Origin of the sequence: Janthinobacterium sp. 35 (genome assembly GCF_002754575.1) — a bacterium.
Classification (GTDB): Bacteria; Pseudomonadota; Gammaproteobacteria; order Burkholderiales; family Burkholderiaceae_D; genus Janthinobacterium; species Janthinobacterium tructae.
Genome location: NZ_PEFN01000002.1, coordinates 1 through 55,793, shown reverse-complemented (window position 1 = coordinate 55,793; position 55,793 = coordinate 1). Strand labels below are relative to the sequence as shown.

The following is a 55,793-nucleotide window of genomic DNA, read 5'->3' as shown; positions in this document are numbered from 1 at the left end:
CACTGCGTGCTTTTGTTCAAAAAGTGCCTATTCAGCGTATCGCCGACCTTTACTACCAGGACGACAGCCCTCAGGTGGAACAGGGACTGGAAAGATTTCTGCACCAGATGCGGGACGAGCTGGTCGAACGCGCGATTGGTCACAACCCGGCGTTCGCGGACATTCTTCAAAACGCACGACGCGGCGGCACGATCTCGGTCAAGGCGCTCGCCATCCTGGTACAGGCGGCGGACCTGCCGGAACCGGTCCCCATGCCGGATGACGTGGTCGGCCGATGGTTTCGGCCGCGGCTGACGGCCGCGCTGCGCGGTGAGGACGTGCGCACCCTCGGCGAACTGACGGCGATGATCCGGGTGCGCGGGCCGGCTTGGTGGCGGGCGGTCCCGCGCGTAGGCTTCGGCCGCGCCGAAGTGCTGGCGCGCTGGCTGCAACGCCATGCCGAAACGCTTGGCGCCATTGATACGGATACGCGCGCGCTTGTAACGCGCAACGATCTACCTGTGCTTGATGCTGCCAATGACACGCTGCCACCCCTTGGGACATTCACGCTTCCCACGCTTTACGACGGCAGCCGTGGCATCAATCGCGCCGAGCGGTTTTGCTTCATCAGCGCCACCAACGACCTGGAGGCGATCGAGTGCTACCTTGCGCGGTATGAGGGGCAGCCGCATACGCTGCGCGCGTACCGGCGTGAGTTGGAACGCCTCGTGCTGTGGAGCGCGCTGATCGCCTGCAAGCCGATCTCGTCGTTGCTGGTCGATGAATGCCAGGCCTATGTGCGGTTCCTGGCCATGCCGGCGGCGAGCTTCTGCGGTCCGCGCGCGCCGCGCACCAGCCGCCGCTGGCGTCCGTTCTCCGACCAGGCGATGTCGCCGGCATCGCAAAGGCAGACGGTGCAAATCCTGCGCGCCGCGTTCGAGTATCTGGCGCGCGTGCGCTATCTGGGAGGAAATCCCTGGCTGGCGGTCAAAGATCCTGTCGTCGATATCGAGACCGACCCGATCCAGGTCGACAAGGCCTTGACGGCCGAGGCTTGGGAAGTCTTGATCGCGGTGCTTGAGCGACGTGCTCAGCAGGCCGACGGCGGGCGGGACCGGATCGCCCTTGCGATGTTGCTGCTGATGGGCGATTCGGGCTTGCGCCGCGCGGAAGCTGTATCGGCCCGCCGCAACGCGCTCACACCCAGTCGTCATGTGCCAGGCATCTGGATGCTGAAGGTGCTGGGTAAAGGGAGGAAGAAGCGGGTGCTGCCCGTCAGTCCCCGCACTATTGACGCGTTGCGCGCACACTGGGCTGATCTCGGGGCGGACTTTGATCAGGCCGGCAATGATCGACCATTGTTGTCACCCTTGGTCATACCGGGCACGTCGGCGGCGCTGGCACGCCATGGTGAAGGAGCGGCGGGCCACCGTGGGTACACGGCAGGAGCGCTGTACGACGTGGTCACGGGAGCCTTGCGGCGCGTGCACGACGACCTGCAGGCCCTGGGGGCCGAAGCCGAACTGTCACCAGAAGACATGTTTGCGCTGATCGAGGCCACGCCGCATGCCTTCCGGCACACGTTCGGTATGTTGGCGATCGAAGGAGGGGTGGAACTGTATGTGGTGCAAGAAATTCTCGGCCACGCCAGTGCGGATACCACGGCAGTGTATGTCCGGGCCCGTGAGAAGCGTTTGGCTGAGGCGGCCGGCACGTTCTATCGAAAGGAATCGCCAAAAATCGAATGAAAGCTCTCCAACATTATCAAGACTCAAAGCGGATCAACTGATCGCGCACCCCTAAAAGCGAATTGATCAGTATTGCCTGAGAGACAGAGTATGATGCATGACAGTCGACAATAACAACTAGGACCGCATTGCGTCTCCTTTTGATAGGCGCAGCATGTCTCGGGATCACAGACCTGCGAATTTTCAATGAATTCATACCCAGAGCGCACGTACGTACCCAGCCCTTTATCCACTGCAGGCGTAGGCTATGCGTTCGAACACAAGGTTCAAGCCTACTATCTCCTGAAACTGATCGAGGGCACAGAGTCGAGGCTTGGGAAATTGACGCGACTGCAGTTCCAGGCTCGCTACGAAGGAGTCAAGACGGACGACTTGATTTGTTCGTATGAACGTGGCAACACCACCATCCGTGTATTTGTACAATGCAAAATCAACATCGGGGTGAGCGAAAGTAATCGGGATTTCAAAAGTACATTGCTGAATGCTTGGGAAGACTACACGGCCGCTTTGGCCGATGCCAACTTTGCGTACCGGCATGGCACAGATTTTCTTGCCCTGATCTACGATGCCGATACGACCACTTTGAATATGAAGATAGCGCGCAGGCTAATCCAGGTTGCGAAGGATGCCAGCGACGCATTCGATTTCGCGAAGAAATGCACGACGAAACAAGATCAGGAAATCCTCGACATTTTTGCCCGCGTTGTCCAGCCACGTGACACCGGCAAGCCAGCCGAAGTCCTATGGGACTTTCTGAGGGCCCTGAAATGGAGTTCTTTCCAATTCGAGGGCAATACGCCGATCCACGATGACGAGGTACTCAATGCCATCACGCGCCTCACAGGCCATACTGAATCGGCTCGCCAGCTGTGGTCGGCACTAGTCCAAGAAGCCACTAGGCTGAACGGGAACGCGGCAACAGTCAACGCCGGCAATCTTGCAAACGTACTGGATAGTTCCGTGTTGATGCCGCTGACAGCCGGCATCCCATCGTCGGTTAACGCAATTCGCCTGGTTTCGTTCCCATGGGGGGCGCCAATTTGGGCGTCGCAGCATTTGCAGAGGCGCGGACCTATGAGCGGCGGGTGGAGCAGAATCGGGGCGGAAGATCTACTGCTCTATCTCCGGGCGGTGCGGACGGCTGGATACCTGGCGCCAGCCATGGTGCCTCAAGATGCCCACGCGTGGGCCGGCGCAATCGCCTGCAACCTAGACCGGCTCCATGGTAGTTTCGACGACAAGGCAGCCTTGGCCTTGTTCGTCATGCTCAACGTGTCAAACCAGAGGGTGCAGCAAGAGCTCGTTTTCTGGTCAGTACGCCATGCCGCAGGGCCGTTCGTTTTGGCCACCAGCGGCGTGGAGTACACGCTGCGCGGCATATATTTTCATTATTACGGAGAGGATGCTTCCGATTCACCGAGGCTTTCTGAGCATATTAGGAGTGAACACGCACGCAGCAGCAGGCTCAGCACGTGGCGCTCTATGTCTTCCCGGCTGCTTATGCGGTGTTGGTTTTTCGCCGACAGGAGCGAGATCCCGCCCGCGCCAGAGATCTCTGTTGACTGGTTTAGCACGATGCGCTGGTCCCTCGGCGACAATTATCCCGACTACCGCCATCCGGAAGAGGATACGTGCGCCACGCCTGGCGTCGTGGGAGTTGTCAGCTTTCAAGCATTGATCAGGGCTGTCCGCAGCGGATGTGTCGGTGAGGTCCTGTCCCGGTATCGTTTGTGTACGTCGGAACCGACCTTTGAACGGCTGCTGAATGTACACGCAGAACTGGCGGCGCATGTCCGCCTCAATATTGTCTATATATCCGCGAATGACGTCTATATTCTGCGAGAAATGGAGAAACTGCTGGGGAATTCGGTCGCTGGTGAAGCGGAGGACTATATCGACAACAAGCTTGTGGTCCTGCCAGTCCAGGCGCATTTCCCGTTGCTCGACAAGGAGGTGATCAACCAGCCGTTTACCAATTTCAGCCTTGCCCCCGCATTCGAGAACCGGGCAAGCGATGAACACGCAGCAGCGCTGGAGGAAAGCGCTTGGGTGACCCAGCATACCGATTCGCGACGGCTATGGGGATCTAGTACCATCTTTGCCGATGTGATGCTGGCAATGACCCTGCGCACGCAGATGTTTGCCAACAGTCGGTCGGAGGCCACCGTCGCGAACATGCACGGCATCGGTGTTTCCCAGCTGAGCATGCGAGCTGTGTTCCACGAATGAGCGGTGTAACAGCGCCGTCAGGTGTCGCGAAATAGCCTTGGCATTTAGGCCATCAGCGATCGTTAGTGGACGGAATCGGGTCGTAATTGCGGTCGGTTCATGTGTTTGGTATAAACAGCCAGCGGCGTTTTCCATCCCAAAGCTTGCCTTGGACTGGTGTTTTGCGACAACGCGATGGCATCGAGTTCTTGTTGTGAATGAATAGACAGATGCGAGCCTTTAGCTTACCTTCAGTTCTGTTTGCTTCGTTTGTGCAGTTCAGCAATCCATGGTGAGTGATTTCCCTCTTCGTACACCAGGCAAAGCTCTTTTCTCGGTCGCGTAACACCGACATAAAACAGGCGACGCGCTTCGCGAGTTGCCACGGCATTTTTATTGTCGTGCCAATTCGGGAAGTCTCCGTTATTCACGCCAAACATGATGACGGCGTCGAATTCGCGCCCCTTGACGCTGTGTAGGGTACTTAAGGTTACCCTGCCAGTGCCCTCGATGCGGCCGGCAAAGACGTTGAGAGGGATGTCGCGTCCAAGTGCAGGATCGGTTTTCGCCAATATCTCGGTGCAGATGTTCCACTCTTGGTGCGCATTCCTGGTAACGTTTTGCCACGGTACAATCAGTTGCTGGTGTAGTCGAAGCAGCCAGGTATGCGTGGTTTCGTTGGCACCGATACTATGGCGAAGAAACTGTATTAATTGATGTGACACGACCTGTGTTTCGTTCTCAGTGGCCCGGACATCGTAAACCAAGCCGACGGCTTGTCTGAGCAACCGGTTAAAGGGAGGGTCTGCTCCACGCCAGCCCCCAGTTACCCATTCAGCACAACTTTCAATGAATCGCGCAAGGCGCGAACTCCGCTTTACGAGCGCGTTGTTATCGGTACGGACAAATGCGACATCAGTTGCCTTGAGCGCATCAGCCACATAGTCTCCCAGCTTGGCTGCGCGGTACAGGACCGCGATCTGCTCAAAATGGAAACCGCTACTCAGCAAGTTGGGAATAACGACATCTGCGATGTGCTTTGCTTGTTCAGCGTGGCCGCCTACGACTGGGCAATATGTCAACTCGCCTTCTGATGCACCATCAACCCCGCAATAGGCGCGCTCCTCTCCCAGCGCCCCCAATGATGCGCGAATAATTTTGGATCCGGAGCGGTAGTTAAATTTCAGCTGGATAGTTTCAACGTCAGCCCGCCTGGTCAAGCTTTGCAGGAGTTCAGGGTTGGCACCGGTAAAACCATAGATCGACTGATCAGCATCGCCAACGGCGAACAGGCGAATGCCTCCCGCAAAACATAGCAACAGCACCAGTTCGTGCAGCGCGTGTCCGAGATCTTGGTATTCATCCACGAATAATACAGGGAAGCGCGCGCGCAGCGCGTCACCAATCCACTTATGCTCGCTGACCATACGGTACGCCAGGAGCGGCATGTCGTCGAAATCGATTAGGCTGTTGCGGCGCAGCTCCGTCTCGTAAGCCTCAATGAAGTCGGCAAGCTCAGGGTTATTGTCCTTCCAGGCAGGCAGCGTGCGGTTTACATCGCGACGACGTTTTACTTCTGCAAATCGCCAACGATCCGCGGGATTTCCGCCATCCCCGAACACATTGTTGTACGCCATTTCGACCGCTGCGCGCGTCTGCTGGGCGGTTGCAACGCGAAAGTCACCTGAAAAACTGCCTTTTATGCATCGCGCATAGGGCGCAATTACCTGTGTCAGTGCAAAGCTGTGTACCGTACCGATAAATGTACGTTCGCCAGTCCGAATCCCGAACTTTGCCAGTCGCGTCTCCAGCTCAATGGCACACTCGTTGTTGTAGGTGATACATGCCACGCCACGTGGGTCGGCAACATCCTCGATCAAGGTGCGGGCCATGGCTGTCGTAAGCGTCTTGGTTTTTCCGCTGCCCGGCCCCGCCAGCACGACACAGTGCGTGCGCACATGCGCAGCATCGTCCTGTTCCCGGTTGCCGGCAAGCTGCGCCAGTGCTTCTCTCAGGACGAGACTTTTAGACACGGGATGCTACATAGTCGATTGCTGCGGCAATATAGGCAGGCGGTTTCAAACCCGGCAGCTTCTTGGCCAGTTTTGAACTCATCCGCCCCTTGCCGATGTCGGACACCATTGCCAGTAACTGGTCCGGATCGACTGCGGTTCCAAATTGCCAAGCTGTGATACGGGCAGATCGCTTGGCGCCGAAGCCTTGTTCGCTCAGGATGGTCAGCAGCCCTTCGAGCAACTGGGGCGTCTGCGCGATTGCCACCTCAAAAGTCTGGTCGTTAAGAAACACTCCCACCTGCGCCCATCCGGTGCTAAAAGTGGCGAAGTCCGCTCCCTCCCATACTGAACGATCATGCGGGCTCATGGGGAGCGTCCCAGAAACGCTGCAGTGAGCGTCCCATATCCCAAGTGTCCGCGCTTTACCTAAAGGAGGTTTCGTCCCATCAAGCGGATCCCAATCGGTAACGACCGCATACGGCAGACCGAGACTTGCAGCAAGCTTGACGTATGGAATAAAGTTGACTCCGGCGACATTGCAGACCGTAATGCCGAGCCGGTCCAGATCCATTCCAATTGCTTGGGCAAATCCAGGCAGCAGCGCATCCTCAGCATCGCCTTCAACAAAGATGACGCCGCGCGCAAACAGCAATTCCGATCTGGTCGCGGTCAGATAACGTTCGATATCGTCGATTTCATCGGGTGAGACAGGAAGCGCAGCAAGAGAAAATGCCTTGGACGCGCCATTTACGATCCGCAAGCTGACGATCGAGCGTAAAGGCGCCGCGGCTGCAAGCGTCGGAGAATGACTGGTGACGATCAGCGCCTGCGCGGTGTCGGTCGTCTGGAACAGCTTGTCGAAAACCGCACGCTGCAGTTGCGGATGCAGATGGGCCTCAGGTTCTTCGATACACAGCAAAGAATAATTGCGCTCGTTCTTTGCGCGGCGCCATGCAAACTCGGCCAGCTTCAACGCAATCAAAACGACATTGGCAGAACCTAGACTGGCTTCAGTGATCCCCCGCTTGCCACCGTCAATGAACATGCCGAGGGAACGATATAGGCGCAGGGGATCGGCTGGAGCGAAGCGCAGGCGTGCGTCCACATCGTAAGCCTTGCCAGCCAGGTCGAGGATGCCAGCACGCAAGGACGCCTCCAGGCCCTGCACAGACGGGAAGCCTTCCATCTTTTTGGTCGCCGCTTCCAGATCTGCTGCCACCAGGTCCAGATCTGGCCGGCTCACTGCCGCCACTGCGTCCTCGAGTAATGGGCGTAGCGGCGAATTGCGCCAGGACCCAAGTTGACTTTCTGCGTCACGCAACGCATCAAGCATGTCAAGCGCGATGCGCCGGCGTACCCGGGCTAGGCACGGCGCGCGCTTCGTCGCCACCACCGAACACAAGAAACTCGCAGTCCTCGCTCGACATCGGTACGCCTACTACTTCCGCCTTGCGCCTGAAGATATAACTGAGTCGGGCAACCGTGGGATCGGTCGCAGTCCGGAAATCAGTCAGCAATGCTACCAGTGCGTCGTCGTTGTCGAAATCTGCCAGATCGACATGGACCTCGATTTGCTGGTCCTTCGTCAGGTCACATCCGTCCCAAAAATCGGCCATTTTCAGCTGGCGCGCTGAATCGGGAAGTGTGGCGTCGAGCACCAACCGAAACGCAAAGAGGAGATTGCTTTTTCCGACACGGTTGGCGCCCAATAAAACAACGCTGCCGACCAAGGGGATATCGATGGACTCGAAATTGCGGAAGTTGCGAATGCTTAGTTTTGCCAGATGCACTTTGTTTCCATTTCAGCTCTTGCTACGGCTATGGCGATCAAAAATCGACCGGGTGTAAGTTATTATTGCGACAATATCCCACTCTACCGCAACTTACCAGTCACCTGCAAAATAAATCGGCGGCGCGGCCATTTGAGTTTGATCCAATGCCCTCCCTATATCGCAGGAGTACCGCATCTACTTCGTCGTCGGTCGCGAATTCGCCGCGGTCTGCGGCGGCAATGGCTGGACGGAGATCGTTGATCGGCGGAACCCACCACCCGGTGTAGCGGCAACAACGGTTCTCAAGAAGTATCGACATGCCTCAAATTTGATGTATAATCGGGTTCAAGTCGCATACATTTCGTCCCGTATCCCGTCAGCAGAGTGGGCTCTTACCGTGGAATGTAGGCGACTATTTTCATTTTTGGCCCACTATTTTTAAGGCTGGCGGCGGCGCGAAGGTTGCAGCAACAACCACCGAATTCGCTTTCCAAAGCAATAAACCTTCACGAGTCCATCTATCTTCGATGCTTTCCCCCGCTCTAGTTTCCTTCGCGTACATACTCGCCACATTATTGTAAACAGTACCAACGCGGCCCATTTGCTTGTTGGGGTGGATGGCGATGATGATCGGAGCTAAGTTCTTCACCTCGTAAGTCACCACTGCCGAGCCTGGATTGCTTTGATGTCCCTTATAGATCGCCTTTGGCGCTGCCAGTAGGGAGTACAGCCGCTCGATGGTGCCTTTGGGGATACCGTGCTCGAAAAGCACCTTGTCTACGACCTTTCCTGAAATCACCAGTTGCACATCGGGCATGCCCAAGTCGAGTAGCACTTGAGGTGTAGGCCCTATTGGCAGAATGAGCTGATGGTTGACATGCTGCTTAGCAGCGCCGTCTTGCATCATTGATTTGATAAGCAGGCCGAGCGCCGTTTTGAACGCGGGATTTTCCATCGTCGCGCCTTATTGTCCAACAACTTTAAGTACTGGTGTTTTGCGACTGACGCGGTTTGCCTTGGCAATGCGGTTAGCTTCTTTAACCTCAATTTCCTCTTGTGCGAACGGCTGCAGGGCGGTTATAAGACCAGAGAAATCATAGATATTGGTCAGGTTCCGGTCATTTTCGACGCGTCGCTGCACGCGATTGATGAACTTTGCCTTTTCCATTTCAGCGATGCGACGGCGAATAGTGGACTCGTCCACACCGATTGTCTCGGCCATCCGTTTCTTCGACGGGTAGGGCAGGGAGTCGGCTGTCCACCAGTATGTGAGCAATACAAGCAGGATATTAATGTGGATGGGTTCGAGTCCCAGCGCTTTCTGGCGAGTAATCAGGGTGCTTGGCAAAATCGTGTAACCGGCATCAATCAGCGCATTGCCCCATTTCTTGCGGCTCTCTTTTTCTTTCTCTTTGGTCACGAGCTTTGGTGGCTCATCAATTTTAACGCTGTCATTCATTTCTGTGCTCCTGTTGCAATTTTGGATAACGCAGTATGACTCATCGCTACATAGAACAGCAACCATTGAACTGTCTACCTGGGAGGCAGGTTTGCACGCCACGCTATTAGTATGTGTTCTGTCTACTTGAGCTATAAATGTAACTTGGTAGTTAATGTTAATTTCCAGGGCAATCTAGCCTCCCAACTGCAAGGCTTATTAGCCTCCCACCTGGGCGGGGTGAATGAACCCCACAAAGACGAAAATTTTTTTGGATGTTGTCTGACTATCTAGTACTTTTCGCACCTTGCGGACTATTAGTCCCTGCCGTCGACTTACGCCGTACGATGCTGGACACTGAAGCGTGTAGAAGGCCGCACTTTCTGGCAGAGGGCACTCGATCATTATTGGACCTGGACTATGAGCGGCGCTTGTTCGGCGTTTTGGCTGAAGTCTAACGTTCTAGGTTGGCGCGCAGGCGGCCACGGGATGAAGGAAGTAAACGTGCTGCGACAAACCCGGGCATACTCGACATCTAAGATTTCTAAAGCGATGCCCATGCCTTCCACCTGCTTGGGCACCGCGCCGGCGTTGGGATGCTATTGCATTTGCCAACGAACAACGGGGGGATGGCTACATTATCGGTCACATGGGCAAAGGGAGTGTCCACTAACCTAGCGGAACATCGAGATTGCACTATTCAGATAGCTGTTGATAATCTCGAAGTCGAACTGGCCAAGCAAAAGCGCGCCCCATGCCATCAATTGCTGGCCAAGGTCGGTAGACAAGAAATCTTTAGTCAGGCTTTTTAACATGTTGTACCAGCCCCAAAGCTTGTAGGCGTTATCCATCAGCTGCGAAGCAGTGTTTTGATGCTGTTTCTCGTGCATTGTCGTTCTCCTTGAATTTGTAAAAGGGTTCGCGGTATGCCTCCCTTTCAACCTGAAGTGCGCGATGTCCATGGCGCATTTCTGCAAGTACTGGCGCCTGTGTCAACCATGAAACTGGCGGTACGAATAGTCGACTGCAGCGGACGTGCGCAGGCCTTGATGCCAAACGGCGAAAGCAGCACGCAGCTGGGAAAAGGGATGGTCAATTGGAGGGAAGTAAAGCGAAGTGGAAGCAAGCCAATGAAAGCGATCTACCCGGCAGGTATGATCACTGGCAGTTCTTTCCTCTAGTAGGGGTTAAAGGCACTGCGGTAAGACGATGGGAATGCCTTGCGGCTGCTTGTGCTGTAATGGGTTGCTCTAATGGCGCCTTCCTCTGTCTATAGTGTGGGTTAGACGTTGAGTTCTCTCTAATATGCGACTTCTACCTACGGCAGGTGCTACCGCGTGCTCCGTGCTAGAGCGTACCAATACTGCCAAGCGCCCTTTTCCGCAATCTAGTCGTGATTACTCAACTAATCACGACGAACTGCGGGTAGATATTGACGGGATCGCGAAGGCTGGGGCAGGGACCAAGCGCGGCGGCAAGCCGGCCTCCACGGACGCGAGCTGGTGCCGGCCCCCGAGGCGCCGGACGAGAAAATTCCGTTTCCAGGCGTCGACTGTCCCTTCTTGAGGCATTCGTGAGAGGGGCTGGCGTTAATGGACTATAATGGTCCTCATAAGGAAGTTGAAGGGATACCATCATGACACTCAAAATTCGCGCTAGCGCGCGCAGGTTCAGCTCCCCGACAATATTGAGGGGCGATGCCCCGTTCCTCGGCGCCACTGTCCAGGAATGGGACAAGGCGATCACCGGCAACATGGACAAGACGCTTGCCCAAGTCAAGCTACGCGCAATGGGTAACGGCCCTAAACGCGATGCTTCCAAGGCCACGACGTTCGATCTGGCGAGCTTCGCCGGCAAACGCTTGGCCAACGCCAAATAATTTTCCTTCTTATTACTTGAAAACGCGGCTTCGACCGCGTTTTTTATATGTCCAACGAAAAAATAGATAGTGTGCTCGATCTGCATGTGGTGGTGTTCGCCGGTCCGAACGGGTCCGGGAAGACTTCGCTGATCGACGAAATCAAGCAGACAGGTCTGGCGACTGTCAGGGGCGTCTATCCTCTTCCTGCTTACTTCATCAACCCTGACCAGGTGGCCAAGGACCTGCAGGGTGACTTCCCGAACCAGAACGCCAGGGATGAAGCGGCCCAGAGCGCTGCGATGCGCATCCGCGCAGAAGCGACCGAGAGTAAGCTGCCGTTCGCCTTTGAGACCGTCATGTCCCATCCGTCGCGTATCAACGAAATGCTGATGCTTAAGGAACAAGATTACCGTCTGTTCCTGACCTTCATCACCACCGACGACCCGGAAAAGAACGTCGCGCGGGTGACGCTGCGCTACGAAACTGGCTCGACCACGGGGCACTACGTCGCGCCCGACAAGGTGCGGGAACGCTACCACCGCACGCTCGCGCTGCTTCCGCGCGCGGCCGAGATTGCCGATGCCGTCTACATCTACGACAATTCCGTCGATTTCGAGAAGCCCAAGCTGCAGGCCGTCATCGAGCGCGACGGGCAGTTCTCGGTCTTGCCCGACGCGAAGGATTGGGTAATCCAGCGCCTGGTCCATCCCCTGCAGCAGCGCGAACGCGAACTGGACCAGTTGATCGCCGATCTCGAAAACGTTGGGTACCAGGTTGGCGACGTGGACGAGCTGCATGGTACCTACAAGGGCGTGGTGCTTTCGACGACCACCTACTTTCTGGCCCAGCTGGACGACGCGACCAAGCAGGCCGTGATCCACGACCGGCTCATGCTCGACACCGGTTCGAAAGTGGCTGGCAACGAGCCTCCGACATACGCGCAGCGGGAAAACCTGGCGGTCCACTATTCGCCAGCGAATGCGCCCATGGTGGAGCACCCCGGATTGGCACCCAAGTAGGCGCCCGCTTGCGCGCTTGGGCGCCTACGTCAGAATCGGGATGACCAACCGCTTTGCAGTGCCAATCCCAGACGTCATTGGTGATGCATTTGGTCATGCAGCCACCGAGATTTCCGCAAAAAGTGTCGACTCCGCTTGGATGCGCTTGCGCGCGATCTCGGCGTAGGCCGGGTTCAGTTCGATGCCAATACAGTCACGCTGCAGGCGATCAGCGACAAGGCCGGTGGTGCCGGCGCCGAAGAAGGGATCAAGCACCGTGCCGCCCGGCGGGCAGCCGGCCTTGATGCAGGTTTCTGGCAGCTCCGTAGGAAACGTGGCGAAATGCGCTTCCTTGAACGACTGAGTCACCATCGTCCAAACGCTTCGCTTGTTGCGTGTGGCAGGCATGATCGCCATGGCTTGGTCGAAGCTCGCGTTATTCTTAATGCCGCTGTCATCCGTCTCCAGCTTCCGCCAGCCGGAGCCGTGACCCATTCGTGCGTTTGCCGAGGTATCGATCACGTCAGCCGCCATCGATTTGACTCGGCCACGTTGGCGAGCTGTGGAATCCGTACCATGACCGAACCTGACCCCTACCCCGCGCGCTACCGGATTCATCATTCCGTTGGTCTTGGCGCCACCGTTTGCCCTGGCGCTTCCAACTTGGCGCAGCACGTCTTGCGAAAGGCGTGCATGCGTTCCAGCTGATACTGGTTCGCAAATTGCGTCTTGATCGAAGTAATATTTTTCGCTTTTAGTCAGCAGGAAGATGTACTCATGGCTCTTGGTGCAGCGGTCGCGCATTGACTCAGGCATCGGGTTGGGCTTGCTCCAAACGATGTCTTGGCGCACCCACCAGCCTGCGGCCTGCAGCGCGATGGCCAGCCGGTGCGGCATCATGCACAGGTCTTTCGGCTTCAGGCCGGGCTGGGGCATGCGGTTCGGCTGCGTCATTGGGCCGCGCGCCGGCGCCTTGTCGTCTCCTCGGACGCCTGTCCAGCGCTCGCCCTGCGTGCCGCCGCCCGGCGCAGTGTTCACTTTGCCGGCGCCGGTGGCGTAGCTGTCGCCCATATTGATCCAACAGGTGCCGTCAGGGCGAAGCACACGGCGCACCTCTTCGAACACGTCGACCATGACCCCGATGAACTCGGCGGGCGATGCTTCCAGACCGATCTGGCCGTCGATGCCATAGTCGCGCAGCCCCCAGTACGGTGGACTGGTGACACAGCAATGGACGGAATCGGCGGCCAGGGTGCGCAGCTGCTCTCGCACGTCACCGATAAGAATTTTGATCGTCATGGCGTGCGCTCGTCATAAATTGAAGTCGGTTAATTCCTGCGAGAAATATATGGGACATAGACTGGCCAAAACCAAGCATAGAAAATTCTGAGCCAGAAGCGATCCAGAAACTTCAGGCCGGCCAATTTGGAGGCCGTCGGCACTTTGACCAAGTGCTGGACCATGAATCCGACAGTGAGGTAGCCTATGCCAAGCCAGAGCACGAGAAACGAGCCATGGCTGATCCACAGCCACGCGCACAACAGACTAGCATTGAGAACTATGATCACCAACGTCCTGATCTGAGAGCCGAACTTCACGCCTTGCCGCTGCGCGCCCTTGGCCGGCGCCTGGAGGGCACGCTCAATCATTTGTTCCGGCGTCAACTGCTTGTGCTCCTTAATGATTGGCCAGAACCATTTCATGAAAAAATGGGCGCCTATGCCGTAAATCAGCAGAATCAAGATCATGCTGAAGACTTTATCCATAGGTAATCTCTCCAAAAGAAGGATCAGGGGGTAGGTGTTCATAGGTAGTCCCTTCTATTTTTCAAAGTGCTGGAACATTTTTAGCCAGAAAAAATTTCCTGGATTCTGGCGCTTATCTTCTGGCGGGTGTTATTACTGGATCCCATTGGATCAGCAGGATTGACACAAAACTCGGCGCTGACGTCGCTGCCAGTGCCATTTTTTGAGAATTTCAATTCGAGCCAGATGGCTCGCTTCTCACCAGCTGCGGTATATGAGACAGTTTGAGCCAAATGGTAGAAAGCGCCACTCTGCTTCTCATGTTTGTACCTTTGATCGACCAAGTAATTATCAGAGATTAGTTTGTGATAAATCGTAATTTGCTCTGGAGACTTAAATCCAAAGCGGCTCATCGCTCGCCCATAAAGCGTATCGACATCAAATTTACTTTTGTGGTTAGGCAGAATAGTGCATTTATTAATATTGGAAGAGGTGGCGGCTGCAATACTATTAGGTGCCGCAGCGCGATTAACTGCTGGTGAAGACTGAGTCGCACTGGAACTGATTGTTATCAGACCATTAAGCGTCGGGTCAAAATTTGCGCAGCCCGAGTGAGATGTCGCGATTACGCCAACGAACAGTACATTGATGATTCTCATGATGACTCCTCAAAAAAGGGCCGGGACACTGGCCCTGGTTTCACAGAATCAGGCTTACGCTGGCCGCTCATCGAGCTCGCCATAGTCAAATGGTGGCGGTTCGTCCGAGGTATTTGGCGAGCTTTTATTGCGAGATTCAGCAAATTGGATCGAATTAACTCGGGTCGGAGACAAAAACACAGCGCTTGCTACTACGGAGAACGCGATGACAAGATTGCCTCCTTCATCATGCGCTTCAAACTGCGTAAGTCGCCCCTCCACCTTAACGCGCGTACCTTTTCGGAGCAACCGTGCGCAATTTTCAGCTGTATGATCATAGGTAGTTACCGGGAGCCATATTCCACCACTTTGCGTATAGGAACCGTCGCCGGTTTTTTCGTATTCATCAAAAAACACGCGCATTTCTGCTGCCTTCATCGTCTTACCTTTTCTTGCGGTTATATTCTTAATGGAAGGGGCATCAGCTAAATTACCGACTCCTTGAAATGTGTTTGGCATTACAGCCTCCAGATTAGTTAGGCGCCATGTGTTTCCACAAGAGGCTCGGCGCATCTGCCTATTATGGGTTTGAATGTAAGAAGTACATCAACCTTCGCTTACGCTTTACCGTCGGATTTGGTCCTCGAAATGCCGTAAAACTGAGCGATTGTGTTTTTCCTGGCTGTTTAGAGAGGCCGCCATTTCATTGACCGTCTGGTACCACTGAACAAGATCTGGTGGAAGCGGTGACAGAAAATCCTCTAGTTCGTCCCATGCGATGTGGCTGGTGTCGGTGGTCCCGGCACGTCTCCATCGAAGCGATAGCTGACCAGTGGACCCTCGGGTATGGATGGCCAAATAGAAACGTTTCGCCTTAATTGATTTGGTAGCTACAGCGAGCCGCCGCATATCCTGATGGACCTGGTCAACAGCAGCTTGTGCTTTGAGCAGGCGGCGGCGGTCGCCCCTACCCTTAAAGGCTTTTCGGTCGACATGATGTTGACCGGCAAGACCAGAAGCAATATTGGCTGATGTTGACGATGGATCGGGGGCAACGAAATCCATGCCGCTAAGCGACATCGCTGGCAACGACGGTAGCCGTACGGGCCGGAAGGGAAAAACGGCAACTGGCGCATCCGTGGATTCACGACCCGGTTGCTCTAGTGAAGAAGGAAAACTGTCGCAGTCCATATTACCTCCTGAAATCTCTCTGCAGTCTTATCCTATTTTGGTTCGTCAAAGCAGCTTGTCGATTGCCGCTGCTTCAACGTCATTCCCAGCCTGTTTTTCCATCTCCGAACTGACATGCGCCAGTATTGCTTTTTCGTGCGGCGCCAAATTCAGCCGCCTGCGACTGTGACGTGGCTGGAGCTTGCCGCTGTACACATCAGGGGGAATAAGGCCCAGTAATTGAGTTACGTCCGATTGGCGTCTTGCCGCATCACCGGATGCATTTGGCACAAAATCGGCTCGGCATAAATCACGAAGTTCTGGACGCATTAGGAATCGCTCGAAGCGGGCCGTTTCAATGAACGCCGCCCGTATTACACGTGTTAATTCGCGGATGCTTTGCCGGCCTTGATCGTCGGTGAGTTGATCTTTTCGCACCAGTGTTTTTACAGTTCGAATGTAATAGTCAAAATGGACGACGAGATCGCTGATTGCGTAGCCGTACGGGCTTTTGAAGCCCAACAGAAGCACCTTTGGTTCGGCTGATCGCAAGATCGAGTACTGAAGGCCCCGGACACGCTGCGCTTCCAGTTTTTGCTGCAGTCGATTGACTTCCCGTTCCAATCGACGGGTGATGTCTTGCATCAGTTCTTCGTGGCGTAATAGTGCCCAATCTGCATAGGGATTATCAGCGCCCGATAAGAGCCAAAGGCATTTGAGAGCGGCAGCGACACGTTTTCCGCCGACAATCTGCGCGTATAGCCCGTTTGGATCTTTAGCACGACCCATAAAGAGGCGAAAAGCTTCCTTGGTGTGCAGTTGCATCGTGTCTTGGTCCTCATTAATTAGAGATCCAAGACTTCGCAAATGCACAGCTTCTTGTGTCGAGACAATTTTTTCTGCGCCAGCCCGATTTTCGTACTCTTCCTGCATGACATTGAATTCCAGGAGACGTTCCTCATACATCATTAGTCGTTTAAATCGTGGGTCATTTTGGTCCGGTGTGTCGGATTCTAAGAGATCACGCAATGCTTCGCGCTCTTTGGGAATGGAATAACCGTCCGGAAATGGTGAGCCCTCTTCAGTTTCGAATACCACTTCGGTTGTGGTAACAAACGGAGACGGAATAGTGGAATAGATATCTGCTATTGAAACAGTTCTTTTCGAAGCGTCATCGGGGGTTGCTGTAGAGTCGCCCTGAATGTTATCCGTCATGTTAGTCCCCTGTAAGTGGAATATGTCTTATGTAATATTTGAAGTCGTTCTCTTGGACAGGTTAACCAATTTATGTACGCAACTACCGCCATCCCATTTGGTTTCTTGTTGTGCGGGTTGCTGGTTATTTTTGGCGATGCCTTGATTGGTATATGGTTCGAACTCATTAATTACTAGCCACAAAGTCGCCAGGGTATGAGATGGGAAAATATTATGAAGTGAAAAAAGCTGTTCCCGAACTGGCGAAGTTGGACTTGCCTTAACAATTTTGTCCCAACTTTCATGTATGTCCTCGCGTTCATAAGGATTTGGCATTGGAGGCCGTCCCAAGCGTTGCTCAGAAAGTAGAAGATGTTTTGCTGCCTTTGCTTCTTTGCTGCTCATCTTGAACATTTTGCAGATCATCGAGACTGAAGCACCATGTCGTACAAAATATTCTTTTAAATGGCGAACCCGCCGTTCATCTGCCGCCTGGGCGAAGGCATGGGATAGTTGCTTCTCGTTTAAGGTAACCTCCATGGTTACGTTTTGAAAATGTGATACACGGAGGGCGTCCCGTGACGACAGGCTGCGTAGATTCTCAACCCATTCGGAGTCGATACCTTGGCTCAACAAGGAGGCGGTATTGTTGTCCGCCTGATCCAGTAGAGATTCGATAATCAATACCCGGATTGCGGCATCTTTAATATTGAGTCTGATCATTTTTTCCCCCATGCGGACGGTAAAGGGGAGCTATTGGCATAGCGGTTCGAACCGATGGATGAGATCGGAATGACGCTAAGGAATTGAATTTTCTCTTCTTTGCTGGAGCGCAGAAGAGTTGATAGACGGGGCGCGCCTATAGCATGAAGAAGCAGTCCCGTAGAGGGGACGTCGCTTCCGAAGGAAATTGCAATATTAAGTTGCAATCTGTGAGCATTAAGCGGCCCCAGCTTTAAAACTGGGGGGGCAAAATAAATGATGGGTTTGCTTTGGTTTGTCATGATAACTCCTCAAGTTCATCGAACATGAGGAGTTGGCCATGTAGAAACTACACTTTCATTCGCAAAATGGATGAGTCCGCATTTTGTGCTAACGCAATTTTGTATTCAACCTTCCACCGACCAACCCCGCAAAGTTAATTTAGCACAAAACTCGGGATGTCAACATATTTTTTATCGATTTGTCTTATGAGCTGACGCAAGGAAGTTATTGAACAGCGATAAAAATTTCATTTGAAAAATTATTGAACATAATAAAAATATATTTTGATAACTAGTGAATCTCATGGAAGACGCCGGCGGCGCCGGCAGTGCCGGGCAGCAGCTGCATCGTTGACAGTATCGCGCCGCACCGCGCCGGCGGCGCCGTGTGGCGCTGCGGCCGGCGGGCAGGCCCAGGGCAGGGGCTTTGCGGCGTGGCCGCCCACGCCGGGCTGCAGCAGCAGCTGGTGGAAGACGCCGGCGGCGCCGGCAGTGCCGGGCAGCAGCTGCATCGTTGACAGTATCGCGCCGCACCGCGCCGGCGGCGCCGTGTGGCGCTGCGGCCGGCGGGCAGGCCCAGGGCAGGGGCTTTGCGGCGTGGCCGCCCACGCCGGGCTGCAGCAGCAGCTGGTGGAAGACGCCGGCGGCGCCGGCAGTGCCGGGCAGCAGCTGCATCGTTGACAGTATCGCGCCGCACCGCGCCGGCGGCGCCGTGTGGCGCTGCGGCCGGCGGGCAGGCCCAGGGCAGGGGCTTTGCGGCGTGGCCGCCCACGCCGGGCTGCAGCAGCAGCTGGTGGAAGACGCCGGCGGCGCCGGCAGTGCCGGGCAGCAGCTGCATCGTTGACAGTATCGCGCCGCACCGCGCCGGCGGCGCCGTGTGGCGCTGCGGCCGGCGGGCAGGCCCAGGGCAGGGGCTTTGCGGCGTGGCCGCCCACGCCGGGCTGCAGCAGCAGCTGGTGGAAGACGCCGGCGGCGCCGGCAGTGCCGGGCAGCAGCTGCATCGTTGACAGTATCGCGCCGCACCGCGCCGGCGGCGCCGTGTGGCGCTGCGGCCGGCGGGCAGGCCCAGGGCAGGGGCTTTGCGGCGTGGCCGCCCACGCCGGGCTGCAGCAGCAGCTGGTGGAAGACGCCGGCGGCGCCGGCAGTGCCGGGCAGCAGCTGCATCGTTGACAGTATCGCGCCGCACCGCGCCGGCGGCGCCGTGTGGCGCTGCGGCCGGCGGGCAGGCCCAGGGCAGGGGCTTTGCGGCGTGGCCGCCCACGCCGGGCTGCAGCAGCAGCTGGTGGAAGACGCCGGCGGCGCCGGCAGTGCCGGGCAGCAGCTGCATCGTTGACAGTATCGCGCCGCACCGCGCCGGCGGCGCCGTGTGGCGCTGCGGCCGGCGGGCAGGCCCAGGGCAGGGGCTTTGCGGCGTGGCCGCCCACGCCGGGCTGCAGCAGCAGCTGGTGGAAGACGCCGGCGGCGCCGGCAGTGCCGGGCAGCAGCTGCATCGTTGACAGTATCGCGCCGCACCGCGCCGGCGGCGCCGTGTGGCGCTGCGGCCGGCGGGCAGGCCCAGGGCAGGGGCTTTGCGGCGTGGCCGCCCACGCCGGGCTGCAGCAGCAGCTGGTGGAAGACGCCGGCGGCGCCGGCAGTGCCGGGCAGCAGCTGCATCGTTGACAGTATCGCGCCGCACCGCGCCGGCGGCGCCGTGTGGCGCTGCGGCCGGCGGGCAGGCCCAGGGCAGGGGCTTTGCGGCGTGGCCGCCCACGCCGGGCTGCAGCAGCAGCTGGTGGAAGACGCCGGCGGCGCCGGCAGTGCCGGGCAGCAGCTGCATCGTTGACAGTATCGCGCCGCACCGCGCCGGCGGCGCCGTGTGGCGCTGCGGCCGGCGGGCAGGCCCAGGGCAGGGGCTTTGCGGCGTGGCCGCCCACGCCGGGCTGCAGCAGCAGCTGGTGGAAGACGCCGGCGGCGCCGGCAGTGCCGGGCAGCAGCTGCATCGTTGACAGTATCGCGCCGCACCGCGCCGGCGGCGCCGTGTGGCGCTGCGGCCGGCGGGCAGGATAAACACATTCATCGATTTTGACAACTAAAAAAGGTTGTCAATGGCTTTCCGTAGACTATATTGAATTCACCGAAAGCTCTTTCTCAGGTGGTCATCATGAAAACTAAACCGCATGAAATTGATTCTCTGGTCGGTACTCCATGCCTCTGCGGCCAGGTTGGCGTATGGCATATAAACTGCTACCAGGGTAAATCCACACAAACCATCCACATCGAATTGGCCGCAGCGTACAAGAAGGTTGCGGACGACATTCAGCCTGGAAAATTGACGATCAACGGCTCGGCCATCAGCACTGGCATCGCCTACTGCATAGGCTGTGGGTGTGATGATCGCCATGCGTGCGCGGCGGGTTGCTGGTGGCTGCGCGTTGACTATACAACGGGGACAGGGGTGTGCAGTGAGTGCAGGCACCATGTAGAGCGCTTTGACGCTGGGGCCCGGCATTCCTTCCTCCCTCGCACTCGCGTATCGGATACTGGTCCGACCCACGCGCTCGATTTATCCGCACTCACTCCCACGGAGTTGTCGGCTGCTATGCGTGGCGGCACCCTCAACTGGGGCGTACATGGGTCGGCAGCTCAACATATCCGATATTCGGTACTCCGACCGCTTTGCGCGCGTAAGAAATGCCACTGCGGTTGCGGACGGCGCGCAACCCATGCTGGGATGGCAAACGGCGTGTGTCTGATGATCGGCTGCGAGTTACATGTTCATCGCTGGGCACGTCAAGGTAAGTGATGGAGGAAATCATGGACGAAACAATCAACACTTCCTGGTACGATATTACATTCAATCCCTGGGGCTGCAGCAGAAACTCACCGGAATGTGATCGTTGTTGTGCTGAGGTCGATACGCCAGCGCGTGCGCATCACATTTTGTGGCGGCATGACAAAATGTGCACGTGTGGCGTCGTAGCTGACTGGCAGCTCCCGCTGTACTGGAATAGCGTCCACGCCGAATTTTTCGCCCAGCATGGCCGCCGGCGCCGGGTGTTCTGCGCGTTACTCGATGATGTGTTTGACTATCGGGCCGACCCGTACAGGCGGGGGGAGTTATGGGCACTGATCCAACATACACCGCAGTTGGACTGGCTGATGCTGACCAAGCACATTGGCAACGCAGTTGATATGCTCCCGTTTCATCGGGGCGAGGGAAACCTCCACGTGGGACTTGGCATTAGCGTATCTACACAAGAAGAGATCGATCGTGACGTGCCCAGGCTGTTGACAGCCCCTGTGCAATTGCGATGGCTCAGCATAGAACCCTTGTTGGAAAGCGTCAGTCTGACCAATATGCTGTCCAAGTCCCACAGCATGATGGCGTTCGATGGTAGTCGTACTTCCATTGATTGGGTCGTATGCGGCGGTGAATCTGGCACCGGAGGTTGGCCAATGCCAGCTGGTGCAATTCACAGCCTGCGCGCAGAATGTGCGGCAACTGGCATCCCGTTCTCCTTGAGAGGGGGATTTGCTCAGAATGAGGTTTGGTTAAAGGCGGCATAGGCAGCCGACCAATTCAACGACACGCTTCCTTGGCCGGCGGTAGTAACGTGGTGGCAACAGCATCACTGCCTGTCAAATTCACCCTAGCGAGGGGTTCAGCATGATTATCCGTAGTGTGTTGGAGGGGGTGCTATGCCCCGCGATCTAGTCACTGAGGTTAAAGAGTTTCGGCACTTTCACTTTTGCTGTGGACTTGGCGGCGCTAAGAAAGGGTTCAACAAGGCGCGCCCGCAGGTCGGTAGCGTCGGCGCTGTGTTCCGCTGTATCGGAGGCGTCGACAACGATCCGGCGGCCATCCGCGATTTCAACAATGCCGGCCCTGGGCGACTGGGTACGGTCCTCGATCTCTTCACCCGTGCGCAGTACATTGCCTTCCATGGCAAAGAGCCGCCCCCAGGTTGGCGCGAAGCGACCCCCATCGATATCCGGCGTGCAGCCGGTTTTGAGAGTCCAAACGTCGTGGTCATCAGCTCCCCTTGCAAGGGGGCCAGCGGATTGCTGAGTGAAACGCTCAGCAGGACTGCAAAATATCAGGCGTTGAATGAACTGACGCTACGCTGCATCTGGCTGATGTGCGAGGCTTGGGCGGACGATCCGGTCGACTTGATTGTGTTCGAGAATGTCCCGCGGCTGGCCACGCGAGGGCGCCATCTGCTGGACCAGATCAACCAGCTGCTGCAGCAGTATGGCTACGCAGTGGCCGAAACCACGCACGATTGCGGCGAACTGGGTGGTCTGGCTCAAAGCCGCAAACGTTTTTTGCTGGTCGCCCGTCATATCGAGAAGGTACCGCCGTTCCTGTATGAACCTGAAAAAAAGCGCCTGCGCGCCGTCGGCGAGGTGCTGGGCCGCATGCCAATGCCCGGCGATGATGCTGCTGGTCCAATGCATCGCATCCCGCGCCTGCAGTGGAAAACCTGGGTGCGCTTGGCCTTTGTGGAGGCGGGCAGCGACTGGCGCAGCTTGAACAAGCTGGTCGTGGCCAACGGTCATCTGCGCGATTATTTGATCGTCGCGGATATGCACAACGGCGTACTGGGTGTGCGTGACTGGCAAGTACCCACCGGAACGGTTACTGGAAACAGCCGGCCTGCGACCGGATCCTTCTCCGTCGCCGACCCGCGCCACTTTGGTCCGGACAAGCACAGTAACGAATGCCGCATCAACCCGTGGTCCGACGCCGCGAAGGTTGTATCCAGCGCGCACGGGACGGGACAGTGTGTGGCCGATCCTCGCATGGAAACCAACGCTGAATATAGTCAATACGGCGTCATGCCGTGGAACGCGACGAGCGGCGTAATCAGCGCGCAGTCGGCGCCTGGTGGTGGGCGGTACTCGGTGGCGGATCCGCGCGCTTCGGGCGATCGACACGCCAGACACGCCAATGTGTATCGCATCGTTCCCTGGGATGGCTCGCCAGACACGGTAGCGGGTGACTACAGGCCGACCAGTGCTGGTGGTGTTTCAGATATCCGTCCACCAGCTGGACCAGTATTTATCAAGTATGCCGTCACGCCGTGGGATAGACGAACCGGTACAGTGATCGGCGGGGATGACCAAGGGGCCTATGCTGTTGCTGATCCCCGGCGACAAGGCGAGGCATTCGGGAAATACAACGTCACTCGTTTCGATGAGGCTGCAGGTACCGTCATTGCCGGCAGCACCACCGGCCAGGGCGCCTTCGCTGTAGCTGATCCACGCAGCAAAATCAACAATCGACGCGCCGGTGACGCATATCTGACAGGTGGTCACTACGGGGTCATGCCCTGGAACTCCAGCTGCGGGGCGGTGAGTGCCTCGGCCAGCTGTGACAATGGTCCCTGGTCGGTGGCCGATCCCCGCATTGATGATGTGATCAGGCTGCCGGCACTGGACCAAAAGGTGGTGGCAATGATCCGGGCGCTCGATGGCACCTGGCATCGCCCATTCACCACGCTGGAAATGGCGGCGTTGCAATCGCTGATCGATCCGGACGAATATTGGTCGACGGACCCGCTGACGCAACGAGAAATCGATGCATTCCATGCGCAGCGGCGGCAGCAGCATTGGCTGCTTGATGGTTCCAGTGATAGCGCCTGGCGTGAACGTATCGGGAATGCGATCCCGCCCCTCGCAGCACAGGCGATCGGGGAGGTGATGGGCACCACGCTGCTGCTGGCAGACGCCGGCGAGACATTCATGCTCAACGCAATGCCCATCTGGGTTCAGCCGATTGCCATCGCGATCGCTGCCTCGCAATCCAGCTGGGGAGCCCGGTGATGACAACGATCTCACGCATAAAATAGCGTCGCAGGCGGTTGCGCTGCGAGTCCCGACCACTTGTGCTCCAGTTCTCGACCTGGCACGTGACAAGTGCCCTACGTCCGATTTGAAGGATAGTTAGGATAGTCGCCGTGGTGTTTCCAGACGCTGGCCACCCGCAACCACGCAAAGATATTGATGCTTTTCCTCAACAGGCCATACCAGATTACCGATTGTGTATGAAGCGATACGTCCATCAATCCAGTTGACAGCGACGTCCGCTCGTTCTATTGTTGATATTGAATTTGCTCGCACCTGAGCAACCGCGGTGGGTCAAACTCTTGCAACCCACACGTCCTGGCCAGCCACGCCGGGATCAGAGTCTCTGTAGCGCTTCTGCCACCCCGATCGGGAAGACCTCTTCTCGATCCCCTGGGGCTCGGATGGTCTTCCTTTCGCTTTTTTTAATGGAGATCATCATGGAAACGAATGCAAACACCCATCTGCAAGGCCGGAACGAGGTTGTCCCTATTACTGCGGTGCTGGTAACCGATGTCGACGAACGGATGGAATGCCTTCCCAACGTGGCGGGGAGACGCTGCGTATTGTTGGAATTTACCGTGTACAACATGCTCGGTAGAATGAGTCAAGACTACCAGGGGGGCTACTGGGATTTCTATAAGTTGTCGAATGGCGGTTTCTACATGTCACCGCAAACCGATAATACCTTCCGGATGCGTTGCGAAAATATGTTCGAAGGGGAAGTGAACGCCCAGACGGCGGGTCTCATCGCGTGCGCTATGGCGTATAGCCATCTATCTTTTGCCGAGGACGCTGATTGCTTCGGGGAGGCTTATATGTTGCTGTGGCAATACCTCGTCCAGCAATCGAACGCCGCAATAATTTTCGCGGCTTTGGACTAACCGGTACCAGGTCGGCGGATGGATTCCCGGCCGTGGCCTGGCACTGCTGTGAACATGCAACTGCGGTGGGTCAAACTCTTGCAACCCACACGTCCTGGCCAGCCACGCCGGGATCAGAGTCTCTGTAGCGCTTCTGCCACCCCGATCGGGAAGACCTCTTCTCGATCCCCTGGGGCTCGGATGGTCTTCCTTTCGTTATTTTTGACTGGAGATCATCATGATGACCAATAACAGCCGCAACAATTCTTCGAAAACTCCTGGACCCGTTCACAGCGGTACCAGTCCGTCGAAAACTGCTACCCCGGTACACAACCGTACCAGTCCGTCCAAAACTGCTGACCCAGTGCGTCGACCGCCCGGGACGTGCAGGGAGTATCGCTGCTGGTGCAGGGAGTGTCGCTGCTATTGTGGGCGGCGCGCAACCCTCGCTGGGATGGTTAATGCTGTGTGTTTGGTGATAGCCCTGTACTGCTTGAATGTACTAAACTTTGGAGGAATCATCATGTCACAAGAAAGTGCGCCTGCAGTTACTGACACCAACCCTGTCATCGCGACCATCAGCAATGCTTTCAAGCGCCTTCACCAAATTGGAGAACAAAAGGCCGTCTCCGACATCGTTTATAGTTTTTTGAAACATTCTGGTTTGGAAGTGTCGGAAGGTGGCGCCGAGACGTTGTGCGGAGCCAAGCTGGGTCAGATCATTCGGGTTCGATCTGGAAAAGTTGATCCAGCCTATGCCGACGTTATGCGTGATCTGGCAGCGATGGATAAGTACGCCAAGGAACACAACGCGCACCCGCAATTAAATAGCAAACTGCCCCGGGTTGATTTGGAGGCTACCCGGGAAGCATTGAGTCGCGGTGCTTTGCAACAAGGTACGCTGCAGGCGAAAGCTCATCGTTAGCGTGTGCAGCGCATGCAGGCAAAAGCTGGATGATTAACCCAATCCTATACTTGGAGAAGTTTCTAATATGGAAGCGTAAAAGCTGGCTTCGATTCATGGAGAATCGAGGTCAGCTTCGTCTAGGGAAGTGCTGATATTACTATGTAAATCGGCACCATCCACAGCATCCTACAACATCAAATCATGAAAGATTTACCAATGAAAACTATTCTGAAAAACCTGATTTTGGCTGCTGTTCTGGTCGCGGCCGGCGCCAATGCTCAAGAGCCCGCTGCGCATACTTCCGCTTCGGTGCAGTTCACCAGTGGCACGGATTTCGCCGCTACGCTGGCTGTGCGCGAATATCTTAAAATGTTTTACCCGGTGACTGATAACAAAATTGCTACCCAGGTAGTCGAATCGCAGGGCAAATCGGCAACCGTAAAAGCAACTTTTCCGGGGTACTCGTGTGCTGTGGAACTCATGAAAAACGAGTCCGTGAATAAGTACGGCTGGGAGGTTCGGAACCCAGGATGCCGCAAACTCTAACCTGTGGCAGCGTGGAAGCCGGCGTGGTTTCAGTGCTATTCAGACGCCAGCTTCTTCAATTTTTTTACCGGACTCGACCCATTTTTTTACCCATTTCGGCTGGCGGCCGCGGCCACTCCACTGCAGCGTCGGATCGGTCGGATGGCGGTATTTGACAGCAACTGTTTGCTTCACCTTCGCAGGAGCACCATTTCCGACAAGGTCTTTGAGCGATACGCCTACTCGCTGTGCAATTTCCAGAATTTTCGCGCGAGCATCGTTGATGTCTTTCTGTTCCTTTATCTTCAATTGCTTCTTGACCTGATCTTGCAGTTCGCGAAGTTCGGAAATAGAGAAATTTTCAAGATTCATATGTCATTTTCCTGACGTTAATAAAATCAGTAAGTTACCACATGACTCAATTGGCCATGCTTCATTTTTGCATCTGCGCACACGGATAGCACCGTTCCAAGCGCGTGCAGGCACGATTGGTTGCCAGCATGGATGAGTAAAAGGGGGTGAACAAGGCATAATTGCCAAAGTCCGCAAAGCTGCATGGGTGCAGCTGTGCCAGACTCACACTCTAGAGGTAATCAATGCCACGACCAAAACGGAGAATGAGTGCGATCGAGTTTGACGCGATCCAAGTATTACTGCCTAGTATCAGCAAAAAGCGCTGTACTGTCGCCAGGGCGGCATTGGTCGATGGCGAGACGTTGGCCGTCGTTAGTGACAGATTCAACTGCTCACGCCAGGCGGTCAACACGTTAGTCAATATTTTTTGTGACGGGCTGGCGCGCTTTCATGAGGCACAGCGGGTGATGAATGCCGATGAGCTGGTGCCGCCAGGATGGGAAAGGGCCACGCTTATGGCGCCTAGTCAGCTGATCAACAAGTTCCGTGCAGAGATCAATGAACTGGGAAACACCAACTGACCAGCTCTAGCTGTGAAGTTGCAAGAGGTTATTCTGGCCGGATCTGAGCCGTGACATTGGGGCCTTGCCAGCAATGCCCTGATGCGGCCGGTGCCAGTTGTAGTGATGGTTCCATTCTTTGAGCATGTTGGCCCGCTCCAGTGAGTTGTTATAAACAAAGCCGTAAGCCCATTCGCGCAAGGCTGACTGGATGAAGCGTTCGGCCTTGCCATTGGTCTGTGGCCGATAGGGCCGTGTAAAGCGGTGCTTCAATGCCATCTGGGTACAAGTGGCCTTGAATGACTTGGAGCGAAAGGCTGAGCCGTTATCGGTCAACAACGCTTTGGGGCGCACCCCGAGTGAGCAGAAATAGGCGTGGGTATTGGCGAGGAATCGGTTGGCATTCTCCTGGGTTTCGTCAGGATAGAGCTCCGTGAAGGCGATGCGGGCATGGTCGTCAATGGCGATAAACAAGACTTCCCAGCCGGCGCCGCGCGTACGGTCTCGCCGGTCTCCTGTCGCACGATGGCCGGTGGTTTCAATGCGCCCGAGCTTCTTGGTATCGATATGAATCAGGTCGCCTGGTTCTGCATGCTCGTAGCGCTGCACCGGCTCGACGGGATCGAGATCGCTCAGTTTGGACAAGCCGGCACGCGCCAGCACACGGCTTACCGTGGCCTTCGATATCTGCAGGTACTGGGCAATCCTTGCCTGTGTCATGCGCTTCTTGCGTAGCTCGACAACCGTCAGTGCCTTGCCCGCGTCGAGTGCCAAGGGACTATGCAGCGGACGCGACGATCGATCCATCAAGCCCTCTCGCCCCTCGGCAAGGAAGCGCCCCAGCCATTTGCGCACGGTTGCTTCGCTCACGGCGTAGCGGGTAGCGGCCTGGCAGCTCGGCAGGCGGTTAAGCAGGACGTCTTCGACCATCTCGACTCGACGAATCAGCGTTAATCGGGCATTCTTATGGATGTTCATTCGGTTGGTTTCCTTGAGAACTGGGGGTTTGGCGATTTCCAGTGTCTCAAATCCAATCCGAATGAACCACAACAACCTATTGAAACATCACATCTAGCGACGCGGTGCTGCGTGATTGGCCTGCTTCACCATCCTCTCAAGTTTTACCGCTCTTCATCGTAAGGCAATGTATAGCCACATGCGGGGCAACGAATACTGCTATGCTGATTGATGGCGCCGGACTCCGCATTTTCCCACATGCGGTACCGTGCACGCTCATAGGTACAGGCTGGACAATTTTCTTCAAAATGTTCGTCCTGCAACTCCATGCCACCAGGTTCAATTCCATTGCCGAATACAATCGTTGCCATGATGATCACCCAGGCACGCTGTCTATCCGCGTCAGACGCCAGAAGCGGTGCCAATTAAACGTGCAGAAAAGTTACGAATGGCCCGCTTCCGATAAGCAGTCTATTAGCGTTGCCATGAGTTTATATACTTGGCAAGAATACACTTGGCTTCATTTATAGAAGCTCCTAAAATGAACGGGAACATAGAACGCATGCGGTGGCCGGCTACCTTTTCAAATTGCCGCTGCACATTTTCATATGTCCATTTAGTGTACGCAATCACATCAGACGGGTCGTCAAAAATTATCTTCATCCGTCGACCAAAATGCGCTTCGCAAAATGCATTAAAGATGGTAATAGACACAACGTTTCGGAACCAATCATTGTCGGCTCTCTCAGCGACATGAATTGCTTGTTTTGTTTCGTAGCATAGCCAGTAGCATCCACTGTCGTTCCAGCTGCTATTTACCTCTTCAGACCTTCTGATCAGTTTTTTCACTGCGTACCTCCGTCTTCGCTGCTAACCGCCAGCGCGCCAAAACCTAGGCGGTGCCGGGATAGGTTCTGAACACAATCCCAGGTCCGTGGCCACTCCCCTCGACTACAGGGCTGGCAGGCTGGAGTCATGGTTTGGGTATAGACGCACACTAGATCAATTTCAACTAAGGCGCGGTGCACGGTTGTCAAAATAGAGCGCATGGTTGCCGCTACGAGTGATCACTTGTTGCGCTAATAAATGGGTTCGGGGGGGGCACGGGAGTTACCCAAAGTCTCGGGTCTTTCAACACGACTGCCGCCAACTTGCTTGCCACCTGCCCCCCTTTTTTCGAGACGTACAAAGTCCAGACATTTCTCCCTCCAGGCGCAGTGGCATGCCACTGCGCCCGCAGGAGTTCTCGCTGAACACGCATTGCAAAATCGCCGTCTTCGTCGGATGGGGCACTTTGGGCCTCGGTTGCTGTTGCATACAACCGAAAAATTAGCGGGGACACCAGTGCCATCCCATATTCAATGAAATGAACCGGCGCGCCAGCTTCGTTGTGCTTCATCGACCCGTCGGCCAGATTGCGCTGCACCCACTTCATGAAGTCGACGGCCAGTACCGATGGTTCCTTAGCTCCTTTTTGCGCAAGAACAGGCAATTTTTCGATAGGCAGTGGCACCGGAAAGACAAGGGATGACGTTGCGTGCGGCATTCTTTCTTGCCGCACGGACTGCTCCGATTCGCTATCCTCGGCATCGTTCTGATGGGCAGGAACTGTTTCTGGTTCACTCTCTGCTTCCTGCTTGCGCCGGTCCTTGTCGCGGCGTGCGCTACGAGCTTCCGCTTCGGCCGTGTCGAGTTTGTCCAAAAGATCATCTGCATCTCCTGCCGCCGATTTTTTGATGGCCTTACTATCCCTGGCAACAAACTTGGGCGCTGGCACCTTCTTCGTGTCAACCGGTTCGGTCGGGGAGTCACCAGATATGGAAGCTGATGCACCGTTTTCCCCCGGGCGCTGGGATTGTTGATCTCGGTTTGACTTTCCTTGCGATCCGGCCGGCAAGGCCTCGATCATGCCTGACATCGCTTCTGGAATTTGGGATCGATCGCTCCATACTTTAGCGACAGGAAAGCATAGAACGCTGAGTTCATGCTTATAGGCGATCTCGCCCGCCTGGTCCGTCCCAGTCACGACCACGCGCCAGATCGCCTGTCCTGTCACTGGATTGACACGGATGCAGCCATATTCCTGCCATGCGTCGAAAAGCCGGTCATTCTTGGCATCGCCCGGAAAGCCTGCCTCCTCCTCCTCCTCCTGGCGCAAGATGAATTCCCGCACGCTGTCGGCCAACCGTTTCGCCACCAGCCACACACAGTCGTCGTACACCCAGCCCGCCGCCCCGTCCCGATTGAGGGGCAGGTGGCCGCCTTCCACGAACATCAAGGTCATGGCCCCCATGAGCCGCTCGATCAACGGCACCGCCCTGGCAGAGCTGAACCTCGCGCGCGAGCCGGTGGCAAGATTGCGGCGCGTGGATTCCTGATCGGCTTTTTGGACAATCTCGTGCAGGGCACCACTGCGTTCACCGCCCAGGTATTGGTTCAACTCTTGAAGGCCCGCAGGCACGTGCGCCATTGATGCAAGCGTAGAACCGGGCACCAGTCGCTGGAGCAGCATGGCACCAAGTTTGGCGTGCGAGTCGTAGTTGCGCTCACTCTTCTTCTTGAAACCGACGCAATATTCGGTGGCTGCACAGTCGTTCAACGAGCCGGCGGTCGCCGACCAGAGCATTGGTTCGCTGGTCCTACCGCGCTTCCATTGAATCTTCAGATCCGCGACCGGTTTACCGACGTCGTGCAACAGGGCCGCGAGAAACACGGCATAGGTCCAAAAATCTCTCTGGGCAGCGATGACTTCGGCGCTGGCACCAAGAGGTAGCAGGTAGCCGGTGCGAATGGTCAGCGCGTACAAAACAGTTTCGAGCGTATGGGCCAGCAAACCACCCGGATTGGCATGATGGTGGGACTCGGACGCCGGCAGCAATTGGACGAACTCTGCAAAGTTTAATAATGCGGGTTGAAGGTCGTGCGCGAAAATGTTTGGTGCAATGCGGGTGGCGCGGATGATTTTACTTATCACCTCATCGCCTTCGATACAGCGGATGAGATCCCTCGCTGGAAGCACGTTGTACCATCCAGTTTCGGATCCCCGATAGGCGATGCGCTCGGGGGGCACGGGCGGAGTGCTTTGAGGAACGGTACTGTTAACGGTGATGTCCGGTGGACGTTCGTCACTGGTAACTACTTTGTCTAGGCCTGGTGTACCGACATCGAGATGATGGGACGCGTCACGCAGTAGTTGCGCCAATCGTTTCAGCAAAGTCTGTTTGCTGGTCCAGCGAATCTCGATAATTCCGAGCGCTGCGGCAGCACAGATCACCGTGGCGATCACGAAGGAAAATAACCATTCTGACACAACACCCCCGAGTTGGGACACCGTCACACGAAGCCATTTACCTTGACGTAATTTGCCAAAAGATGCCTTCTCACCTCGCCCAGACTGGGATTGACCACCGAGGATTTCCAAGCTTTCCAATCGTCACCAGGCCCTTGCAGCGCCTTGAACTCTCTAAATGTCATTTGGAGCGGGTTCCAGGTCAATATGGGAATCGCCGAACCGGATGTGAACCAGGCTGCTCCATACAACAGTATTTGCAGGCTACACAAATCATCTGCGAACTTCCCTCCCAAGGGGGGACTGCCGTTCAGGCTGTGTTGCTGCAACAAAGATAGGACCGCTGGTAATGGATCATCATTCGGAGCGAACACTTCGACTTCTGCGTAGGTATCAAGCAAGATCAGCAGTGGATGCATCCACGTGGCTAGGCCAATCTCCCCCAACAATTCAGCGATCTCAAAAATTCCGATTAATCGACTATCCGAGACAATTGCAGGGGTACTGCGCGATCCTTGTGCGACGAGTAATCGAGAGGTTGGAGGCTCGAATTGCATGTTTCACCGGTATGACGATATAGAGACACTGCATTGACATCATCGTGAAAGGAGACCTCGAAAGGTTCCCTTTTTACTTGTGACGCAAACCAAAGCATGGTAGCGCGTGCATGGCCGGGGAGCGCCTTCGATTTTTCCTTCCACGCCTTGCTTTGCTCCCGCCCACGGGAGCAAAGCCTACCCGTATGTCGGGTACCGGTAAAACCCTTTGCCGCACGCTGCGGGGTTATAGCAGCGTGCGGCACCCTTTTAGATCAGGCCCTTAACCGGTCAAACCCTTGCCCGTAATCCGTGCGATGGTCCATTTGACACCTTTCCCCACTTTGCTATTACAGCATAGCACCACCTTGACAACTAATAAATAGAGGTGTGGCATCCGGTGGCGCCATGGCAGCCCAAGATAATCAGCGGTGCGTCTATCACATTCCGCGCACCGTGCCAACTATCTAATGGCACAACCTGGGACCGATTTGTCGGGGACGGTACTGGCGATATTTCCTATGCTGCGACGATCAGATACCCGGTCAGCACCGGGGAATTCTGTAGGACTCGGCGTTTGATGCATGGGCAGCCTCCTATGTTTGATGCGCGTGAACAAACTGCTGTTTCTCTCAGGAGACGTATATGCATCAGCGGCTGGGCTTTCTCAATCCCGTTCTTATCACGCTGTTTCTTACGGCAGGGAACGTTCTGGCCGATACGTCGACGATATCAGCCAACGTCAATGCCGAAAACTTGGTGCTTGACAAGATTGCAGCGCGGGCCGGAGAAGGTGAAACATTGGTGAATCGTTACACGGCGATATCGCTGCAGCCAGGTGCAGCCGACATTGACCCGACGCGGATCGTTGCTCAAGTTAATTTCCCCAGGATGAATACCAAGACTGTCGGTGAGGCGATCCGATATCTCCTCATCCGCACCGGATATGACTTAGTCGAAGAAAGCCAGCTGGATCCACAGGTTGTTGCACTGCTCGCCAAGCGGCTGCCGGACTCACAACGGACGCTGGGACCTTACCGCGTGGACACAATGCTAAAAATCCTGATAGGCCCCGCTTTTGATTTAAGCACCGATCACGCCAGCAGGCGTATTTCTTTTCATCCGGCGGTGCCAACCGATGCCGCTGTCAGAGCGTCAGGAACCTCCGAGCAGCGCAACAAATCGGATGCGGCAGTAGCGTCCGGTCACGCTGCCGACTAATCCATTTATAGCCACGTATAGACGACTCCGGAAGAGGCCATGCCATGACCCAGCAAAACACAACTTCTACTACTGCGGGACCAACGGTCCCGGTGGGCAGTCCTGCCGCTCCGGAAGCACCTGCGAAAGTTCGGTCAAGGAAGCTGCTGTTGTGGGCAGCTGCGGCGTGCTGCGCCATAGTGGCAGTGCAACTCGCGATGAACGGACGCGCACCACAAGTGCCGCCAAAGCTTCCCGATCCTGTCGCCAGTGCTCAAGTGGTGCCAGTACCCATGAAGGCTGCGAATCCTAGCGTGCCGGCAGGTGCCGCAACTGCAACGGCCGTGACGCCCGCAGTGCAAGTTGTGCCAGCTGTGCCAGCTCTGGAAAATTCGACCTCGGCCGATGCAGCTGCGTCACGGCCAGTTCCCGGAAGCGATGGTGCGCGAAACCAGCAGTCCAATCCGGTCGAGCATGGTGGATCGCGGGAGATTCTCGAAGCCTTGCAACAAAATGCCGACGCGCTCGCCAGCCTTGAGCAAGGCATCGTCGATTTGAAGGAGCAGGTAGCAAAGTTGACCCACGTGCCAAAGCGGCCGGTCAAAACCAGTGAGGCCGCAGCGCCAACGCGTACCATGCCGACCCGTTCAAACGCTGATCCCAACTCGGCCCAATTGCTGTCCATCGACCTGTGGGGCGACAAACCCTCCGTGGTGGTAGGCCGCAAACTCGGCGACGGTACGGAAGTGACATTTTTGAACGAGGGTGAAAAGCAAGGACGGGTAACTGTCAAGCGAGCCGATGTAGGAAGCCAACGCGCAATTCTGGCGACAGAACGTGGCGATGTCGTGTTGAACAGAGAAGAATGACCTTCGGCGAGACAGCTATGAAACCCGTTATTTTCTTGTTCCTGTTGATGGGCGCAAATGTGAGTGCCCAAACATCGTCGAACACGACCATCACTGCGCGCTCACAACAGTCGACCGCCATAGCCCAAATGGAGGCGCAAGCGACTGCAACACAGGCCTCGGACCAGATCGCACGGCAAGTTTGGGGGCTCACCGCTGACGAGCTTGAGCGTGCAAAACTGCTGCTCAAGGGACCACGTGCTAGCTTCTCCGTGCCGAACCTATCACCGGTCGAAGCGCTGGGGATCCACGCCCGCAGCGACGCCGAACGGCGCAAATATGCAGAAATGTTCGCCAAGGCTATGCATGAGGACACCGAACGTGTACTGGCCTGGGCAATGGCCTACCAAATCGCGATTCAACGCCTGTATCCGAATGAGAAGGTTATCGACTTTTCGGGCTTGCAAGCCGCCGACATGTCCACGGGTACGACTGATGCCGCAAATCTACCGCGTCATGGCACACGGCCAATCCGGCGTGGCGGCGGGGGGGCACAATGATCACCCGGCGAAACTTCTTGGCGTTGGGTTTCGCTCCTATCTTGGGCAGCGCGTACGCCAGCAACGCCATCGCCAAAGGACGATGGCCACGTCCTGCTCCGATACCGCCTGGATACCAGCACGTGGCCAAGATAAAGCGTGTTCCTGCTGCTGTGCTGTATGCCGTTGCGCTGCAGGAGTCACAAATGCGTTTCGGAAAAAACGCCCTGCCTTATCCGTGGACACTCAACATTCAGGGCGTGCCGAAGCGGTTCGACAGCTACCGTGCCGCTGTCGCTGCCTTGGTCGAATGCTTACGGATGGGGATCTTGCTCGTCGATATTGGCCTGCTCCAAATATGCTGGCGGTACCATCACATCAAGCTTCGTAACCCGGCCCGTGCGCTGGACCCCTATCCCAATATGGAAGTGGGGGGAGAACTGCTCCAGAATCATTTCAAAAAGACCGGAAACTGGTTTCGCGCCGTAGCTAACTACCATAACGCCGATCCAGCCATTGGAGATCCTTATGCCACTTCGGTATTCCGGCATCTTGGTCGAATCCCATCTAACTGGGGGGAGCGATGATGGCTCGGCTCCCCTGCAAGGCAATGCTCGCCGTCGTCTCTGCCTGTTTCGGAACTGCGATTGCCGGTCCACAGGTACTAGCTGATACTGGGCGCACAGTGAGTTCCATCCAGTACCTGGTACACGTGCTGGACAGTTCGGAAAGCGACACTGAGACACCTCTCGTCTCTTTCCCCGTGCGTTCCGACGGAATGTCACCGGGCAGGATTGAAGACACTAAACACACCGTCGACATGCCCGAATGGCTCACGCGACCCATCTTTATCGTAGGGAGCGATCCACTCTCTTTACAATGGCTCACCGAAAACCATGCTGTGCTGTTGCGTTATGGCGCTACCGGCATTGTGGTCTCTGTGAACGATGTTTCAACGTTCAAAGCAATGCGTCGCACCAGCTCGTTACCGATGGTGCCGCATCCAGCGCCGCACCTGAGTCGGCTTTTGCAAGCCAATGGCATTCACCGTTACCCGTTGCTGCTCCTGGAGCACGGGGACGTGCTCCAGGACTTGCGTGGCCAGGGTCCAGCTGGCCGGGACATTGGGAGCGGACGATGAGCAACCAATCGTACGTGCTGGAGCCTTTGCTCCGTCCCAAGGTCGAGTATCAAAGCGCGGCTGTGGCGGCAGCGTGCGGCATCCTGGCATTGTGCGCGCCTTCGGCATTGATGCTGCCAACAAGGCTGGGCTATGCAACCGGCGCCATCGCGCTCGGCTTTGCTGCAGTGAGATTTCAGCAGGCGCGAAGTGTCGGCAAGTATCAGTACGGCTTAAAGCACTACAAGATCACACACACGCGGTTGCACCGTATCGCGCGTAGTAAAGATGTGTTGTACCTGGGCGAAGGGTTTCTGTGGACCCAGAAGCACACCCAGCGCAAACTCGACGCAAACCGCCCGGAAGCAGAGCCATTCGTCAACCTGTCTCGCAAGCGCCTGTTGCTCGATCAAGCCGTTCGACGATACGAGCGCTGGGTGTTCTCTGCTAGCGACAGCCGCAGCTCGCCATCAATGCTCCAGAAGCTTGCGACGCTCACAAGGAGCGATGTGCCATGGAATCCTGTACGCCCGCTGATCGATCTCGGCGGCTCACGCGTGTTGCATGGCGTGGAGCCGAACGAGAAACCGGTAATACTGCGTCAGTCGGCGCGAACGGGCCACGTGCTGATCAAGGGGACGACGCGCGTCGGCAAGACGCGTCTGCTCGAATTGCTGGCTACTCAGGACATCCATGATCATTATGTTGTCATAATCATCGATCCCAAAGGGGATGCCGAATTGATGATGCGTGTATACGCTGAGGCATCAAGGGCTGGACGGCTCGATCATCTGTACCTGTTCCACCTCGGCTATCCGGATTTTTCGGCGCGCTACAATGGGATTGGCAACTTTGCCAGGATCACCGAGATCGCCACCCGGACGACCAACGGGCTGCCGTCCAGTGGAAACTCCGCCGCGTTCAAGGAATTCTCTTGGCGGTTCACCAACTTGGTGGCGCAAGCGCAAGTGGCATTGGGCCAGGTTCCCACCTACAACGGCATCCTGCGCAACATCACTGATATCGAGCCGCTCTTCATTGCGTACGCCAAACTGTCGTTAGACCGCGCAGAAAAGGCCGGCCGCATCAGTGGCTGGGAAAATGTGGTGGCCAATTGTGCAACCGAAATAGCGAAGAAGAAAATTCCTGTTCCGCGCTCGCTCCAGGACCGCCAGCCGATCCTGGCGGCGACAATTATCGTAGCCAGAAAGTTTCAACAGAAGATCGAAGATCCGATACTCGATGGACTTTCCACAGCAGTCAGTTACGAGAAATCGTTTTTTGAAAAGATCATTGCCTCGCTCGGCCCGTTTCTGGAGAAACTCACGACGGGCGCCATCGGTAAGTTGATCAGCCCCGACTATTTCAACATGGAAGATCCGCGCCCGATCTTCGACTGGATGCAGGTGATCCGGCAGGGCGGCATCGTCTACGCTGGCCTCGACGCGCTATCCGATCCTGTCATCGCGGGCGCCGTTGGCAATTCGATGCTCGCGGATCTTGTCTCGATTGGCGGCAAGATCTACAAGCATGGCATCGATCCGGACCGAGCTGACGGCAAGATCCTGCTTCCGCACATTTGCGGCCATTTCGATGAGGTCGAAGCAATACTTGGAGACGAGTTCATTCCGATGGTGAATCGAATGGGGGGCGCCGGCATGCGTGTGACCGCCTACACTCAGACCGTTTCGGACCTGCAGGCAAAGTTGAAAGACGCCGCCAAGGCAAAGCAGCTGCTGGGGAACTTCAACCACGTCATTACCTTGCGCACCAAAGACCTCGACAGCGCCAAGTTCATCGCCGACCAGGTACCGAAAGTGGAAGTGGCCACCCTCACGCTGGTATCCGGCGTTACCGACAAGGCAGCAGAGGGTGACGGCATCGACTTCATCTCGAACAACCAGGACCGGGTGGCGACCAAGGAGGTGCCGCTAATCGATGTCGCCGACATCATGCAGCTGCCCACCGGGCAGGCATTTGCGCTCCTCGAAGGTAACCGCCTCTACAAGCTGCGGATTCCATTGGCCGATCCGACTGACGATACGTATATTCCCGCTTCGTTGAGAGCCGTCTGTGAAGATATGCGAAGCCGCTATCGCACTTCAGAACAATGGTGGAAGGAAAATGACTGGTTTGTCGACGCGGACGTGACGCTTCCGATCGCGACTCCCATTTACGTGCCCACGGAACTCGAGGCTCAGATGGCACCCGGGCAAGAAAACCCTGAGCCTGACGCAGAGCAGCCTGCGCTGGCATCACTGCGCGATGTCGGCGCTTCCGACTCTACCGGCTTGGCTGCGCCTTGCGATACACAAAGTAAAGGTGAAGGAGATCAGGCATGACAGCCCGCGCAGCAAACGCCAAGACCGCTACCGGGCCTGTTGGGCCGGTAAGCAGAGGGCCGGTCGGTATTGCCATTGAGATTGTCTTCGGCGGCGCGCTGGCAACGATTTTTGCTTGGGTGATAGGGGTCATGATTGCCTACGGTGGCATGCAGACCTCGTGGCTTTGGGCTGACAAGGGGATCGATCACGCTCGGGGGCTTGTCGAGGAGAATCTTCGGTTCATCGCCGAGTATCCTCGGTCGGTCCTGATCGAAGATACCTTGGCGTTCGAACACAAGGTCATCGAAATCGTGTCCCGCCCCTTCATCGCGCTGGGGACGTTGAAATATTACGAAGACAGTTTGAAGCCGATACCACGCTCAGCCGACAGTCTCGGCAAGACTTCGGCGTTGCTCAAACGGGAACTCGCCAAGGTTTTCATGGTGGCGATGTACATCGCTATGGACACGGCGATGCGGCTGTTCGTTGTGGTATTCGCGTTGCCCTCGTTCTTGCTCGCCTGCTTGCTGGGAATCGTCGATGGTCTGGTGCGCCGCGACCTGCGTCGATGGGGCGGCGGCCGCGAGTCGAGCTTTGTCTACCACAGGGCGAAAAAAGCCACTGTTTGGTCGATATCAGGCGGCTTCGGGATTTACCTGGCGTGGCCTTTCGGAGGATTCAATCCGGCGTACATGGTGCTGATCTTCACGGTGCTGGTAGCAGCTTCCCTATCCATGTATGTCAGCACATTCAAAAAATACTTGTGAGCGGGAGACGTGATGAAATTTCCATCCATGTTGCTGATAAAAGGTTCCCGGCCGGCCGCGTTGCTGATCGTGTCGATCGCAATGACCGCCGCCACCACCACGTATGCCGACGACGATGCCGAGCGGGAGAACTTGGCGCGGATCAGCTATGAATTGAGCCAGCTGCAAAGAATGATCAGCGATGCAGCCGTATCGGCGGAAAACAAAGGCGAAGCACGCTTCCGATATGACTTGCTCGCGCGTGATGTGGGGCTGGTTCAGGCTGGCGTCAACGATCACCTGCAACGGCCGCGCCAGCCCCAGCGTGTACAGCCACTGGCGGGCGACTACAGAAACTAGCACGTTGAAATTGAGAGGTCACCATCATGAACGTAGCCATGCACACTGCTTTCGACGCCGCATCTGGCGGTACGGCGGGTGCCGTGGCCATGTTCATTATTCTTGCAGTCGCCGCTTCCATCGTCTTATGGGGGGCCAACGCCATCCGCATGCTGCTCATCGAAGTCATGCATACCCCCAAGCTGTTTGGCCGCAATTGCTGGCTCGTGATGCGGGCCCTGATGATCGTAACGGTGTTTATCTATCTTCTGACGTGAAAGTTCTGGGCCGACATGGGGCGGCTCGATCAAGCGTATCCAATTGGTGCTAAACGCGGTGGCGCCGATGTTTTTGATGACCGCGATATTGTTGATGTCAATCTGGGCCAGTGGCAAAAGGCGATTCGACGCTTGGCGCTTAGTTGGTCCTCAATAAGGAGGTGCTTGCTATGTCGTACTTGAAAAAAATGGAGACGGTATCAACCGGTGCTCGTTCACTCATCACGGAAAATCGGCGTTGCATCGCAGCAATGTTTGTGCTCGCTGCAGCGTTCGCGGCAGCGCCGGCAATGGCAGATCTTCCGGCAGCCGTACAGCCCACAGGCGGTGCTGCGGCCGGGGATTACATGACGCTCTTGCGGCAATACTGGAAGCAGGGCATTGCCGTCATTGTGCTGATGGTGGGTTCCTGGGCGTTTCTCGAAGTCGGCGGCGGCGCCATCGCCAAATTTGGCGAATGGCGCATCGGCAAGGTCGAGTTGAGCGATCTGAAATGGTTCTTCTTAATCGGCGTCGTGATGTTGGTCACAGTGATTTACCTGCTGACAACGGCCAACGGCATCCTCTGACCTGGTTAAACGACGCGACCCTGGGCCTGATCATGGACGATATTTCCGACGGCGTGCAAGCGGACAAAACCCGTGGCCATGCGCCATTGACTGACAGAGCGAATCGGGAGCCTGCCATTCTTCGCGGTTTGACGTCCTCCGAGGCGCAGCTGGCCATTTTTATTGTGATGCCGATTTATACGGTGGTCGGCCTGGTGGTCGTATTCGTAACGAAGATTTGGGCGCTGGGGGTGCTCATCGCATCGCTGGCGCCCATGCTCACTGTGTGGGTAGTGGCAGGCTGGCTGGCAAAGGTGAAGCGCAACAAGCCTGACTACTATTATCAGCACCGCTTCAAGTTGTGGCTCGCGAAGAACGGCCTGAAAAAGAGTCGCTTCATCGACCATGACGGCTTCTGGGAGACTGGACGGGACGTGCCTGCCCCCCGCCGGTCGCGCCAATCGAAGCAACTCGTCAAGAAGGCAGGAGGCTAGTCATGGCACGCTACACGGACGCCTTGGCGCAGGCGAACTGGTTCAACAAGTGCCTCCTCGGAGTGGTTGCCGCATCGACCACGGTGGCGGTGATCGCCATGTTTGGCTGGCGCAGCGCCGAGCGGGATGTAACAGTGCATATCCCGCCAGATCTGACGACGGGAGCACAGATCAATGTGGGGCGGAAGGAGGTGCCGGCCTCGAACGTGTACCTGTTCGCGTTCTATATATGGCAGCAACTCAATCGGTGGAGCTTGAACGGGCAACAGGATTATGGCAACCAAATCTACAAACTGCAGGCGTATTTCACGCCAGCGTGCCAGCAGCAGCTGATCAACGATATGACAACGCGTGCGGGTCAAGGGGAACTTGACCAACGCACGCGCTCCGTCATGGAAATTCCCGGACTGGGATACCGCGATGGGCGCGTGCTGGTTCATGCGGACGGGTCGTGGAACGTACTGCTTGACACTCAGATCATCGAGTCGTCGCGCGGCGTGCCGGTAAAGGACGCGTACGTGCGCTACCCGCTCCATGTAGTGCGCTATGACGTCGATCGCGAGATTAATCCATGGCAGCTGGCGATCGATTGCTATTCGGCGCAAAAAAAGCCGGAGCGGCTTGATCCTGAGGCTGTGGCTGTGGCTATGAAGGGTAATCGCGCTGTGGTGCAGAACAGCGACGAGTATGCGAATCGCAGCTTCGCGGGAGGGGGCGTTCCGCAAACGCAGGGACCGACGACCATCCAGCCGCCACCTTCGACCATTCCCAGCGGGCAGCGAAAGCTGACTCCCCAAGATCTGGCGCCGGCGACCTTGCCGCGCGTGCCCCGTTAATCGAAGGAGAGAATGGCATGAACGGCCGACTTTATTCAATGAAGGTGTTGCTGGTGGCATCCCTGATATCCGCAGCCCATTTGGCGCATGCCCAGCCCGCAACTGGCCGTCCTCCTACGCTGGAGTTGGGAGAAGTGGGCACGCAACCTGTCGAACCTACCGCAGCAGTAGATACCACTTCTAACCCGGCGGTTAGGTCAAGCGGCAGCGACATGGCGCCAGAGTCGCGCGATGGTATGGCGGCACCGGCACCGGCACCGGCACCGGCACCGGCGAAGTCGGCCGGGACGAACTCGAATCCCCCTCCACGCAAAGCAAAGGAGGCTCTACAACGTGCAGTGACGGACAGGAGCGTTAACACAAAGCCGGAACGCATCGAATTCAAGCGTCATCCGCTGAGAATTGTACTGGGGACGGCTGAAAGGTTGGTCACGTTCCCTAATCCGGTGGCGATCTCGCTGCCATCCGGCGCGGAAACAGACGTTGATATGCAAATTATCGGGCGGACTGCCTACTTTACGATGTTGGCGCAACGAAGTGCACCTATCAGGGTGCTGGTGGATGATCTTGTTACCGGACAAACAATTCCCATGGATCTGCTGGGAATGGGAACAGTCGACGGGCTAAGCTCAGAAGTCGAGGTCCATTATGAGGATCAGCTTCCGGCAAACCAGCAGCAGGTGGACCGCGCGGATGAGCAATCGCCTGCGCTCGATATGGTTCAGCTAACGCGGTACGCTGCGCAGTCCGTCTACGCACCACGGCGCCTGAAACCCTCTTCCGACGGCGTGCGCAGCATACCAACCGATAACAAGAGTATCGAAGGACTGTTTCGGGGTGTACGTACAAGAAGCCGCCCGATCGGGCAATGGCGTTCGGGGGATCTATATGTCACGGCCGTTCAGGTAGTCAACCTGGAGGGGCGTTCCGTCTCGTTGGACCTTGAGCAGATCAGGGGGCGCTGGATCGCTGCGGCCTTGCAGCATCATCGCGTCCTGGCATCAGGATCCGATTATGACAACACCACGCTGTACCTGGTCTGTGGCCAGCCGTTCCATTCATGCAGATGAGGTGATACTGTGCCAGCGATAACCCAGAACAAGCTCACACCGATCTTCAGCATATGCGCGCTGCTGATCGTGGGATACGTGCTGTTTGCGCGGTACGGGGGCGGCCAATCAGCGCCCGTCAAGGTGGCAGATCCGCTACTGGTGGTGCCAGTGGCACCTGGTGATGAGGCGCCTGCCCGTTCGGGCGGGTTCTTTGGCGTGGAGGCGCTGTCAGCGGCACCGCGCCGTGCGGATGCGGATAGTCCAAGCGAGACCTTGAAGACAGTCACGGCAAGCAACAACGATCTACGTGACAAGGTGCAAAAGGTCATTGATGCCAACGATCTGCTGAAGCAGGAAAATGCAAAGCTGCAGAACAGCCAAGCGGCTATCGTTGCCCAGGTGACCGCCCAAGTGACCGAACGGGTCCTGGCCGAACAGCGACTGCATGCGAATGGGGCGCCGGAAGCTGGGGATACCGAGCAAACAGGACAATCGAAGCCAGGGAAACAATCGCCCACTGCACTCGGCGGCATTGTGGACGCGGCCACTGGCGGCTATTCGACGATGGTGAACTCGCTGGGTTCGTCCAATCCCAAGGGTATCCCGAGTGGCTTGGGCTATGACGATTCCAAGACGGCTGATGCAATTACAGCGTCCAACGGTAGAACCATTGCTACGTACACCAGGCATCTGCCGGTGGGCTATAAAGAAGCGAAGGCAGGCGACGGCACCGTTGCCATCGTGAATTCGGTGGGGCGCCCGGTGCGCCAGGGTGAACCAACACAGGCGGCAGGCAACTCCAGCGTAGAAACCGTACGCGGTATCTCCAGCAGTCAGGAGAAGCACACGCCGCGTCCCTTTTACACCATTCCCGAAAATGCGACCATGACCAAGGCCACGCTGATGACCGCGCTGGTGGGACGTGTGCCCATCGATGGCAAGGTCCATGACCCCATGCAATTCAAACTCCTGATAGGCAGGGATAATTTGGCAGCCAATGGTCATCGTGTGCCGGATGCGGTTGCTGGCATCGTGATGTCCGGTATCGCGATTGGCGATATGGCGTTGAGCTGCTCGGAAGGGCTGATCCAGTCCCTCACGTTTGTGTTCGACGACGGTACCATTAAAACCGTGTCGATGAAAAGAGATGGGGCGACTCCGACTCTTGGCGGGTCGGGCGGCGGTCAGGCAATTCAGTCGGTCACGCAATCGAACAAGTTGGCCTGGATATCAGATGAATATGGCAACCCTTGTGTCAGAGGAAAATTTGTTACGAATGCTCCATCCTATCTTGCCGACATGGTGACGATGAAGACGCTGAGCATCGCCGCCCAGGCGACTGCAATGGCGGAGACCATGACGGTAGACAACGCATTTGGCTCGACCACAGCTGTGACCGGAAACAAAGGCACTTATGTGCTCGGCCAGGCAGCCGGTTCCGGTATCAATGAAGTGAGCAACTGGATCATGCGGAGACTGAACAATTCGTTCGACGCGGTGGTGACGCCCGCTGGTGGACGCCTAGTCGTCCATTTCGAGCAGGAAATAGCGATCGATAAGGCGTCGGATGGGCGCAAGCTTGATTTCGGTAACAGCGAGGCGCCCGCCGGCGCCCTTCAATTGTTGGACTGACCGGGAGGTTCCACTATGAAGCTCACTTCCATTTTGGCCCTGCCCGTTATCGCGGGCCTTGTATCACTGCAGGGCTGTTCGGTGTCTGGTCCGCGCGAGAGCCCACTCCCGAGAAGTGGGCCGAAAATGATCGACATCTACGAGCGACACGTGCAGGAGAACATAGGCCACGCCGCATCTGCTCAATCGGAATCGCCACGCCGTCCGTATGACGAGCCCGCGCGCTCAACTGCTTCCAGTGACGGCCCGGTCGGCACAATGAACAGCCGCTTTGTCCGGCTACCGAACCCGGATCTCGAGATGTACGTGTACCCGCATCTCGCGAAGGGAAAGTACCCAATTCCTGGGTATGCAACGGTTTTTCCGATGTTCGAATCGGTCCAGTACGCCCTGCCCGGGGAAGTTGCACCCAGTGTGCGTGCGGTGTCGCGCCCGCCAGGTGGCACCGTTCCTGCGGTGCAGATTCCAGACTCTCACTGAGGTTGACCTTTTGGGGAAGCATATGTTTACATGGCGGGAAGCGAAGGCGATCCTTGGTGGGGAAGACCACCCGGTTGTACGGAACGGGAGTGTGCGCGACGGCGCTGGGGAACAGCCCCTGACGACCGCAAAGCGCAGGCATATGGCAAGCCGATCGCCCTCGTTTACAGAACTGTTGCCGTGGCGCGACTACGAACCATCGACACAGGTGTTTGAACTGAACGACGGCGTGAGCGTGGGCGCGCTTTTCGAACTGACCCCGATACCGACTGAGGCCCAGGCGGAGGAGATGCTCAAGGAGTATTGCCGCAAGGTACAAGCTGCATTGCAAACCCTGCCGGAATCCGGGACGCCAGACTGGATCGTTCAATTTTTCGTCAACGACGACCGCAATATTGAGCAACTCAACGACGATCTGGAGGCCTACATTGATAAGGTTCATGCTGCGAACCCTGATCGTGGGAAGGCCATCAAAAGCTCCAAGCTGACTCAGGCCGTGCTACATGAGTTTGCCCTGCACGTTGCCAACGTCTCCCAGGATGGTGGCTTGTTCGAGGACACGCAGGTGTCCGGCCACACTTGGCGCGGCCAGATTAGGCGGATCCGGTGCTGCCTGTACCGGATCTACCCGGGTGGCTATGTCGTCGTCCCTGGCGTCGAGTCGCCGTCCGACCTGCTCAACCGAGCAGCCGACAGTCTCGTGGCCAACCTCGAGGAGGCTGGTGCGCGGATGCGTCGATGCGGGGGAATCGATCTGTATCAGTGGCTGCTCCCGTTCTTCAACCGCAGCGGAAGATATGGCACTACTGCGGAACTATTGAGGGCTTTTCCCTATCCCGGAGACGCGCCATCCCAAACTGACGGCGAGGCGCCGGTCTTTGGGCACGACTTCGCAACCTTCCTCAATCTCAGCTTGCCGGAATCGGACCCGGCCTGGGGAGGCTTTAAGTTCGACGGCGTGTTGATGAAAGCACTCACGTTGCAGCAGATCACCTCCAATCCCGAGGTGGGTCACCTTACGGCCGAAAGGAAGCACGCAAAGCATCTGTTCGCCCGCTTTGACCGGATGCCCGAGAATGCCATGTTGTCGATGACGATCGTGATCACTCCGCAGGACGTGGTTCGCGACCAAGTGGAACGGATCCGTGATCGTTCTAAGGCCAAGAGCCCCGATGCCGAAAAGACCTCGGATGAATGCAAACAAATTTTGCGGCACATGCATACGGGTGACTGGCTTCTGCCCACCTTTACGGTGCTGTACCTCTCCGGCACCAACGAGAAAGCGCTACGCAAGGATGCTGCGGCAGTCAACGCCAGGATGGGCACCTCGGGTTTGCGCTTCATCGAACCGGCCCATGACCTGACTTCACTCGACGCCTTTGTTCGGGGCCTGCCTATGTGCTTCGACCCGCAATTCGATGCGAAGAACATGAAGCGTACACGGTACCTCTTTGCATCGCAGATCGCGGCCATGTTGCCGGTGTATGGGAGGCAAAGGGGCACCGGCCATCCCGGTTTTCCTTTCTGGAATCGCGGTGGCGAACCTTTTTGGATAGACCCGCTGAATCCACGGGACCGGAAAAAAAACGCTCATATGCTCACCTTGGGCCCGACCGGCGCAGGCAAATCGGCCACGTTGAATTTTCTGGCACTCTTCCAAATGGCTATCCACCGACCACGTTTGACAATCGCGGATGCGGGAAAATCGTTCCAGCTGCTCAAGGACTACTTTGAATCGATGGGTTTGACTACGCACTACGTCGAGCTCACGCCCAATAACGATGTCTCGCTTCCGCCGTTTGCCATGGGCGCCAAGCTGGTTAGGGATCCGGAAATCATTGCGGCTTACACCGCCGCGCAGACCTCGGCCGCCGTCGCCAAGCAGCTCGAAGAACAAATCGAGCAAAGCTTGATGGAGGTTTCGCTGGACCAGGGGGCGGATGCTGCCGGACCCGACGCCATGGACCAGGACGACGAGAAGCGCGATTTCCTTGGGGAGATGACCATTGCCGCGATCATGATGATCACCGGCGGCGAGCAGCGGGAAATTGACCGCATGACGCGTGCAGACCGGTACGTCGTCAGCCGCGCCATCATCACCGCATCGATGGGCGCGCAGAAAGGTGGTAAACCGCACCCCCTCACGCAAGACGTGGCCAAGGCCCTCATGGACATGAATCAAGATGAGGCGCTGCCGCAAGAGCGGCGCGAGCGCGCGTACCACATGGGTGAGTCAATGATGGTCTACACGTTGGACCTGAGAGGCAAGCTCTTCAACCGGTACGGGCAACAGTGGCCAGATGCTGACATAACCCTGGTTGAACTGGGCACGCTGGTCAAGGACGGATACGAAGACGCTTTGGCTGTCGCCTACACGGGCCTGCTCGACCACGTGCACGCCAACGGCGAGGCCCATCAGCATGAGGGGCGGCCCCATATTTTCCTGACAGACGAAGGTCACTTAATCACTACAAATCCGCTGCTAGGGCCGAAAATTGTGAAGGGAACGAAGATGTGGCGAAAGCTGGACCTTTGGTTCTGGCTCGCCACGCAAGATATGAAGGACTTCCCGGAATCAATGAACCGGGTGTTGAACATGTGCGAGTTCTGGTTGCTCTTGACTATGGAAGCGGAAGAAGTGAAGCAAGTGTCGCGGTTCAAGTCGCTCACTGAAGAGGAGCGACTGTTGATGCTGTCAACGCGTAAGGAGCCACCCAAGTACACAGAAGGAGTGTTGCTCAGTAGTACTCATAAGGCGCTGTTCCGGAACGTTCCGCCGCCCTTGGCCATAGCACTGGCGATGACGGAAGGGCACGAGAAAGCGTGGCGCCAGCGGATTATGAATCAATTTGGGATCACGGAGATGGAGGCAGCCGTACGCATCGCGCGTGAGCTTGCCGTACGTGCAACGTGAGCATGTTAGCGCGGCGATACGTGAAGGATGATGAGATGAATAGAAACAGGTCTGATCTGTGGACCGGCATTGGCGGCGCAATCGTGAGAGCCAGGGGACACTCGCCGATTGTCATCGTGGAGCGTAAGGAATCGAGGTTCAGGGCGGCTCTGGCCGAGCACTTCATCGACAAAGCACTAGTCGATCGCGACACCCGGCGTGTATGTCAGGCCTACGTGAGCATGTATGGGCACCCGCATCTCCCTGCCGGTGTTGTCAGTGGCGGTAGACGGAGCTCCTTGGCCGACCTGGCCGGCGCCCCGATTGAAGCGTTGTATGGGGCAGAACTGATCGCCATAGACGGGCCGGAAAGTATGCTGGCCACCATGCCGGCGCGGCTCAAGCGCTTCATCAGTTGCTGTGCACAACGGGCGGAGACGGTGGTGATATTGACGGAAAGCGCAAAACGTCTTGTCGATGCCGGGATCGATGGCACTCTGATGATTATCGGGGCGAGTACCGATCAGAAACTCCTTGCCCGGTCACAAAGTAACCGCGAAATGGGGACGAGGATCCAAATGACAGCGCTGATGCGACCCTGTTGTAAGCAAAAAGAGAGTAGCGATGATGGCAAGTAATCTCATATCGGTTTTGTTGGCTGTAGCGACCAGCGCGGTAGTGGTACCGGGCGCGCGATTCGCGAACACGGATCCCGCCCGCCCAGCTGCAACGGTGGAAGTTTTTTCTAACTCAGCAATCTACCTGACAAATATCCGCGACGCGCGTGTGTATCTGCTGGACTCGATGGAAGTGCTCGACAGTGAGCTTTCGGTTGGATTGCCAACGAACGAACGGGACGCACAGGCCATTTTGCGCCAGCGCTTGCATGCCCTTGGTGCCGCGGCGCTTGCCAGCCGAACCAAGTCGGCGGCCGAGGGTATCGTTCAATCTGCACGGTACGGTGTTGATCGTATTCCTGCTGTCGTTGTCAATGGTGAGGCGGTGATCTATGGGGTAACTGATATCGATGTGGCGCGCGCCATTTTTCAACAAAGTAGTCGGCAATAGTTTAAGTGGGGGGAGCAAGTGAACACTCTAATACCGGTATTCCTGACGGCTTTGGCGCTGCCTGGGGCAGGGGCTTGGGCGCAAACCAATACCGCGGAAATCGTGGCAAACACCCTGAAGGCGGTGCCCGCGTGCAGCAACTACAGGGTGGCGGGCGTTTGCTTCTGGCTAAAGTGTGAAGCATTTCCACCGCATTGCCGCGTGATCAGTAATGTAAGAATCTCCCATTTTTCACCCGAGGTCGTTGTTAGCACCTGGCATGACGCGGCGAGCCATCCTTGGGCCGATTACGGGCGCACGGTCACCAAAACGGTAGGCGGCGTCGCGTCCGGCCTCGTCGGTATGGCAATCGATTCTGCAGGTACCAGGTTCACGGGCGAGCGAACAGACCGCAATATCCTCTATCGAGATGCCGATGCCATCGGCAATCCTACGTCGCTGATTGGCCTGGGCGCATCGGCCAGCCCGAGCATTGCCGGCCATTCAGAGCCAGCAATACCGGGCGTGGACGAGTTGAGAAAATTTTTGCAGAAATCGCCTTTAAGCAATCGCGGTGATACCGCTACCGCGTCAGCATTATCGGATATTGCGGCGCTTCAACACGGGGCGGACGTTTACACACGCGGTGCGGCGGCAGTAACGCAAGTGCGTCAAACATTAGCATCTGGCGCATCGACTTTCATCGCTCCTACCGGCGGCTTGGCGCGTGCTACGGGATTTGCGACGCCGGCCGCCGCAAGTGGTTTGATGTGCCCGTCGACGTCAAAAGCTCTGATGGTGCACTTCCATTCCTATCTCGATGCGTTGGTATGGCGTGGCGTTGTGCCGGCCGAGCTGTTGTACCCGCAGACTTATCTGCCCGGGGTGCAAGAAGTTGGTAACTCAGGTCTCAACACGTGGGGTAGCCTGTACCCCCGGATCGGTGCGGTGACGCAGCAGATACCGATCAAGGGTGCTGCGGTACTGGCGCAACGTGTGGCAAACATCATTTCGCAATCAGCACAACCGCATGTGTATGCCGTGCTCTCTCCGGACTCGGGCTACCGGTACTTCGGACTCGGGCCGGTGCTACCCAACGATTCCAAAAACTCGAAATGGCAGCGCCTGTATCCGAAGTCCTCCGCGACCTGCGAAGTGTTTGGTACTAATGACACATTTTCCCTGACTACCTGGGGCGATGGTCAAAGTTCGGCCGAAGAGGCCTATAGCTGGAATCTATGGCGGCGCCTGGAATGCTGCAAAGTCGAAGGCGTCTTTATCGGATCAATCGCATTTTGAACAGGGGGGGGCAATGAACTCATTTTGCCAGTATCGTATGCTCGTCGTGCTGGTTGCGGCGTGTGCAGGCTCGGTACCTGTGATGGCTCAGACGCAGGATGTACCGAGATCGCAATCCCAGCTTTACTACCGCATCGGTGGCAGTGCCCCTGCCTCAAGATCGCTGAATCCTAGCGCACTGGCGGTCAAGATGGGATTTGGCCTCAAACTCAACGCCAACTACACCTGCGGCAAGTTCGATGTCGGACTCAGTTGGGCTAATTTGATGAACGGATTCAGTAACCTCGGCACCCAAATCACGGGAGCCGTCAAAGCCGGGATCAGTGCTCTGCCACTTTACCTTCTGCAGCGAGCCCAACCGGGGTTGTATGAACTCTTCCAGACGTATGCAAAAAAGGCCGATATTTCCGTGAATGCGGCGCTGGAAAGCTGCGAGCAAATGGAAGCGCAGATCAAGCAGGGGAATGATCCTTATGCGAAGTGGGTTGGTCTGGCCAAGGGCGAGGGTTGGAATGTGGAGGCCAAAAAGAATGCGGACGTAGTCTCGGCAAAAAGCAAGGTCGAAACGGACAACGGGAGAGGGGGAGTCACTTGGATCGGCAATACGGTCGCTGGCGGCTTCGATCAATTGGCCATTCGTCCCGTGAACGATATTGTTGTCGCTGGCTACAACCTGACGATGAAGCAGCCGGTCACCGCCTCCAACACGGCGGACTATTCGACCAGTGGCACACCGCTGGGAAAAATATTTCCGCGGCCGCAGGACGCAGCGGATTTCGCCGTCACGGTGCTAGGCGACCAGTTGATTTCCACGTGCGACGAACCGTCCTGCGCGCAAAAAGGCGTCGTCACCGCGATCGGCCTGCAATCGAAATATGACGCCGAGATCCCGAACGCGCTCAATCAAATCAAACTCGCGATTAGCACCAACAGTCCGACATATGCGGCGCTGGCCGCGTCCGGCGCGCCCGATGTCTCGATGTCGACGGATGTGGTGCGCGCGATTCGTGAACTGCCGGCCGATATGCAAGCGATTAGCTCCCACCGTCTCGCCAAGGAAATCGCACTTGCCCGTACCATCGAAAAGGCGTTGACGGTGCGCGCGGTGCTTATATCCGGAATGAGCCTGCCCGAGGTACAAAAGCATGCTCTAGAAGTCGCTAAAGCGAAGGCCGATCTGTTGAGCCAGTCCATCCAGGACCTGTTGTTCGAGAGCCGGGTCCGGCGGGAAATGGTCTCGGACACCGCCGGTTCTCTGCTGCAGGCGTATCAAGGGCGGCGGGCCATATCGGCCCCTTTACCGACGCAGCAGCCGGCGGATAAAAACATCATGACCAACGGTCGAGTAAAGTGAGGCTGACATGTTCGACAATATCCACTTGATCAAACAGACACACTCCCGGCTGACGAACACACCGTGTCTTACCGTGCTGAGCCTTGTTGGCGCGTTGGTGATCCTGGCGCTACTCGTGGTCGTTTGTTGCGGATTTGTCCTGGTTCTATCGTTGTTAGCAGACGAAGCCTGGGCGCTTTTGGAATCCCTTGCCATTAATTTCATCCGGCAGGCGAGGTGGTGAGGCTGATATGTCCGACAAGATCCGCTCCATTCAACGCGCACACCCCCGGCCTAAGAAGTCGCTGTATCGCGTCCTGCTGCGTGGTGCGGGCATGTTGCTAGTGACCATGCTGGCCATGGCAGTGCTGGGCGGATTGGGCCTGCTTCTTTTGCTGGTGTCAGACGAAGCCCGCACGCTTTTTCAGTTTATTGCCCGCTACCGCGTTTATGCCTACGGCATGCATCTGGCTGTCACGATCGGCTTCTGGTTTGGATGGGAGAAGGTCGTTGCGTGGCTGGTGTCGCGCCGCCTGGTCCCGGAATCTGCGCGCCAGGCCTTGATCGAACGGAAGGGCCGGTGGTTTGCCGCGCTGCTAACGCTTCAACTCATTTTGCTGGCGTCTGCGGTTGGCCAGTCTGCATAGCGGAGGAAATATGGGTGTCGACAGTTACCTTGAGTTGTACACCACGCTCTACGGGTGGTTCTTCAGCAGCGTGATCTGGAGCGTTTTATCGGCGAGCGGGATCATCTACCTCCCATTTCTGGTAACAATCGTGCAAGTCTGGCGTGAGGGGCACGAGATGGACGACGATGCGCAAGGCACTGCCTGGATGATTCGACGGATGGAAGTCGAGTTGTTTTCGGCGATTGTCGTGTTTGCACTTTGCCTCGTTCCCTCGTCCATCACATCGCTGTCGAGCATGAAACTGTATTACGCGCCCACGCCGACTTCGCTTGAGCCGGCCCCGGTGAAGGCTACGCCCGGCGCATCGGACAGCAGCTATGGCCGCCCCGAGGTATTCGGCAATACCGTGCCAGGGATTGCGTCCATTCCCCCATGGTGGTACACGGTGCTCGGTATCAGCAGCGGCATTAACGCGGCCACGCGCGCCGGAATCCAGGGGGGCATTCGGGATTTCCGCCACCTGGAGGATCTGGCCCGTATTGCCACCGTCGAGGATCCACAACTTCGGTCCTCAGTGCAACGTTTTTATAGCGAATGCTTTGTGCCAGCCAGATCCCGGTTTCTGACTGCCGGAAGCCCGTCGGCTGTCGCAGCTGCACAGATTGCGAAGTACGGACAGGCGGATACCGACTGGATCGGAAGCCATGCGTTTCGCGATGATCCCATGTTGTATGCCGATTTGTATGCCCGAAGTGAAGTGGCCGGCTTCCCATTCAATCCCTCGCGCGACGTCGATGTCAACACATCTGCTGGTAGCCCAGCTCTGGGAAGGCCGAGTTGCAAGGAATGGTGGGAGGCAAGTACTAATGGACTGCGCGACCAGTTGAGCTCGACTATTGGCGGGCTGCAGGGGCTGGGTGCCAAGGTCCGTTCTCTGGTGCCAGGTGTATCCGAGGAGGAGCACAGGGATTGGGAGGCTCGGCTGGCCTACCAGAAGACCGCTCCTACGTACGTTGACAGCGAATCGATGACAAACGGAATCGGTAGCGAGATGGGGACATTCGGACGGATTATGCGCATGCCGGCGAACATCGTCGGCGCGGCCGGTGCCGGCTTGCAGGCGTTCCAGGCATCGGCGTCGATGAAGCCCTTGATTTATTTTATGACAATCTCGCAACCGCTCATTCTGATGGCGATTTACATCTTCCTACCCATCATCCTGGTGTTCAGCAGGTACAACTTGGCTGTCATGTTCATCGGCGCTATCGGTATTTTTTCGGTGAAGTTTTGGACCGTGATGTGGTACGTCGCCCGGTGGATGGATGACAACCTGATCGCTTCAATGTATCCCGGTATGAGCGGCAACGCGCTGCTGGAGTTTGCGCTTGACAACGGCACGACCGAAAACACCTATAAGCGCATTGTGCTCAACATGGCACTGATGCTGATGTTCATCGGCCTGCCGATTCTTTTCAGCGGCATGATGGCGTGGATAGGCATCAACGTCGGCAATGGGGTGCAGCGGATGCTTGGCGATGCCGTCACCGCCGGACGGGATGCCGGACGAACAGGAGCCAATATCGCGACTAGTGTGGTCAAAGGGTTCAAAAAGTGAACGCTACTTCATTTCGTCGGGACGACCTTCCCAGCTGTAGCCATCGTTGTCCCACGAGTAGCGGCGCTCACGCGCATCCCTTGGGGGGCGCTCTTCGATGCCTCCCGCGCAAAGCGCTAGTAGCTCGATCAGAATCCTGCCTGCCCAAACCAATGCAAACAACAAAAAGCCCGCGCACCATAATAGCAGTCGAGAAATTGTTTTCGTTTTCATCGCGATGTACCTCCCTCGCTTTCAAGCATACATCTTCCATAGCGGATGTAAAGCTGAGGTTTACCACTCACATGGAGCCAACATGAACGACCAGACAGAACCTGTTGTAATCGAACCACCCTTTACCAGTGCCGCAAAGGCGCTTCCGGAAAGCACTCCTATCTGGAAAGCAACCGAAGGCCAGATTGTCAACGCCAGATGGATGATCCTTTCACTGGTCGGGTTCTGGCTGCTGGTGCCAGTACTGTGGACGGCATGGCGAATGATTCGGACTGCCTGCCATACCTACACGCTAACCACTCAACGGCTCAGGGAGCGCTCCGGTGTACTGGCGGTCCAGGTGGACGAACTTGAGTTGTATCGGGTCAAGGATATCGCCGTTCATCAGCCTTTCGTCCAGCGGCTCTTGGGACGCGGCCAGATCGTTTTGCTGACCTCGGATCGATCGACGCCTCGTGTCGTGTTAAACGCGATTCCAGCGCCGGCAAAGGTAGCCGATCTTATCCGGGCACATGTGGAGCTGTGCCGTGTGCAAAAAGGCGTGAGAGAAATCGACTGATACAGATCAGACAGTCATCACCTAGGAGGATCTATGCTGCGATCTTTTATTCCATCGCTCGCATTAAGCTTGAGCTTGCTGCACGGTTTGGCTGGTGCCGAATCGACTGGCCCCGTGACACCAGACACCGGTCTAATGAAAGCGGCGATTGAGGGCCACACGAACATGGGCGTTGTGATCGATAGAATCACCCCAACACCGATCGCTGGACTGTACGAAGTGGTCGCCGGCTCGGATATTTTCTATACCGATTCCCAAGGACGCTTCGTGATTTTGGACGGCCGGTTGATGGATCTGGTCACCAAGGAAGATCTCACTCAGAAGAGGATCGATGCACTGAGTAGTGTGGATTTCGACGCCCTGCCCTTCCAACTTGCGCTGAAGCGGACCCAAGGCTCGGGCAAACGCGCCATCGCAATCTTCGAAGACCCCACATGTCCCGCATGCAAGGTGGTACACAAGTTCCTTTTGCAGTTGCCAGATTTGACGGTGTACACATTCCCGTTGCCGATCGCTTCCCCAGGAGCGTTGCCGCTCGTGCGATCAATATGGTGCCAAGCTGACCGTTCCAAGGCCTGGGAAGCCGCGATGGCCGGTCGACATCCTCCTGTGGACAACGCATGCGATGCATCGGCGCTTGACGAAGTGATTGAGCTCGCCGCTCGGCTCAAGATTGCCGGCACGCCCACCATTGTCTTGTCCGACGGACGTCGGATAGTCGGTGCCTTGCCACCTGGCCAGCTGGTGGAGATGATCGATCAATTAGGCGCGGCGTCGCGTTGAATGGAGGCCATGATGAAATTGGTAAGCCGCTTGCTGCTCGCCTTGCCTTTTGCGCTGTGCGCGCTGAACGGCATTGCCAGGCCGTTGGATGCCACCGGCGCTTGTCCCTCTTCGGGCACGCTGGTGGTGGCCGATTCGCATGTCGATCTTCGATTGACGGCCGAGATCCTGCGCCGTGCCGCGCAGCTGCCGCCTTGGTTTTCGCGCATGGACCTGTCAAAGAGCACCTTGCGCCTATATAAGAAGGCGAACTCAACGGTTCTCGTGCTCACCCGTTGCAATCTGACAGCCTGCGACGCTGAACGGGCCTACATCGGTTTCGCGCCACGGTCTGGCACCTGGGGGGCGAGCATCTATCTGGGCGGAGGGGGAGTCGAGTTGGGGCATCCTGTGATTCTAGGTGCCGCAGAGGAGATCATGCCGGACGAGATTGCGCCAGCCGTTATCTGTGCACAAAACTTGGATTGGGGAGATTAACCATGCGACTCCCATTGAAGCCAGGTTTCAACCTTGGGCGTACAACTTGGCGCTCCAGCCTAGTAAGCTGGCTAATATTTGGAATGATCGGCTTGGCCATGGCTGCCACTGGCTTCGCTGACTTTCTAAAAGCAATTGCACAACGTGAGTCCAGCCTCAATCCTGGTATTGTTAATAGCCAAGGCTATGCTGGTCTATTCCAAATAGGCACCTTGGCGATGACAGACGCCGGCTACTATCGATCGAACGGTAGCGCGGTCAACAGCTGGAAAGGGACATTCACAGGTAAGAATGGTGTGACGTCGCTGAACACGTTCCTGGCCAATCCCGACCTGCAGGTCAAGGCAATCACGGATTACTATGGGAAACTTCAGGGTTACATCAACTATTTTGGTTTGTCCCAATACATTGGTAGAACGCTCAATGGCACCCAGATCACTGCCTCGGGTTTGATCGCAGGGGCCCACCTGGTCGGAATCGGTTCCCTCAAGCAGTATCTCGACAGTGGCGGTGCCGTTATACCCCGGGACGGCAACAATGTGCCCGTGACACAGTACATCGCACAATTCGGGGGTTTTGCGCTCGCTACAGTGGCGCCGTCGTTTGCGGAGGTGCTCGCTGCGAACCCTACCGGTGCCGCTGGCTCATTTCCACTGCCAACGACCCCTGGCGCAGGATCGCCGTCGTCACCCATATTTCCAACGCCGCCGTCCTTCTCGAACCCGGATGCTGCGTTCGCTGCTGGCAGCGGCTACTCCATGGCTGAATTCGCTCAATTGTTCAGGTTGCTGTTCGGAGCCGTACTCTTTCTATGGGTGACTTACACGTTTGTCGGCGCATATCGCGGGTATGCATCAGGAAAGCGGCCCCCTGTTTATGTCGGCAAGACACAGGTTAGAGTTGTCATTGTGCTACTCGTGCTTTTGGTGCTTTTGCGGTGACG

The 55,793-nt window shown here is 56.7% G+C and carries 63 protein-coding genes (1 of these 63 running past the window's edge); 42 read left to right on the top strand and 21 right to left on the bottom strand.

The window, feature by feature from the left end; all coding sequences use genetic code 11:
- Positions 1-1,727, top strand: the 3' portion of a protein-coding gene (locus CLU93_RS27445; protein ID WP_099764677.1) for a site-specific integrase. Its footprint begins 61 nt before the window's first position; 1,727 of the gene's 1,788 nt are visible here — the last part of the coding sequence; its start codon lies beyond the left edge, outside the window; its stop codon occupies positions 1,725-1,727.
- Positions 1,728-1,913: 186 nt separating this feature from the next.
- Positions 1,914-3,956: a hypothetical protein gene (locus CLU93_RS27440; RefSeq protein ID WP_099764676.1), complete on the top strand. Its 2,043-nt coding sequence runs from the start codon at positions 1,914-1,916 to the stop codon at positions 3,954-3,956.
- 230 nt (positions 3,957-4,186) lie between these two features.
- On the opposite strand, the gene CLU93_RS27435 is transcribed toward CLU93_RS27440, so the two are convergent.
- The 6 genes from CLU93_RS27435 to CLU93_RS27415 all read right to left on the bottom strand — a co-directional run bounded on the left by CLU93_RS27435 (position 4,187) and on the right by CLU93_RS27415 (position 10,050).
- Positions 4,187-5,968 (bottom strand): ATP-dependent helicase, encoded by a 1,782-nt coding sequence (locus CLU93_RS27435; RefSeq protein WP_099764675.1) that lies wholly within the window; start codon positions 5,966-5,968, stop codon positions 4,187-4,189.
- Positions 5,961-7,283 (bottom strand): ATP-dependent nuclease, encoded by a 1,323-nt coding sequence (locus CLU93_RS27430; protein ID WP_218968407.1) that lies wholly within the window; start codon positions 7,281-7,283, stop codon positions 5,961-5,963. Before CLU93_RS27430 ends, CLU93_RS27435 begins: the two co-directional genes overlap by 8 nt.
- 1 nt (position 7,284) lies before the next feature.
- Positions 7,285-7,740, bottom strand: coding sequence for an AAA family ATPase (locus tag CLU93_RS28475; RefSeq protein ID WP_218968406.1), 456 nt, complete (start codon positions 7,738-7,740; stop codon positions 7,285-7,287).
- A gap of 400 nt (positions 7,741-8,140) precedes the next feature.
- Entirely contained in the window at positions 8,141-8,677 is a 537-nt protein-coding gene (locus CLU93_RS27425) for a MuF-C-terminal domain-containing protein (protein WP_099764674.1), read from the bottom strand.
- Positions 8,678-8,686: 9 nt separating this feature from the next.
- Positions 8,687-9,181, bottom strand: a complete 495-nt coding sequence (locus tag CLU93_RS27420; RefSeq protein ID WP_099764673.1) for a helix-turn-helix domain-containing protein — start codon at positions 9,179-9,181, stop codon at positions 8,687-8,689.
- Between the two features lie 653 nt (positions 9,182-9,834).
- Positions 9,835-10,050, bottom strand: a complete 216-nt coding sequence (locus tag CLU93_RS27415; RefSeq protein WP_099764672.1) for a hypothetical protein — start codon at positions 10,048-10,050, stop codon at positions 9,835-9,837.
- Between the two features lie 746 nt (positions 10,051-10,796).
- Here CLU93_RS27415 and CLU93_RS27410 point away from each other — a divergent pair.
- Both CLU93_RS27410 and CLU93_RS27405 read left to right on the top strand, forming a co-directional pair.
- Complete coding sequence (locus CLU93_RS27410) at positions 10,797-11,039, top strand: hypothetical protein (RefSeq protein WP_099764671.1); 243 nt, start codon at positions 10,797-10,799, stop codon at positions 11,037-11,039.
- A gap of 47 nt (positions 11,040-11,086) precedes the next feature.
- A complete protein-coding gene (locus tag CLU93_RS27405) occupies positions 11,087-12,040 on the top strand; it encodes a zeta toxin family protein (protein ID WP_099764670.1) in 954 nt (317 codons plus the stop codon).
- A 93-nt stretch (positions 12,041-12,133) separates the two neighbouring features.
- Here CLU93_RS27405 and CLU93_RS27400 read toward each other — a convergent pair whose 3' ends face one another.
- From CLU93_RS27400 to CLU93_RS28050, 8 genes are all read right to left on the bottom strand, one after another.
- Complete coding sequence (locus tag CLU93_RS27400) at positions 12,134-13,318, bottom strand: DNA-methyltransferase (protein WP_099764669.1); 1,185 nt, start codon at positions 13,316-13,318, stop codon at positions 12,134-12,136.
- 29 nt (positions 13,319-13,347) lie between these two features.
- On the bottom strand, positions 13,348-13,827 hold the full coding sequence (locus CLU93_RS27395) for a hypothetical protein (protein ID WP_099764668.1): 480 nt from the start codon (positions 13,825-13,827) through the stop codon (positions 13,348-13,350).
- A gap of 38 nt (positions 13,828-13,865) precedes the next feature.
- Positions 13,866-14,423 (bottom strand): hypothetical protein, encoded by a 558-nt coding sequence (locus CLU93_RS28060; protein WP_143451862.1) that lies wholly within the window; start codon positions 14,421-14,423, stop codon positions 13,866-13,868.
- Between the two features lie 54 nt (positions 14,424-14,477).
- Positions 14,478-14,921 (bottom strand): single-stranded DNA-binding protein, encoded by a 444-nt coding sequence (locus CLU93_RS27390; protein ID WP_180288037.1) that lies wholly within the window; start codon positions 14,919-14,921, stop codon positions 14,478-14,480.
- Between the two features lie 105 nt (positions 14,922-15,026).
- Positions 15,027-15,593: a hypothetical protein gene (locus CLU93_RS28055; RefSeq protein WP_143451861.1), complete on the bottom strand. Its 567-nt coding sequence runs from the start codon at positions 15,591-15,593 to the stop codon at positions 15,027-15,029.
- A gap of 45 nt (positions 15,594-15,638) precedes the next feature.
- Positions 15,639-16,787, bottom strand: coding sequence for a PFL_4669 family integrating conjugative element protein (locus tag CLU93_RS27385; protein WP_099764666.1), 1,149 nt, complete (start codon positions 16,785-16,787; stop codon positions 15,639-15,641).
- A 27-nt stretch (positions 16,788-16,814) separates the two neighbouring features.
- Positions 16,815-17,489 (bottom strand): STY4526/YPO1902 family pathogenicity island replication protein, encoded by a 675-nt coding sequence (locus CLU93_RS27380; protein ID WP_180288036.1) that lies wholly within the window; start codon positions 17,487-17,489, stop codon positions 16,815-16,817.
- Positions 17,486-17,770, bottom strand: a complete 285-nt coding sequence (locus CLU93_RS28050; RefSeq protein ID WP_143451860.1) for a hypothetical protein — start codon at positions 17,768-17,770, stop codon at positions 17,486-17,488. The genes CLU93_RS27380 and CLU93_RS28050 overlap by 4 nt, the downstream gene beginning before the upstream one ends.
- A 330-nt stretch (positions 17,771-18,100) precedes the next feature.
- On the opposite strand from CLU93_RS28050, the gene CLU93_RS27375 reads away from it, so the two are divergent.
- Genes CLU93_RS27375 through CLU93_RS27355 form a run of 5 tightly spaced genes read left to right on the top strand, consistent with a single transcriptional unit; the run spans position 18,101 to position 19,734 of the window.
- Positions 18,101-18,430 (top strand): hypothetical protein, encoded by a 330-nt coding sequence (locus tag CLU93_RS27375; protein WP_099764664.1) that lies wholly within the window; start codon positions 18,101-18,103, stop codon positions 18,428-18,430.
- Positions 18,427-18,756 carry a hypothetical protein gene (locus CLU93_RS27370; RefSeq protein ID WP_099764664.1) on the top strand — a complete coding sequence of 110 codons (330 nt, stop codon included), beginning with the start codon at positions 18,427-18,429 and terminating at the stop codon, positions 18,754-18,756. Before CLU93_RS27375 ends, CLU93_RS27370 begins: the two co-directional genes overlap by 4 nt.
- A complete protein-coding gene (locus CLU93_RS27365) occupies positions 18,753-19,082 on the top strand; it encodes a hypothetical protein (protein ID WP_099764664.1) in 330 nt (109 codons plus the stop codon). Before CLU93_RS27370 ends, CLU93_RS27365 begins: the two co-directional genes overlap by 4 nt.
- The gene (locus CLU93_RS27360) at positions 19,079-19,408 is read left to right on the top strand and encodes a hypothetical protein (RefSeq protein WP_099764664.1); all 330 of its coding nucleotides are present in this window, start codon (positions 19,079-19,081) and stop codon (positions 19,406-19,408) included. Before CLU93_RS27365 ends, CLU93_RS27360 begins: the two co-directional genes overlap by 4 nt.
- Positions 19,405-19,734, top strand: coding sequence for a hypothetical protein (locus tag CLU93_RS27355; protein ID WP_099764664.1), 330 nt, complete (start codon positions 19,405-19,407; stop codon positions 19,732-19,734). The genes CLU93_RS27360 and CLU93_RS27355 overlap by 4 nt, the downstream gene beginning before the upstream one ends.
- A 125-nt stretch (positions 19,735-19,859) precedes the next feature.
- Here CLU93_RS27355 and CLU93_RS28395 read toward each other — a convergent pair whose 3' ends face one another.
- Complete coding sequence (locus CLU93_RS28395; RefSeq protein ID WP_180288035.1) at positions 19,860-20,129, bottom strand: hypothetical protein; 270 nt, start codon at positions 20,127-20,129, stop codon at positions 19,860-19,862.
- 413 nt (positions 20,130-20,542) lie between these two features.
- On the opposite strand from CLU93_RS28395, the gene CLU93_RS27345 reads away from it, so the two are divergent.
- From CLU93_RS27345 to CLU93_RS27325, 5 genes are all read left to right on the top strand, one after another.
- Complete coding sequence (locus tag CLU93_RS27345) at positions 20,543-21,295, top strand: DUF5131 family protein (RefSeq protein WP_180288034.1); 753 nt, start codon at positions 20,543-20,545, stop codon at positions 21,293-21,295.
- Positions 21,296-21,427: 132 nt separating this feature from the next.
- A complete protein-coding gene (locus tag CLU93_RS27340; RefSeq protein ID WP_099764662.1) occupies positions 21,428-23,554 on the top strand; it encodes a DNA cytosine methyltransferase in 2,127 nt (708 codons plus the stop codon).
- Between the two features lie 461 nt (positions 23,555-24,015).
- Complete coding sequence (locus tag CLU93_RS27335) at positions 24,016-24,459, top strand: antirestriction protein (RefSeq protein ID WP_180288033.1); 444 nt, start codon at positions 24,016-24,018, stop codon at positions 24,457-24,459.
- Between the two features lie 502 nt (positions 24,460-24,961).
- Positions 24,962-25,363, top strand: coding sequence for a hypothetical protein (locus CLU93_RS27330; protein ID WP_099764660.1), 402 nt, complete (start codon positions 24,962-24,964; stop codon positions 25,361-25,363).
- Positions 25,364-25,546: 183 nt separating this feature from the next.
- On the top strand, positions 25,547-25,891 hold the full coding sequence (locus CLU93_RS27325) for a hypothetical protein (RefSeq protein WP_143451859.1): 345 nt from the start codon (positions 25,547-25,549) through the stop codon (positions 25,889-25,891).
- A gap of 39 nt (positions 25,892-25,930) precedes the next feature.
- Here the strand turns inward: CLU93_RS27325 and CLU93_RS27320 are convergent, their stop codons facing one another.
- Positions 25,931-26,242 (bottom strand): H-NS histone family protein, encoded by a 312-nt coding sequence (locus CLU93_RS27320; protein WP_099764658.1) that lies wholly within the window; start codon positions 26,240-26,242, stop codon positions 25,931-25,933.
- Between the two features lie 245 nt (positions 26,243-26,487).
- Between CLU93_RS27320 and CLU93_RS27315 the strand changes: the two genes are divergently transcribed.
- Complete coding sequence (locus CLU93_RS27315; protein WP_099764657.1) at positions 26,488-26,805, top strand: hypothetical protein; 318 nt, start codon at positions 26,488-26,490, stop codon at positions 26,803-26,805.
- A gap of 6 nt (positions 26,806-26,811) precedes the next feature.
- Here the strand turns inward: CLU93_RS27315 and CLU93_RS27310 are convergent, their stop codons facing one another.
- The 5 genes from CLU93_RS27310 to CLU93_RS28035 form a co-directional block, all read right to left on the bottom strand.
- A complete protein-coding gene (locus CLU93_RS27310; protein WP_099764656.1) occupies positions 26,812-27,762 on the bottom strand; it encodes an IS481 family transposase in 951 nt (316 codons plus the stop codon).
- A 143-nt stretch (positions 27,763-27,905) separates the two neighbouring features.
- Positions 27,906-28,112, bottom strand: a complete 207-nt coding sequence (locus CLU93_RS28045) for a hypothetical protein (RefSeq protein ID WP_143451858.1) — start codon at positions 28,110-28,112, stop codon at positions 27,906-27,908.
- A gap of 103 nt (positions 28,113-28,215) precedes the next feature.
- Complete coding sequence (locus tag CLU93_RS28040; RefSeq protein ID WP_143451857.1) at positions 28,216-28,590, bottom strand: hypothetical protein; 375 nt, start codon at positions 28,588-28,590, stop codon at positions 28,216-28,218.
- Between the two features lie 208 nt (positions 28,591-28,798).
- The gene (mobH, locus tag CLU93_RS27300; RefSeq protein WP_180288032.1) at positions 28,799-31,162 is read right to left on the bottom strand and encodes a MobH family relaxase; all 2,364 of its coding nucleotides are present in this window, start codon (positions 31,160-31,162) and stop codon (positions 28,799-28,801) included.
- Positions 31,075-31,587: a hypothetical protein gene (locus tag CLU93_RS28035; RefSeq protein ID WP_143451856.1), complete on the bottom strand. Its 513-nt coding sequence runs from the start codon at positions 31,585-31,587 to the stop codon at positions 31,075-31,077. Before CLU93_RS28035 ends, mobH begins: the two co-directional genes overlap by 88 nt.
- 624 nt (positions 31,588-32,211) lie before the next feature.
- Between CLU93_RS28035 and pilL2 the strand changes: the two genes are divergently transcribed.
- From pilL2 to CLU93_RS27165, 27 genes are all read left to right on the top strand, one after another.
- On the top strand, positions 32,212-32,787 hold the full coding sequence (gene pilL2, locus CLU93_RS27295) for a PFGI-1 class ICE element type IV pilus protein PilL2 (RefSeq protein ID WP_099764653.1): 576 nt from the start codon (positions 32,212-32,214) through the stop codon (positions 32,785-32,787).
- Positions 32,788-32,984: 197 nt separating this feature from the next.
- On the top strand, positions 32,985-33,635 hold the full coding sequence (locus tag CLU93_RS28030; RefSeq protein ID WP_143451855.1) for a hypothetical protein: 651 nt from the start codon (positions 32,985-32,987) through the stop codon (positions 33,633-33,635).
- The gene (locus tag CLU93_RS27285; protein WP_099764651.1) at positions 33,632-34,174 is read left to right on the top strand and encodes an integrating conjugative element protein; all 543 of its coding nucleotides are present in this window, start codon (positions 33,632-33,634) and stop codon (positions 34,172-34,174) included. Before CLU93_RS28030 ends, CLU93_RS27285 begins: the two co-directional genes overlap by 4 nt.
- A gap of 122 nt (positions 34,175-34,296) precedes the next feature.
- Positions 34,297-34,740: a transglycosylase SLT domain-containing protein gene (locus CLU93_RS27280; RefSeq protein ID WP_180288031.1), complete on the top strand. Its 444-nt coding sequence runs from the start codon at positions 34,297-34,299 to the stop codon at positions 34,738-34,740.
- On the top strand, positions 34,737-35,294 hold the full coding sequence (locus CLU93_RS28850; RefSeq protein ID WP_099764649.1) for a PFL_4695 family integrating conjugative element protein: 558 nt from the start codon (positions 34,737-34,739) through the stop codon (positions 35,292-35,294). Before CLU93_RS27280 ends, CLU93_RS28850 begins: the two co-directional genes overlap by 4 nt.
- Entirely contained in the window at positions 35,291-37,615 is a 2,325-nt protein-coding gene (traD, locus tag CLU93_RS27270; RefSeq protein WP_099764648.1) for a type IV conjugative transfer system coupling protein TraD, read from the top strand. The genes CLU93_RS28850 and traD overlap by 4 nt, the downstream gene beginning before the upstream one ends.
- The gene (locus CLU93_RS27265) at positions 37,612-38,364 is read left to right on the top strand and encodes a TIGR03747 family integrating conjugative element membrane protein (protein WP_099764647.1); all 753 of its coding nucleotides are present in this window, start codon (positions 37,612-37,614) and stop codon (positions 38,362-38,364) included. The genes traD and CLU93_RS27265 overlap by 4 nt, the downstream gene beginning before the upstream one ends.
- Before the next feature lie 12 nt (positions 38,365-38,376).
- Entirely contained in the window at positions 38,377-38,703 is a 327-nt protein-coding gene (locus CLU93_RS27260) for an integrative conjugative element protein, RAQPRD family (protein ID WP_099764646.1), read from the top strand.
- Positions 38,704-38,729: 26 nt separating this feature from the next.
- Positions 38,730-38,960, top strand: coding sequence for a hypothetical protein (locus CLU93_RS27255; protein WP_099764645.1), 231 nt, complete (start codon positions 38,730-38,732; stop codon positions 38,958-38,960).
- 170 nt (positions 38,961-39,130) lie between these two features.
- The gene (locus CLU93_RS27250; RefSeq protein ID WP_143451854.1) at positions 39,131-39,529 is read left to right on the top strand and encodes a TIGR03745 family integrating conjugative element membrane protein; all 399 of its coding nucleotides are present in this window, start codon (positions 39,131-39,133) and stop codon (positions 39,527-39,529) included.
- A gap of 32 nt (positions 39,530-39,561) precedes the next feature.
- Positions 39,562-40,002, top strand: a complete 441-nt coding sequence (locus CLU93_RS27245) for a TIGR03750 family conjugal transfer protein (protein ID WP_180288029.1) — start codon at positions 39,562-39,564, stop codon at positions 40,000-40,002.
- Between the two features lie 2 nt (positions 40,003-40,004).
- Positions 40,005-40,838, top strand: coding sequence for a PFL_4703 family integrating conjugative element protein (locus tag CLU93_RS27240; protein WP_099764642.1), 834 nt, complete (start codon positions 40,005-40,007; stop codon positions 40,836-40,838).
- Between the two features lie 17 nt (positions 40,839-40,855).
- On the top strand, positions 40,856-41,908 hold the full coding sequence (locus CLU93_RS27235) for a TIGR03749 family integrating conjugative element protein (RefSeq protein WP_099764641.1): 1,053 nt from the start codon (positions 40,856-40,858) through the stop codon (positions 41,906-41,908).
- A 9-nt stretch (positions 41,909-41,917) separates the two neighbouring features.
- Positions 41,918-43,522, top strand: coding sequence for a TIGR03752 family integrating conjugative element protein (locus CLU93_RS27230; protein ID WP_099764640.1), 1,605 nt, complete (start codon positions 41,918-41,920; stop codon positions 43,520-43,522).
- 15 nt (positions 43,523-43,537) lie between these two features.
- Positions 43,538-44,002 (top strand): TIGR03751 family conjugal transfer lipoprotein, encoded by a 465-nt coding sequence (locus CLU93_RS27225; RefSeq protein WP_099764639.1) that lies wholly within the window; start codon positions 43,538-43,540, stop codon positions 44,000-44,002.
- Positions 44,003-44,024: 22 nt separating this feature from the next.
- Entirely contained in the window at positions 44,025-46,916 is a 2,892-nt protein-coding gene (locus CLU93_RS27220) for a conjugative transfer ATPase (protein ID WP_099764638.1), read from the top strand.
- Between the two features lie 278 nt (positions 46,917-47,194).
- Positions 47,195-47,533, top strand: coding sequence for a hypothetical protein (locus tag CLU93_RS28025; protein ID WP_143451853.1), 339 nt, complete (start codon positions 47,195-47,197; stop codon positions 47,531-47,533).
- Positions 47,520-47,963: a TIGR03757 family integrating conjugative element protein gene (locus CLU93_RS27210; protein WP_099764636.1), complete on the top strand. Its 444-nt coding sequence runs from the start codon at positions 47,520-47,522 to the stop codon at positions 47,961-47,963. The genes CLU93_RS28025 and CLU93_RS27210 overlap by 14 nt, the downstream gene beginning before the upstream one ends.
- A gap of 102 nt (positions 47,964-48,065) precedes the next feature.
- The gene (locus tag CLU93_RS27205) at positions 48,066-49,241 is read left to right on the top strand and encodes a TraU family protein (protein ID WP_143451852.1); all 1,176 of its coding nucleotides are present in this window, start codon (positions 48,066-48,068) and stop codon (positions 49,239-49,241) included.
- A gap of 13 nt (positions 49,242-49,254) precedes the next feature.
- Positions 49,255-50,595 carry an integrating conjugative element protein gene (locus tag CLU93_RS27200; RefSeq protein ID WP_180288028.1) on the top strand — a complete coding sequence of 447 codons (1,341 nt, stop codon included), beginning with the start codon at positions 49,255-49,257 and terminating at the stop codon, positions 50,593-50,595.
- A gap of 7 nt (positions 50,596-50,602) precedes the next feature.
- Positions 50,603-50,818 carry a hypothetical protein gene (locus tag CLU93_RS27195; RefSeq protein WP_099764633.1) on the top strand — a complete coding sequence of 72 codons (216 nt, stop codon included), beginning with the start codon at positions 50,603-50,605 and terminating at the stop codon, positions 50,816-50,818.
- A 7-nt stretch (positions 50,819-50,825) separates the two neighbouring features.
- Positions 50,826-51,221 carry a hypothetical protein gene (locus CLU93_RS27190; RefSeq protein WP_099764632.1) on the top strand — a complete coding sequence of 132 codons (396 nt, stop codon included), beginning with the start codon at positions 50,826-50,828 and terminating at the stop codon, positions 51,219-51,221.
- A 10-nt stretch (positions 51,222-51,231) separates the two neighbouring features.
- Entirely contained in the window at positions 51,232-52,818 is a 1,587-nt protein-coding gene (locus CLU93_RS27185; RefSeq protein WP_099764631.1) for a conjugal transfer protein TraG N-terminal domain-containing protein, read from the top strand.
- Positions 52,819-53,113: 295 nt separating this feature from the next.
- A complete protein-coding gene (locus tag CLU93_RS27180; protein ID WP_180288027.1) occupies positions 53,114-53,590 on the top strand; it encodes a PH domain-containing protein in 477 nt (158 codons plus the stop codon).
- 33 nt (positions 53,591-53,623) lie between these two features.
- Positions 53,624-54,373: a DsbC family protein gene (locus CLU93_RS27175; RefSeq protein ID WP_099764629.1), complete on the top strand. Its 750-nt coding sequence runs from the start codon at positions 53,624-53,626 to the stop codon at positions 54,371-54,373.
- Positions 54,374-54,382: 9 nt separating this feature from the next.
- A complete protein-coding gene (locus tag CLU93_RS27170; protein WP_143451851.1) occupies positions 54,383-54,850 on the top strand; it encodes a hypothetical protein in 468 nt (155 codons plus the stop codon).
- 98 nt (positions 54,851-54,948) lie between these two features.
- On the top strand, positions 54,949-55,791 hold the full coding sequence (locus CLU93_RS27165; RefSeq protein WP_180288026.1) for a DUF3262 family protein: 843 nt from the start codon (positions 54,949-54,951) through the stop codon (positions 55,789-55,791).
- Positions 55,792-55,793: the final 2 nt, after the last annotated feature.

Coding starts and splice junctions, on each gene's coding strand:
- CLU93_RS27395 (WP_099764668.1), bottom strand. CDS start 13,827: ATGAACACCTACCCCCTGATCCTTCTTTTGGAGAGATTACCTATGGAT.
- CLU93_RS27380 (WP_180288036.1), bottom strand. CDS start 17,489: ATGATCAGACTCAATATTAAAGATGCCGCAATCCGGGTATTGATTATC.
- CLU93_RS27235 (WP_099764641.1), top strand. CDS start 40,856: ATGAACGGCCGACTTTATTCAATGAAGGTGTTGCTGGTGGCATCCCTG.
- CLU93_RS27225 (WP_099764639.1), top strand. CDS start 43,538: ATGAAGCTCACTTCCATTTTGGCCCTGCCCGTTATCGCGGGCCTTGTA.
- CLU93_RS27385 (WP_099764666.1), bottom strand. CDS start 16,787: ATGACGGATAACATTCAGGGCGACTCTACAGCAACCCCCGATGACGCT.
- CLU93_RS27400 (WP_099764669.1), bottom strand. CDS start 13,318: ATGACGATCAAAATTCTTATCGGTGACGTGCGAGAGCAGCTGCGCACC.
- CLU93_RS27415 (WP_099764672.1), bottom strand. CDS start 10,050: ATGCACGAGAAACAGCATCAAAACACTGCTTCGCAGCTGATGGATAAC.
- CLU93_RS27265 (WP_099764647.1), top strand. CDS start 37,612: ATGACAGCCCGCGCAGCAAACGCCAAGACCGCTACCGGGCCTGTTGGG.
- CLU93_RS27405 (WP_099764670.1), top strand. CDS start 11,087: ATGTCCAACGAAAAAATAGATAGTGTGCTCGATCTGCATGTGGTGGTG.
- CLU93_RS27165 (WP_180288026.1), top strand. CDS start 54,949: ATGGCTGCCACTGGCTTCGCTGACTTTCTAAAAGCAATTGCACAACGT.
- CLU93_RS27190 (WP_099764632.1), top strand. CDS start 50,826: ATGTCCGACAAGATCCGCTCCATTCAACGCGCACACCCCCGGCCTAAG.
- CLU93_RS27285 (WP_099764651.1), top strand. CDS start 33,632: ATGACCTTCGGCGAGACAGCTATGAAACCCGTTATTTTCTTGTTCCTG.
- CLU93_RS27325 (WP_143451859.1), top strand. CDS start 25,547: ATGAAAGATTTACCAATGAAAACTATTCTGAAAAACCTGATTTTGGCT.
- CLU93_RS27315 (WP_099764657.1), top strand. CDS start 26,488: ATGAGTGCGATCGAGTTTGACGCGATCCAAGTATTACTGCCTAGTATC.
- CLU93_RS27170 (WP_143451851.1), top strand. CDS start 54,383: ATGATGAAATTGGTAAGCCGCTTGCTGCTCGCCTTGCCTTTTGCGCTG.
- CLU93_RS28030 (WP_143451855.1), top strand. CDS start 32,985: ATGAACGGACGCGCACCACAAGTGCCGCCAAAGCTTCCCGATCCTGTC.
- CLU93_RS27245 (WP_180288029.1), top strand. CDS start 39,562: ATGGACGATATTTCCGACGGCGTGCAAGCGGACAAAACCCGTGGCCAT.
- traD (WP_099764648.1), top strand. CDS start 35,291: ATGAGCAACCAATCGTACGTGCTGGAGCCTTTGCTCCGTCCCAAGGTC.
- CLU93_RS27195 (WP_099764633.1), top strand. CDS start 50,603: ATGTTCGACAATATCCACTTGATCAAACAGACACACTCCCGGCTGACG.
- CLU93_RS27240 (WP_099764642.1), top strand. CDS start 40,005: ATGGCACGCTACACGGACGCCTTGGCGCAGGCGAACTGGTTCAACAAG.
- CLU93_RS27390 (WP_180288037.1), bottom strand. CDS start 14,921: ATGCCAAACACATTTCAAGGAGTCGGTAATTTAGCTGATGCCCCTTCC.
- CLU93_RS27320 (WP_099764658.1), bottom strand. CDS start 26,242: ATGAATCTTGAAAATTTCTCTATTTCCGAACTTCGCGAACTGCAAGAT.
- CLU93_RS27185 (WP_099764631.1), top strand. CDS start 51,232: ATGGGTGTCGACAGTTACCTTGAGTTGTACACCACGCTCTACGGGTGG.
- CLU93_RS28395 (WP_180288035.1), bottom strand. CDS start 20,129: ATGGCGATCATCACACCCACAGCCTATGCAGTAGGCGATGCCAGTGCT.
- CLU93_RS28055 (WP_143451861.1), bottom strand. CDS start 15,593: ATGGACTGCGACAGTTTTCCTTCTTCACTAGAGCAACCGGGTCGTGAA.
- CLU93_RS28060 (WP_143451862.1), bottom strand. CDS start 14,423: ATGAGAATCATCAATGTACTGTTCGTTGGCGTAATCGCGACATCTCAC.
- CLU93_RS28045 (WP_143451858.1), bottom strand. CDS start 28,112: ATGGCAACGATTGTATTCGGCAATGGAATTGAACCTGGTGGCATGGAG.
- CLU93_RS27175 (WP_099764629.1), top strand. CDS start 53,624: ATGCTGCGATCTTTTATTCCATCGCTCGCATTAAGCTTGAGCTTGCTG.
- CLU93_RS27250 (WP_143451854.1), top strand. CDS start 39,131: ATGTCGTACTTGAAAAAAATGGAGACGGTATCAACCGGTGCTCGTTCA.
- CLU93_RS27430 (WP_218968407.1), bottom strand. CDS start 7,283: ATGCTTGATGCGTTGCGTGACGCAGAAAGTCAACTTGGGTCCTGGCGC.
- CLU93_RS28035 (WP_143451856.1), bottom strand. CDS start 31,587: ATGCAATTCGAGCCTCCAACCTCTCGATTACTCGTCGCACAAGGATCG.
- CLU93_RS27180 (WP_180288027.1), top strand. CDS start 53,114: ATGAACGACCAGACAGAACCTGTTGTAATCGAACCACCCTTTACCAGT.
- CLU93_RS28850 (WP_099764649.1), top strand. CDS start 34,737: ATGATGGCTCGGCTCCCCTGCAAGGCAATGCTCGCCGTCGTCTCTGCC.
- CLU93_RS27260 (WP_099764646.1), top strand. CDS start 38,377: ATGAAATTTCCATCCATGTTGCTGATAAAAGGTTCCCGGCCGGCCGCG.
- CLU93_RS27340 (WP_099764662.1), top strand. CDS start 21,428: ATGCCCCGCGATCTAGTCACTGAGGTTAAAGAGTTTCGGCACTTTCAC.
- CLU93_RS27220 (WP_099764638.1), top strand. CDS start 44,025: ATGTTTACATGGCGGGAAGCGAAGGCGATCCTTGGTGGGGAAGACCAC.
- CLU93_RS27255 (WP_099764645.1), top strand. CDS start 38,730: ATGAACGTAGCCATGCACACTGCTTTCGACGCCGCATCTGGCGGTACG.
- CLU93_RS27425 (WP_099764674.1), bottom strand. CDS start 8,677: ATGGAAAATCCCGCGTTCAAAACGGCGCTCGGCCTGCTTATCAAATCA.
- CLU93_RS27335 (WP_180288033.1), top strand. CDS start 24,016: ATGGAAACGAATGCAAACACCCATCTGCAAGGCCGGAACGAGGTTGTC.
- CLU93_RS27440 (WP_099764676.1), top strand. CDS start 1,914: ATGAATTCATACCCAGAGCGCACGTACGTACCCAGCCCTTTATCCACT.
- pilL2 (WP_099764653.1), top strand. CDS start 32,212: ATGCATCAGCGGCTGGGCTTTCTCAATCCCGTTCTTATCACGCTGTTT.
- CLU93_RS27200 (WP_180288028.1), top strand. CDS start 49,255: ATGAACTCATTTTGCCAGTATCGTATGCTCGTCGTGCTGGTTGCGGCG.
- CLU93_RS27310 (WP_099764656.1), bottom strand. CDS start 27,762: ATGAACATCCATAAGAATGCCCGATTAACGCTGATTCGTCGAGTCGAG.
- CLU93_RS27330 (WP_099764660.1), top strand. CDS start 24,962: ATGTCACAAGAAAGTGCGCCTGCAGTTACTGACACCAACCCTGTCATC.
- CLU93_RS27420 (WP_099764673.1), bottom strand. CDS start 9,181: ATGAATGACAGCGTTAAAATTGATGAGCCACCAAAGCTCGTGACCAAA.
- CLU93_RS27345 (WP_180288034.1), top strand. CDS start 20,543: ATGGACGAAACAATCAACACTTCCTGGTACGATATTACATTCAATCCC.
- CLU93_RS27210 (WP_099764636.1), top strand. CDS start 47,520: ATGATGGCAAGTAATCTCATATCGGTTTTGTTGGCTGTAGCGACCAGC.
- CLU93_RS28050 (WP_143451860.1), bottom strand. CDS start 17,770: ATGACAAACCAAAGCAAACCCATCATTTATTTTGCCCCCCCAGTTTTA.
- CLU93_RS27410 (WP_099764671.1), top strand. CDS start 10,797: ATGACACTCAAAATTCGCGCTAGCGCGCGCAGGTTCAGCTCCCCGACA.